Raw genomic sequence first — 57,671 nt, forward strand, 5'->3', positions numbered from 1 at the left:
CGGTTGATCATTCGCGGATGTGAAGTACCAAAAAAAATTTGGCACTGACATTCATCGACACACTGTTGAGTTCTCAAAGAACACGCACACACCATCACTTCAACCAGGTTGAAAGCTCCGGGGCAAGGGTTACAATCTTAGCTTGTTCGCTCCAAGGAAGCAAGTTCCCGCTGAGCGTGATTGTCTCCGACTTCGTCCAACCGCGTTTCCCCGGCCTGTCGGTCGGGGTTGGTGTCCATGTCGCTCTGACTTGGACAAAGTTACGCGAATGAAAACTGAGCGTCAAACGTGCAGGTCGCAGATGTTCGACAGGTTAAATCCGCTGGTAGCCCGCCCGGAGGCGGGCCACCAGCGGCCACAGGAGCCCCGCAAGACAACTGTGACCCCACACACGTCAGTTCGGAAGGATTCTCACGCCGGCGAAGTTGCGCTTTCCGCGCCGGACGACCAACCAGCTGCCGTGAAGCAGATCGGATGCGGTGGGCTCCCAGTCGTCGGCCGACACCTTCTGGTTGTTCACCGAAGCACCGCCCTCTTTCACGGCGCGTCGAGCGGCCCCCTTGCTCTCGCACAAGCCGCTCGTCACGAGCAGATCGATGATCGTGCGCGGCTCCCCCGGCGCCAATTCGCTGACCGATGCTTCTTTCAGCGCCGCGGCTAGCGTCGACTCGTCGAGTTCCGCCAGCTCCGCCTTGCCGAACAACGCCTGACTGGCGAGCTCGACAGCACGGGTGTTGTGTTCCCCGTGAACCAAGGTCGTCATCTCCGCGGCAAGTCGCTTCTGCGCTTCTCGCGCATGCGGCCGCTCCGCTGTTGCAGTCTCCAGCTCCGCGAGTTCGTCCGCAGTCAGGAAGGTGAACCAGCGCAGGTACTTGATCACGTCGGCGTCGCCAGTGTTCACGAAGTACTGGTACCAGGCGTACGGGCTGGTCATCTCGGGGTCGAGCCACAAACTTCCGCCACCGGTCGACTTTCCGAACTTTTTGCCATCGGCCGAGGTCACCAGCGGAACCGTCATTGCATGAACGCTTTCACCGTCGACACGACGGTTGAGTTCGACGCCGGCAATGATGTTGCCCCACTGATCGGACCCGCCGACCTGCAGAGTGCAGCCGAGATCGCGTCGCAAGTGCAGGTAGTCGTTGGCCTGGAGCAGCATGTAGCTGAACTCGGTGTACGACATCCCGTCCGACTCGAGACGACGCTTCACGGTGTCACGCGCAAGCATGACGTTCACGGAGAAGTGTTTACCGACATCACGCAGGAAGTCGATGGCCGACATCTTGCCGGTCCAGTTCATGTTGTTCTCGATGACCGCGCTCGTCGGCGAATCGTCGAAATCCACGAATCGTTCGAGCTGACCACGGATGCGACCTGCCCAGTCCGCGACGGTATCGGCGGAGTTCATCGTCCGTTCCCCGACGTCACGGGGGTCTCCGATCAGGCCCGTTGCACCGCCGGCAAGAACGATCGGGCGGTTGCCGGCGCGCTGAAACCGCTTGAGCGCGAGGAGCGGAACCAGGTGACCTGCGTGCAGGCTCGGTCCTGTCGGGTCGAAGCCCGCATACAACGTGACCGGTCCGGCCTCGAGATCTTTACGCAAAGCGTCGAGATCGGTTGATTGGGCGATCAGCCCGCGCCAGGTCAGTTCGTCGAGAATATTCTCAGTCACGGACTCGATCATCCCATCTTCACGAAATGACCGGCGCTCGCGGGCTTCGGCGATACGCGGACACCGCTCGCGAGTCCGGAATCCACAGGCGCCACGGAACCTCCGCCGCGGTACTGACCCCCACCCGCGGTCCACTGACCCATTCCTTCGACTCCCCCAATTCGAGCCGAATCCGAGAGGCAGGGTTGAACACGTCTGTTCCGTTGTCCGCCAACGTGATTGCGACAGAAGCACCGAGATTACCCGGCCCTCTGGCCCATTGGTGAGACGGCCGGTCCGGCGATCTCCGAGCAGACACCACATCGTGACCGGCCTCGATTTCGGCCGCTCGGAGCAGAACACCACCCGCGACACCATCCGGGCCGTACGAGATGTTCATACAAAAGTGCATTCCATAGCTGCGGTAGACGTAGAGACGCCCCGCCCGCCCGAACATCACGCTGTTCCGCGGCGTTCTCCCCCGATACGAATGTGCTGCCGGATCCGGCCATGGCCCGTCCTTCTCCCCTCCGTACGCCTCGACCTCGACGATCCTCAGCGAGATGTCGTCGACGGTCAGGGTCGAGCCGAGAATTGTCAGGCCCGCTTCCAACGGGTTCTCCACATTTTCCAAGGTCTCGATGCTCACCCTTCGATTGTGCCCACGCCGTTGACTCATCGGTCGGCCGAGTCGCATAATTCAACAAGTGATGAATTATTGAAACGAGGCGAACCGTGACCACAACGCCGGCAATAGACATCCGCGGACTACGAGTCATTCGCGGCAAGCACGAAGTTCTTCACTCGCTTGACCTGCAGGTATCAGCAGGATCGATCACCGGACTGCTCGGACCCTCCGGTTGCGGCAAGACAACCCTCATGCGCGCGATAGTCGGAACGCAGATCGTCGAAAGCGGTGAGGTCAGAGTCCTGGGAGATCGCGCCGGGTCCGTTGCCCTTCGCCGTCGGATCGGGTACGTCACCCAATCCCCCAGTGTGTACGGCGACCTGACGGTCACGCGAAATGTTCAGTATTTCGGCGCTCTGTACGGAAAATCCGGCGCAGACGTCGCAGCAGCGGTCGACGCCGTCGGATTGAGCCGATACGCCGACCAGACCGCCGCCGATCTGTCTGGTGGTCAACGCGGGCGAGTCTCGCTGGCTTGCGCGTTGGTGGCGTCACCTGATGTGTTGATCCTCGACGAACCGACCGTCGGCCTCGATCCGGTGCTTCGCGTCGAATTGTGGGAACGATTCGCTGACCTTGCTCGCAGCGGAACCACCCTGTTGGTCTCGAGCCACGTCATGGATGAGGCCGACCACTGCGCTGAGCTGATCCTGATGCGAGACGGGTACCTCCTCGCTCAACTCACACCCGATGAATTGCGCGCCAAAACCAGATGTGAACGGCTCGAGGACGCCTTTCTCGAGCTGATTCGGACTTCACCCGTCGGAGGTGAAATATCATGAGCATCAGGATCTTCGGCGCTACGACCGTACGCATTCTGCTTCAGCTCCGCCAGGACCATCGCACGGTGGCCATGATCTTGTTGGTCCCGTCGTTGTTGATGATTTTGCTGTATTTCCTCTACCAAGACGTCCCGACGCCACCCGGCCAGGTTTCGCTCTTCCAACGAGTGGCGATCACGATGTTGGGAATCTTGCCGTTTGTGGTGATGTTCCTGGTCACATCCATCGCCATGCAGCGCGAACGCAGTTCAGGAACCCTCGAACGCCTGCTCACCACACCGATGGGCAAACTCGACCTTCTCGCCGGATACGGGGCGGCATTTTCGCTCTCCGCCGCCGCTCAAGCAGCTCTCGCGTGCGCGGTTGCTTTCGGATTCCTCGGACTCACCATCGCCGGCAGTCTTGCCTGGGTCATCGTCATTGCAGTTCTCGGCGCAATACTGGGCGTTGCGCTAGGCCTGTTGGCCAGCGCATTCGCGAAGACCGAGTTCCAAGCGGTGCAATTCATGCCGGTAGTTGTGGTTCCACAGCTCTTCCTCTGCGGACTCCTGGTACCGCGCGACCAATTGCCGACCTGGCTCGAATGGATCAGCAACGTCCTCCCCTTGAGCTACGCCGTCGACGCACTTCAGCAAGTGTCGATGCATGCCGACGCGACGGGTCAGATGTGGCGTGATCTCGCCGTCATGGCGGGCTTCGCCGCCGCCGCACTCTCGCTGGCCGCGGCCACACTCGATCGCCGCACTCCATGACCGACAAGGACACGAGTCCTGCACCGATTCGTTCGGGGCGACGACCGGGCAAGTCGGAGACTCGCGCGCAGATCCTCGATTCGGCGCGACGGGCGTTCTCCCAGAACGGTTTTCGACGAACAACCGTTCGATCGATAGCTGCGGCCGCTGACGTCGATCCGGCTATGATTCATCACCATTTCGGGAGCAAGGAGCAGTTGTTCACCGCTGCGATCGCGCTACCGATCGATCCAGCAAAGGTACTGGGACCGGTTCACACCTCCCCGACCGAAAACCTCGGCGAAAGCCTTCTCCGGGCGGTGATCGGGCTATGGGATTCGGAACATCAGCCGGCGATTCTGGCGGCTTTTCGATCAGCCATTTCCGGCGACGGATCGCAGCTGATCCAGAGCTTTCTGCTCGATGTCGTATTGCGCGACATCATTCCGCGGGTGGACACACCACCTGGTACCGGCTTGATCAGAGCGGAATTGGTGGCCTCTCAGATGGCCGGACTGCTTGTCACGCGATATGTGCTCGGACTCGAACCACTCGCATCATTGAGCTTTGACGCTTTGGTACCGCTGGTGGCTCCGAACCTCCAGCGGTACCTGACCGGTGAATTACCGATCTAGCCTTCAGCCCGCGCGAGCAACTTCTCGTGCTCGTCGTCCGCCACATCGCGTGCCTCGTCGATCAACAGAACGGGAATGCCGTTCTCGATCGGGTAGGCACGCCGCAGGCGCGGGTTGTAGAGCAACTCGTCCCCGACCAGCAACAGCGGGCCTTTGTCCTGGGGGCAGGCCAAAATGCTGAGCAACGTCGAATCAATAGCCACGTGAGTCCTCTCGAACCGATCAAACAGAATGTCCTCAGGCTACCGTGCTCCGGTGCTCACCCTCGTCGGCATCAACTGCGCGGCAATTGCCTTGGTCAGCCGCTTGTACGACTGCGACTCGGAATCGAGGAACCAGGTCCGTGGCCCCGGCGCCGGCAATCCGGCCGCAGCCAAAGCAGTGGAGCTCGGACGGTACGACGAACCCACCGGGATCTCGTCAACCACGTGCACGATATCCGGACGAGCGTCGAAAGCGATGCGCGAGAGGGCCTCTGCAAGCTCGGCAGAACGGAACTGCCGTCCCGGACGCCATGTCACGGCAGCGACCGCCAGCTGATGCGGCGCGTCACCGACTCCGTATGCGACGGCAAGATCCACCCGCGCCACACTCGACAACGCGTCGACGATCGGCTGGGTGAACACGGGACCGCGGAGCGTGGAAATGACCGTGTTCTTGTGGTCGATCAGCCAGTAGTCGCCGTCGGCGTCCCGGCGGAAGAGATTTTCGGTGGGAATCCACGAATCGCCGGCTTGGAAGAGACCTCGCATGGCTCCGCCCGAGAGATCGGCGGTGAATCCCGCGCGCCCGAGCAGCAATCCGACCTCGTCTTCGGCGCACTCACGGACAAATCCGTTTCCGTTCTCGAGGAGCCGACCACTCAGCGGGTCGTATGCCGCCAACCGCACCTGCGCACTACCCGGCAGTGGGCGCCCCTTGGAACCAACTTTGGAGCCTGCAACATTGGCAAGAATCACGTCGCCTTCGGTCGACGCATAGAACTCGAGTACCTGCGCGGGGTCGAACGCCTCCGTTGTCCGCTTCCACAGACCATGGGGCATGCCCGAACCGATGAACAGGCGGACCGGATGACTACCGTCGATGAGAAGAAGATCCTCGTCGAGTATCTCGCGCATCATCGACCACGTGTAACTCACGACCGTCACGCCGTAGCGGTGGATTTCCTCGACGAACCTCGCGGGGTTCAGTCCACGTGAGAGCGCAATGCGTGAGCCACCGGCCATGGCACCACCGATGGTCGCGAGCAGACTCGACGAATGATGGAGTGGTGCAAGGCAGTACACGGTGTCACCGCGATCGAGATCTGCCGCCGTGGCCGTGCCGAAGGCCGACAGTGCCCACCGGTAGTTGGTGATCTGCTTGGCCTCGAGCACACCGCCGGATTCCGCAAAGATGATGAAGGCGAGTTCGCGGGCGACACCGGGATCCGGTCGGTACCACCCGGGCAGATTGACCTTCGTCGGATCGATTTGTTCGAGATCGATCACGTCGTGTGACGGATCCACCTCGAGGCCACGGGCATCGCCGCCGCCGAGCACCAGTACCGGCCGACCGGTAACCACTGCAGCATCGACGTTTTCCGGATCGGTGATGATCCGATCGACCGACCCCAGCTTGACCGCCGCCGTTATGTCGGAGCCTGGCGGAAGCATGACCGCGACGGCACCAAGTCGCGACAGGGCCGCGATGGCCGCGAGTGCGCTGGGGCGGGTCTCCATCAGGACACCGACATGCGCTGCCGGACGCACTCCCACGGAGATCAATCCACGCACGACATTGTCGATACGCGCGTTGACCGCTTCATAGGTGTGCACGCGATTGTCGAAGAGGAAGCACTCGCCGTTCGGCGCCTTTCGACGCTGCTCCGCCAGCAACTGGCTCAGCGAGATCTTGGTGTGCGGCTGAATCTGGTTGAGTCGAGCCAGACGTGGCAACGCTCGTGCCGCTTCTCCCGACAATTCGAAAGTGCCGCGCAACGCACCGGCGGCAAGGTCACTGATTCCCTTGGTGACTCCTGCACCTACTTCAGCGACCGAGGCGACGGTGTGGATGATCCGATTGCTGATCGACACACCGGTCTGGTCTTCGAGGTCGGCGCCGTAGACCATGTTCGCGATACGGTCCGGGAGGGGTCCACCCGTCTCGGTCCACTGTACGAATTCACCGGTGGTCGGCCAGGTGTGATTGGCCGCAGTGGAACCGACAACCAAACCGAAATGGCCTGCACGCAAGGTAGATTCGTAGACCTTCGCCCGCGGAGCGGCTTGACTGATGCCTCGAACCGCTTGCGGCTGGCCGATGTCGTCGACCTCGCCGACGAATGCCAGGATGGGGCAGGTGATCTCGGCGAGCGAGACCAATTGATCCTTGATGACGAACCCACCGGTCATCATTCGGTTGTGCACGATGAACTGCTTGAGCAGTTCGGCTACCGCGGGCCCCGACCACGCGACCCAACCCTCGGTCGCGAGGAAGCGTCGTTGCTGCTCCCGCGGAAGCAACGCCTCCCGGTCGTGCAGTTGAAGCAGAAAGTCGACGCGCATCTTCAGCGTCTTCACGGGATCGAGCAACTGGAACCCGGTACGGGCCATCCACCCGGTGACCGCCAGGCGATTGAAGACGTGATCGGCGAGGAAATCTGCACCCTTGGTTGCCAATCCCGCCGGGATGCCGAAGGGTAGCGCGGCGAGTGTGTCGACCGGACTGCCGAAGGTGATGACGCTGGCGATGTTTCGACTACGCCGATACGCGGCAGCCTGATAGGCGAACATGCCACCCTGCGAATAACCGGAGATGTGAACATCTTTTCCGGTGTGACGGTGGATGTGATCGACGATGTCGCTGAGAGCGATGATGTGATCGGCGAGGTTACGATCCCAACCGCCCTCTTCGGAGTCGGGCGAACCGAAATCGACGACCCAGGGATCAAGGCCCATCTCGTGCAGAATTCCCACAGCGCCCTGGTCACGGGTCACGTCGTACACGTTCGCCGACATCATCATCGGCGGGATCAGCAAGATCGGTGCGCCGACGGTTTCCGGGTCACTGTCCGGGAAGTAGCGCCGTAGCCGATACATCGCTGCGCGTTCGACGATCTCGAACGGCGACGTGGTCGCATCCGTTTCCAGCCCACCCAACCGGACGACCTCGAGGCCGTTTTGTGCTGTCGCAACCACCCGACGAATCGGGCCCAGCACAGACTTGGAATTCAATCCCACCATTTCACTCCCAAGTTACTCACCATGTGACGTCAGTCTCATTTTTCCCGCGCGCGACAAGCCTACTGACGATGAATACGCGTACGCGGTCAGGGAGCAAATTCTGCTACCTGACCGCGTACGACCGAAGGACTACTGCCGAAAAGAGAGCGACAACACTCGTGACCGCGAGGTCACAGGGTCCATTCCCGCAGTGACTGCGCCACTGCTTTGACTCCGTCCAGCTGCTCGGCAACCCGCACCCCCGCAGTGCCGCCTCGCGCGTTGCGCGAAGCAATGGAACCCTCGACTGTCAGCACCTCACGAACAGCGGGTGTCAGCGCGCTGTCGACGCCGGCCAGCTCCTCGTCGGTGAGATCTTCGAGTCCGACCCCTCGTGCTTCGGCGACACGCACGCACGCTCCGGCAGCCTCGTGGGCAACCCGGAACGGCACGCCCTGACGCACCATCCACTCCGCGATGTCGGTGGCCAACGTGAACCCTGCCGGAGCTAGTTCCGCCATGCGCTCGGTGTGGAACTCGAGCGTCTGCACCAGACCGGTGATGGCCGGGAGCAGCATCTCGAGCTGCGCAACCGAGTCGAAAACCGGTTCCTTGTCCTCTTGCAGATCGCGGTTGTACGCCAGCGGCTGAGCCTTGAGCGTCGCCAACAATCCGGTCAGGTTGCCGATCAAACGACCCGACTTACCGCGCGTCAGTTCCGAGACATCCGGATTCTTCTTCTGCGGCATGATCGACGATCCCGTCGACCACGCGTCGGCAAGCGTGATGTAGCCGAACTCCGGTGTGCTCCAGATGATGATCTCTTCCGCCATACGGGAGAGATCGACACCGATCATTGCGAGCACGAACGCTGCCTCGGCTGCGAAATCACGCGAAGCCGTTGCGTCGATCGAGTTCTCGGCCGAGCTGTCGAACTTCAGTTCCGCCGCAATCGCTTCGGGATCGAGTCCGAGTGAGGAACCGGCCAGTGCACCGGAACCGTACGGGGACACCGCAGCTCGCACGTCGAAGTCGCGAAGGCGCTGCACGTCCCGCAACAGTGGATGTGCGTGAGCGAGCAGGTGATGCGCCAACAGGACCGGCTGAGCCGCCTGCAGGTGCGTCTTGCCCGGCATCACGGCATCCGGATGCGCCCCGGCCTGAGTCGCCAATGCGTCGACCACGTCGAGAACTCCGGTGGAGATGCGGCGGACTGCATCGCGAAGCCACATGCGGAACAGCGTGGCCACCTGGTCGTTTCGCGAACGTCCAGCACGCAGGCGCCCACCGACCTCAGGCCCGACACGCTCGATCAGACCACGCTCGAGTGCGCCGTGTACGTCCTCGTCCGACTCGCTGGGCCCGAAGGCGCCACTGGCAACATCTGCCGCCAGGCGGTCGAGACCGTCGAGCATTGTCACGAGGTCGGCTTCACTGAGCAGGCCTGCCTTGTTCAGCACACGCGCATGCGCCTGCGACGCCCGCACGTCGTACGGAGCGAGGACCCAGTCGAAGTGAGTCGACTTGCTCAGCGCCGCCATGGCAGCGGCCGGTCCGGACTCGAACCGCCCGCCCCACAGCGCACCTTCGTTGGTGCCGTGTTTTTGAGCGTCTCCGTCACCGTGAGCCGTCATGGCTCAGAGTCCCAGATCGCGCTTCGCGGCGACCTTCGACGACAGACCGTGGATCTCGACGAAGCCCTTCGATGCGGACTGGTCGAAGCTGTCGCCCTCGTCGTACGTCGCGAGGTTGAAGTCGTAGAGCGACTCCGGGCTACGACGACCGTTGACGGTGATGGCTCCACCGTGCAGGAAGAGACGAATGTCGCCGGTGACGCGTTCCTGCGTCTTGTTGACGAACGTGTCCAGTGCGTCCTTGAGGGGCGAGAACCAGAGGCCGTCGTAGACCAGCTCGGACCAACGCTGCTCCATCTGACGCTTGTAGCGACCGAGTTCGCGTTCGAGGGTGACGTGTTCGAGTTCCTGGTGCGCGGTGATGAGAACCATGGCGCCGGGAGCTTCGTAGATCTCACGGCTCTTGATGCCCACGAGACGGTCCTCGACGACGTCGAGACGGCCGACGCCCTGAGCGCCTGCGCGCTTGTTCAGTTCCTGAATGGCTTCGAGAACCGACACCGGGCGGCCGTCGATGGCGACCGGGCGGCCCTTGTCGAAGCTGATGATGAGCTCGTCGGGTGCGTTCCAGTTGACCGTCGGGTCCTGGGTGTAGTCGTAGACGTCCTTCGTCGGCGCGTTCCACAGATCCTCGAGGAATCCGGTCTCGACGGCGCGGCCCCAGACGTTCTGGTCGATCGAGAACGGCGACTTCTTGGAGACGTTGATCGGGATGTTGTTCTCTTCGGCGAAGGCGATGGCCTTCTCGCGGGTCCAGGCGTAGTCGCGGACCGGTGCGATGACCTGCAGGTCGGGTGCGAGGGCGCCGAATCCGACCTCGAAGCGAACCTGGTCGTTGCCCTTACCGGTGCAACCGTGCGAGACGATGGTGCCGCCGTGCGAGCGTGCAGCTTCGACGATGTGCTTGACGATCAGCGGACGGCTGATGGCCGAGACGAGCGGGTAGCGGTCCATGTACAGGGCGTTGGCCGCGATGGTCGGCAGGCAGTATTCGTCCGCGAACTCGTCGCGGGCGTCGACGACAACGGATTCGACTGCGCCGCAGTCGATCGCGCGCTGACGCACGACCTCCATGTCCTCGCCACCCTGCCCCAGATCGATGGCGACGGCGACAACTTCAGCGCCCGTCTCCTTACCGATCCAACTGATGGCAACAGAAGTGTCCAGCCCGCCCGAGTAGGCGAGTACGACGCGATCGGCCATGGTTTTTGTGCTCCTTCGGTTGAAAATCTCTATCAAAGAATAAGGGGTCAGGCGAGCGATTCGATCATGGCCGCGAGTTCCGCTCCGGAAAGCGGTTCCCGGGCCACTACGAAGATGGTGTCATCTCCGGCGATCGTGCCCACGATGTCCGGCATCGAGGACCGATCCAGTGCGCTCGCGAGGTAGTGCGCGGCTCCCGGCGGTGTCCGGAGGATCGCCATGTTGCCGCTGAAATCGGTGGAGACCAACAACTCACCCAACAGCCGTGAGAGGCGGTCGGTGCCGCCGGCCACACCGCGTACCGGGTTCCCGTCCTCCGGCACCACGTAAACACCGGCGCCGCCGTCGGCGGCACGCAGTTTCACCGCTCCCAGCTCTTCGAGGTCACGCGAGAGCGTCGCCTGCGTTGCTTCGATGCCCTCGGCACCGAGCAAGGCCGCCAGCTCCGTCTGACTTCGGACAGGGTGAGCCGCCAGAAGCGCGATGATGCGCGACTGGCGACCAGCCCGAGTGGGAGCGACGCTCACGCCGGGTCCAGTTGGGTTCGCTGTTCCAGCAGCCACACGAGCAATGCCTTCTGGGCGTGCAGACGGTTCTCCGCCTCGTCCCAGACAACACTCTGCGGCCCGTCGAGAACCTCGTCGGTGACTTCTTCGCCGCGATGCGCGGGCAGGCAGTGCAGGACGACGGCCTTCGGATCTGCCTTTGCGAGCAGCTCCTTGTTGATCTGGAACGGACGGAAAGGTCCGACCCGATCGAGTCCGTCGTTCTCCTGACCCATCGAGGTCCAGGTATCGGTGACCAACGCGTCGGCACCGACGACGCCGGCCTGTGGGTCCTGCGTCAGGGTGATGGTCGCGCCGGTTTCCTCGGCGCGTTTGCGTGCTGCTGCCACGACCCAGTCCGCCGGTTCGAAGCCGGCGGGGCTTGCGATGGTGACGTCGATGCCTGCGGTCACTCCGCCGAGCATCAGCGAGTGAGCCATGTTGTTGGCGCCGTCGCCCAGGTAGGTCAGCTTCAGCCCCTTGAGCTCACCCTTCTGTTCGATCAGCGTTTGCAGATCGGCCAGAACCTGACAGGGATGAAATTCGTCGGACAATGCATTGACGATGGGAATCGTTGCGCCCGTAGCCATTTGCTCCAGGCGCTTCTGGCCGAACGTGCGCCACACGACGGCGTCGACGTAGCGGGAGAGAACGCGTCCGGTGTCCGCCAAGGTCTCTTCACGACCGAGTTGAGTGCTGCGCCCGTCGACGACGACAGCGTGACCGCCCATCTGTGCGATGCCCATCTCGAACGAGAAACGTGTACGCGTCGAGTTCTTCTCGAAGATGACACCGACTCCGCGGGGACCCTCGAGCGGACGCCGAGCGAACGGGTCCTTCTTGAGAATCGCAGCGAGTTCCAGAACTTCGGCCTGCTGCGCAGGAGTCAGATCGTCGTCCCTGAGAAAGTGTTTCACCACGGTAGTCACTTCTCCCCCGGCTGGTCAGCCGATAGTGCACTGTCGAAGATGGCAGGTAGTGCTGCCACGAAGGTTTCGGCCTGCTCGTCCGTGAGGATGAGCGGCGGCGCCAACCGGATCACTCCGGGTTGCGCTGCATTCACAAGGTACCCGGCTTCGCGCGCTGCGTTTTCCACCGCCGGCGCGACGTCCTCGGTCAGCACGACACCCAGCAACAGTCCTGATCCCCGTACGTAGTCGACCAACGGATGGCCCAGATCTTCGATGCCCGCCGAGATCGACTTACCCAAGCTGTCGGCGCGTGAGATCAGGTCTTCCGCTGCAATGGTTTTCAGCACGGCAAGTGCCGCCGCAGCACACACCGGATTGCCACCGAACGTCGTACCGTGCTTACCCGGTCCGAACAACTCGGCCGTTGCCCCGGTCGCGATGCAGGCGCCGATCGGCATTCCGCCACCGAGTCCCTTCGCAAGAGTGATGACGTCCGGAACGATGCCGACTGCCTGATGGGCGTAGAACCAGCCGGTCCGGCCGATGCCGGTCTGCACTTCGTCGAGCACGAGAAGTGCACCGCGCTCGGCGGTGATCCGCCGAGCCTCGACGAGGTATCCCTCGGGTGGCACCACGACGCCGCCCTCACCCATGATCGGTTCGAGGAACACAGCGGCGGTGTCGGAATCGACGGCCTGCTCGAGTGCCTCGACGTCGCCGTACGGCACGAACTCGACACCGGCGGGCATCGGTTCGAACGGCGCCCGCTTGGCCGGCTGACCCGTCAGAGCGAGTGCCCCCATCGTGCGACCGTGGAAGGAGCCTTCGGCTGCGATGATCTTCTTCCGGCCGGTGGCGCGAGCGAGCTTGAAGGCAGCCTCGTTCGCCTCGGTACCGGAGTTGCAGAAGAACGCGCGCCCGGTGACGTTGCCGAGATGAGCGAGCAACTGCTCCGCCAACTCGACGACCGGCTCGCTGGCGTACAGGTTGGAAACATGGCCGAGTGTCGACAACTGAGTAGTGACGGCTTCGACGACGGCCGGATGTCCGTGTCCGAGGATGTTGACGGCGATTCCTGCCAGGAAGTCGACGTACTGCTTGCCGTCGGCGTCGGTGAGTACGGCGCCGTCACCGCGGACGAGAGCAACCCGGGGTACGCCGTAATTGTTCATCAGCGAAGCGGACCACCGCTGCTGCAGATCGATCGTGCTCATGAGATAGCTCCCTGCTGGGGACCGGCGACCGAGGAACCCGGCACGACCATCGTGCCGATTCCTTCACCGGTGAAAAGTTCGAGTAGGACTGAATGTTCGAGCCGACCGTCGATCACGTGCGCCGACGGCACACCTCCGCGCACCGCGCGAAGGCAGGCCTCCATCTTGGGCACCATGCCGGCGTCGAGACTCGGCAACAACTGGGCCAGGGCGTCGGTGTCGATTTCGGTGGCCAGTGAGGCTCGGTCCGGCCAATCGGTGTACAGGCCCTCGACGTCGGTGAGGACAACGAGCTTCTCGGCACCGATCGCCTCGGCCAGTGCTGCAGCAGCGGTATCGGCGTTGATGTTGTGGACGACACCGTCGGCGTCGGGTGCGATGGTCGAGACGACCGGAATACGTCCTGCCGCAATGAGATCGAGTACCGCGTCTGGGTTCACGGTGGTGACGTCCCCGACCAGCCCGATGTCGGTCTGCTCCCCCTCGACCGCAACAGTGCGTCGAGTAGCGGTGAACAGGTGCGCATCTTCACCGGAGATACCGACCGCGTAAGGACCGTGCGCGTTGATCAAGCCGACGAGTTCACGGCCGACCTGACCGAAAAGCACCATCCGCACGACGTCCATCACCTCGGGCGTCGTCACACGGAAACCACCGCGGAACTCACCCTTCATGCCAAGGCGTGCCAGCATCGCGTTGATCTGCGGGCCACCGCCGTGCACGACGACGGGATGGATGCCGACAGTCCGCAGGAACGCCATGTCGGCGGCAAATGCCGTTTTGAGCGTCTCGTCGATCATGGCGTTTCCGCCGTACTTGACCACGACCACCTTGTCGCGGAATCGCTGCAGCCACGGCAGCGCGTCGGCAAGGACATGCGCTTTCTGATGCTCGCTGATCACGGGATACGTCTCGGTCATGACGAATACGCCGAGTTCTCTTCGACGTAAGCATGCGAGAGGTCCGTGGTGCGAATGCTCACGGACTCGTTGCCGATTCCCAGATCGATGTCGAGTTCGATGTCGATCCCACTCAGGTCCACCTCACGCGCCCCCGGAGCACCGACGCCGTCGATGCAGACGGGACTCCCGTTGAAGGACACACTGATTCGATCGGGATCGAGCTCGATGGGAGCGATACCCACTGCGGCGAGAACGCGACCCCAATTGGGATCGGAACCGAAAAGCGCTGTCTTGACCAGGCTGTCGCGGGCGATGGTCCGGGCGCCGATCAACGCATCGGACTCGGACGCCGCGCCGCGAACCGTCACCTTGACCCGCTTGGTGACACCCTCGGCGTCTGCCATCAACTGATCCGCGAGGTCATCACACACGGCCAGCACTGCGGCGTTCAGTTCGTCCTGCGTCGGCGTGACACCGCTGGCGCCGGAGGCCAACAGGAGCACTGTGTCGTTGGTGGACGTGGCGCCGTCGACGTCGAGGCGATCGAAGCTCAGGTGGGTGGCGGCGCGCAGAGCAATATCGAGCTGCTCGGCCGTTGCGACAGCATCGGTCGTGACGACGCACAGCATCGTGGCCAGCGCAGGCGCGAGCATGCCTGCGCCCTTGGCCATTCCGCCGACGTTCCATTTGTTCGCGTGGTGCAGCGACGCCTGCTTCGGCACGGTATCGGTGGTCATGATCGCGTATGCCGCGTCGGTGCCGCCGGAGATTCCGCCGGCCAGTTCGTGCACTACCTCGGTGACACCGGGGATCAGCTTGTCCATGGGCAAGCGGTCACCGATAAGTCCGGTCGAACAGACAGCGACCTCGATCGCGCCCGTCTCGGTGCCCCAATTACTCAGTGCCGAAGCAACTTCCTCGGCAGTCTTGTGTGCATCCTGGAATCCACCCGCGCCCGTGCAGGCGTTCGCGCCGCCCGAGTTGAGCACCACCGCGCGCAGCTTGCCCGTCGTCAGGACCTGCTGAGACCAGAGCACCGGAGCTGCCTTGACCTTGTTCAGGGTGAAGACGCCGGCAGCGGCCAGATCGGGTCCCTCGTTGAGCACCAATGCGAGGTCCGACTTGCCACTCTTCTTGATACCGGCAGCAATTCCGGCACCGCGGAATCCGGCAGGTGCGGTGACGCCCTGCGTGCGGAGCAGACGTCCCCCGGCGACGTGAACCACGTCTGCAACGGTCGCGTCAGGCTCGGTTGCGTTGTCGATCTGCTGCGGATTGTCGGTGCTCACGGAGCTACTCCCACGGTAGAGAGACCTGCGGTCTCGGGTAGGCCAAGGGCGAGATTCATCGATTGCACCGCGCCACCGGCGGTGCCCTTGGTGAGATTGTCGATTGCCGAGATGACAACGAGCTGACCGGCGTCGGCGTCGACGGTGACCCCGATCTGTACGGCATTGGATCCGATCACGGCACCGGTCTGCGGGAAGACTCCGGCAGGCAGTACGTGGATGAACGGCTCGTCGTTGTATGCCTTTTCGTAGATTTCACGCGCTTGCTCTTCGGTGGCCGTGGTGGCTGCCGTGCAGGTCGCGAGGATGCCGCGCGGCATGGGCGCGAGGACTGGAGTGAAGGAAACACTGATGTCCTTGCCGCCTGCGGCCGAAAGATTCTGAATGATCTCAGGGGTGTGGCGGTGGACACCTCCGACACCGTACGCACGGACGGAGCCCATGACCTCGGAACCCAGCAGATCGGCCTTCGGCGCCCGGCCGGCGCCCGAAGTGCCACTGACCGCAACCACGTTCACGTGCGACTCCACGATCCCCGCGGCAACGGCGGGGGCCAGCGCGAGGCTCGCAGCCGTCGGGTAGCAGCCCGGAACGGCAATGCGGGTTGCGCCTACCAATTTCTCACGGGCACCGGGCAATTCAGGAAGACCGTATGGCCAGGTACCGGCATGAGTGCTCTTGTAGTACTTCTCCCAGGCTGCGGAATCCTGCAGCCGGAAGTCCGCGCCGCAGTCGATGATGACCGTCGATTCGGGTAGCAACTTGGCATACTGAGCCGAATTTCCGTGCGGGAGACCGAGGAAGACGACGTCGTGACCCGAGAGGATTTCGACAGTGGTCTCTTCGAGTACCCGCGACGAGAGTGGGAGCAAGTGCGGATGATGCTCACCGAGCGTCGAACCGGCGTTGCCACCGGCGGTCAGCGAACCGATCACCAGACTGCCGTCGACATAGGAGGGGTGCCCGAGGAGCAGACGCAGAACCTCACCACCGGCGTACCCACTGGCGCCGGCAACGGCGACTCTGATCGGCTTGCGTGCGTTCTCGGTCGTACCACCTTCAGTCATGTCACACAGTATGCATCATTGTGCATCGGAATGCATAATTACTTACCCATGGATCGCCGGATCTCCTCGAGCTTGGCCTTTGCGGCCTTCTGGCGCTCGTCCCACTGCTCGTCGACGGACTTTCCGGCAGGACTCTCGTGCGCCAATTCGGCCGAACCTATGGAAGTACCGAAGCGCCCCTCTATCTTCTCCCGAACACGGTCGAAAGTGGGGACTCCCCCTTCGGTGTAGTCGGGTTCGGGAATTCTCGGGTCGGTCGCAAGTACCACCGGGACGTCGATAATCTCGTCGACCTCCACAACGGTGTCGGGCAGTTCGACTTCTTCGGCGTCCGTGATCGTGTTGTCGTCCTCTACACGGTGCGGCTCGAGGCTCGCGGCAGCGGTGTCCACCACGGAAAGAAGGACCGACAAGCTCGGACGACGCTCGACCACTGCGCGGACGACCGCGAGGAAGTCCTTGTCGTCGAGTGCACTGGCGGCCTCGACTACCTGGTGCACGGACCCATCGTGCTCGGACCCATCATGTTCGGGCCCATCATTTCGTGACACTGTCAGTCCCTTCTCGAAAACGCCGACGGACAATTCCGATCCTTCCACGACCGTCCGTCGAAGGGGTCAGCGTGACGCGAGATACGCGGCAAACGCTTCCTCGCTCGAATATTCGGGGACGTATCCGAACTGTTCCTTGAGCCGCCGATTGTCGAGAACCGGTCGGTACTGGAGAAATCCGACGCGCTCCGGACCGTGTTCCGTTACGCCCAATCGCCGTCCGACGCGTAGAACGCCTCGCAACAACCATGCAGGAAGCGTCACCGTGCTCTTGCCCATCCGGGAAGCCAACTCGTCGACGGTCAACGAGCCGTCGCCCGCGACATTGAAGATGCCCACTTGGTTTCCGGTCACGGCCTCCGCAAAAGCGCCCGCGACATCGGTGTGCCAGACGAAGACGAAGGGGCTGTCGCTCCCGGCAACCTTGAGCAGCTTGCGGCGATCGAACAACGCGGTGATCTGATTGTCGACGCTCTCACCCAAGATCGTGCCGATCCGGAAGACAACCTGTTCCAACTCCGGGTGTTCGACGCGATATTCGGCGAGCATCTCTTCGACCAGGCGTTTGTGGCGACTGTATGTGAATTCGTCGTTGCCTCGGACAGGTACGTCCTCGGTGATCCACGGTGGGCTGTCGGAGTGGTAGCCGTACGCCGCTCCGGACGAAGACACGACGATCCGTCCAACCCCGTGTTCGACGCAGGCCGCGAGCACGTTTCGTGTCCCGTCGACGTCGACGCGGTACTCCTGCTCTGCTGTCGTGTTCTTGCCGGGATTCACGATGGACGCAAGGTGGATCACGACGTTCGGTCGGTACTGACCGAACACCCGCCCCAATTCTGTGGGGTCGCAGACGTCCGCCCTGACGCGGCGGATGCGATCGTCCGGCGTGTCCTTGACCGTGAGGTCGACACAGACGACGGTGATGCCCTGCGCGATCAGTGCGTCGATGACAGCGGTACCCAGGAACCCGTTTCCGCCCGTGACGAGTGCGACGGTCATGCCGGTACCGCCTTTCGGGCGCGTCGCTTGGACCAGATCGTCGCCAGAGCCAACCCGGCGATGATGTCCCAGATCCCCCACCAGCCGGCCACGACGGCCATGCCACCGAGACCGTCGAAGAACGTGAACACCAGGCCAAGCCCCAGCCCCGCATTGCGGATGCCGACCTCGAAAGAGACGGCGCGACGGCTGTATTCGTTCAACCCGGTGACGGCGCCGCAGAAGTATCCCAGTGCGAGGGCAACCGTGTCGTGCAGGAAGACCGCGAGCAGTACCACCCCGATGTAGTCGACGAAGTACGACGCATTCCCCGACACCCCCGCGACGATGAAGATCAACAACGCCACCAACGAACCGTTTTTCACCCAAGGCTGCGCTTTCGCGGCGATCTCCGGAAACCTTCGTGCCGCCCAGATGCCGAGAACGAACGGCACACCGATGATCAGGGCGATTTGCGCGACCATCTCGAGCGCATTCAGGTTCACGGACTGCAACAGAGCGTCGGTCTCCGGGCGTCGGCTCCCCCAGAACGCAAGATTGAGCGGCATGAGGAAGATCGCGAGGACGTTCGACACCGCCGTCATGGACACCGAGAGTGCGACGTCGCCGCCCGCCCGGTGAGTCAGGACGTTCGAGATGTTCCCTGGCGGGCAGCACGCCACCAGGATCATGCCGAGTGCTACCGACGGAGCCGGCGAGAGAATCAGCGTCAGGAGAAAAGTCACTGCCGGCAACAGCAGGAACTGCGCAGCAATACCCACCGCCATCGCCTTGGGTTTGGTGAGCGCACGACGAAAGTCGTCGACCGAGGTGTCGAGGGCGATCCCCAGCATGATCGTGGCCAGCACCACGTTGAGGATCATCAACGATCCCGGGTTGAAGTTGAGCACCACGTCGTCGATCGGCATCACTGTCCTCCCTTCGTCAGAGCGGCATCAAGCAGTCCGATGTGCCGCTTGATCGCCGAGCGGTAGGCGTCCTTGTTCACGTAGTAGGCCATTCGTCCCAACTTCAGGTACTTGTATCCCCCGGACAGATCTGGAGGAGGACCGGCCGCCGCCGCCGAGAATTCCCGCGCCGCGGCGGGGGCTTCGGTACGTGCGGTGATCAATTTGGCCACCAACTCGGCCTGCTCGAAACGGCCCTGCCACCCGAGACCGGATGCTTCGACCATGCCGAGAACAAAGAGATTGTCGTGGCGGCGACTCGCGACGTTGAGGAACAGGTCCGGGGCAGCGCCCGACCAGTCCAAGTCCTCGCGCGCGATGAAGGGATAGTCGAGGTGATACCCCGTGGCGCAGAGAACGAGGTCGTAGTCGGCAGACGATCCGTCGACAAACCGCACCGTCTTCCCCTCGAACCGGTCGACGTCGGCGCGCACGTGCACATCACCGTGCCCGATGTGGTGCAGGATCAACGAGTTCACGACCGGATGCGATTCGTAGATCTTGTAGTCCGGTGCCGGAAATCCGAACCGCACCGGATCACCCGTGAACTGCTTGAGTACCAAGGTGTCGACGCGTTGTTTGATCCACGGCGGCAACGGCTTTCCCTGATTCAAGGTGTCCGAGGGTCGGCCGAACAGATACTTGGGGACGAAGTAGTAGCCTCGCCGAACGCTCAGGTCGACGCACTCGGCCTGGTGGACGGCATCGACGGCGATGTCGCATCCACTGTTGCCCGCCCCGATGACCAGTACCTTCTTCCCGCGGAAGATCTCGGCGCTGCGGTACTGGCTCGTGTGCATCAACGTGCCGGTGAAGTCGCCCCGGAAAGTCGGCATGTTCGGCTTCGACAGCGTTCCGTTCGCGATGATCACGCCTCGATACCGCGCGACTGTTGTCTCACCGCTGCGACTGCGCGTGGTGACCTGCCACAGCGAATCGACCGGCGAGACGTCGACGACGGTAGTGCCGAAGGCAAAGTGCCTGCGAAGATCGTGAGTATCGGCGTAGTCGCGGAAATAATCGGCAAGTTCCACGTGGCTCGGGTAGTCGGCCACCGAATCCGCCATCGGGAACTCGGCGAATGCGGTGGTGCCCTTCGAAGAGATGAGGTGCGCCGACTCGTAGACGGTGCTGTGCGGGTTGTCGATGTCCCAGAGCCCACCGACGTTGTCGTGGCTCTCGAAGCCGTCGAACGCTATCCCGGCCCGATCGAGGTTTCGCGCGCCGGCCAATCCAGACGGGCCCGCTCCGATCAGCGCGTACTTCTCCTCTGTGATCATCCGTCGAGCGTCGCAGATAGTCCGAATCTTGCAGAAATATGCCGGATAATGACGTTATGAGCGCACCAGATACCGGCAACGGTCGCGGGATAGATGAAATCGATCTGAGGATAATCAATGCGCTCCAGCTCGCACCGCGATCGAAGTGGCTTTCGTTGGCCGGACCACTCGAACTCGACGCCGCGACTCTCGCCCGTCGTTGGAATCGACTCTCCGAATCGTCGTTGGCCTGGGTCACGGTCACTCCAGGGCCACAGGTGCTGGGCAGCATCGTCACAGCGATCATCGAAATCGATTGCTCACCTGCTCTTCTCGACACCGTCGCGGCACGGCTGACTCGCTCGGCCCACGCCGTGACCATCGAAGCATCAACGGGCAGAGCAGATCTGCTCGTCACAGCCGGTACCGCGGATCTGGCGTCGATGTCGCGCTTCATCTCGGAAGACGTCGCAACGATCGACGGTGTACTGGCGACACGAACCTCGATCATCACACGCTGGTTCACCGAAGGTGGCCGATGGAGACTCAATGCGCTGGCACCGTCCGAGAAGGGTGTGCTGACCACCAGCGAAAACCGTACTGCCGTGCGCGCTCGGCCGACCGGCATTTCCGAACAGGATCGCAAGGTTCTCACGATGCTCGCCTACGACGGGCGCACTCCCATGAAGGAGTTGGCCGACGCGATCGGTGTCAGTCCCGCTGCGTGCAAACGCCAGATCGACCGGCTCACGTCTTCGGGGTTGGTGGCGCTGCGGTGTGAATTCGCGCGGCCGCTGGCCGGGCTTCCCGTGCTCGCCACTTTGTGGTGCCGCGTCGAACCCGAGCTTCTCGATACGGCGGGACGAGTGCTGAGCCGAGCGCCGGAAGTCCGAAACTGCTTCGCTGTGGTCGGCGCCGACAACCTGGTGGTTCAGTTGTGGCTGCATTCTCCTGCAGAACTCGATGCATTCGAAACTCGTCTGCGCAAGGAGATTCCGGGTCTTTGCGTCACGGAACGATCCATCGTGCTGTATTTGCGCAAACTGCTCGGCCACGTGCTCGACCAGCAAGGGCGACGGACGGACACCGTTGCGCCAGATGTGTGGCTTTCCGATTCACCTCAGTCAAAAAGCCGATAACACGACAGAGCCCACGACCACCGGCAACGGTCGTGGGCTCTGTGATCAGTTGAGGAAATCAGCCACGCATCTGCGCACCGACAGCCTTGGAAGCCGCCTCCACTGCTGCATCGCGCGCGGCACTGGCCTCGTCCTCGGTCAGCGTCCGGTCGACACCACGGAATCGCAATGCGAACGCGAGCGACTTGCGGCCTTCACCGACCTGCTCGCCCTCGAAGACGTCGAAGAGGCGGATGTCTTCGAGAAGCTCACCGCCGCCGGAACGCAGAGCTTCCTGCACCTTGGCTGCCGGAATGTCGCGATCGACAACAACTGCCACGTCCTGGAGCACTGCGGGGAACGGCGAAATGCGCGGAGCGGGCAGATTCTCGACCAATGGCAAAGCGTCGAGATCGATTTCCAGTGCGCAGGTGCGCGCGGGCAGTCCCGCGCGCTCGAGAACAGCCGGATGCAGTTCGCCCGCATGACCGACTACGTTGCCGTCAACGACAACCTCGGCGCAACGGCCGGGATGCCACGGCAGGTACTGCGCCGCACGCAGTTCCACCTCGACGCCTGCTGCAGCTGCAATGACCCGCACGGCTGCAAAAGTGTCCGAAGCCTCGGCCTGACGGCCAGGACCCCAGGGGCCGCTCGGCTCACGCAAACCACTCAACACTGCAGCGATGTGCACGGGCTGAGCCGGCAACGACGCGATCAGGTTCGCGATCTGCTCGTCCGTCGGACGACGATCCACCGGCAATGCATCCACCGGCTTGGTGTCGGGGCCCGGCAGGACGACCTGCGCGATGCCGTACAGCGACAGATCACGCTGACCGCGAGAAGCGTTGCGAGCCAGGATCTCCAGCAGACCCGGGAGCAGCGTGGTCGCCAACTCCGGACGATCGGCTTCGAGCGGGTTGAGGACCTTGCTGGTGTTGCGGCGCGGATCATCCGCGTCGAGGCCCCAGACGTCGAAGACGTTCGTCGGCAGGAAGACCGGAGGAAGGACCTCGACGTAACCGGCGTGAGCCACGGCCTTCGAGACCGTGCGCTTTCGCCGCTGCGACGGAGTCAACCCACGTCCGGCCGGAGCGGCGGGAAGCACAGACGGGATCTGCTCGAGACCTTCGAGGCGAAGAACTTCCTCGACGAGGTCCGCAGGCTGCACCAGGTCCGGACGCCACGACGGCGGCGTCGCGACCAACTGGCCGTGTCCTTCTTCGCTGACGCCGACCTCGACGTTGCAGCCAACCTGGGTGAGGCGGCGAGCTGCGGTGCCGTTGGGGTACGTGACTCCGGCGACACGGTCGGGCAGGTCGATATCCATGCGAATGGCAGCGCGAGGGGCGACATCGCCCACGTCGGTCAGGACCGGTTCGATCCGTCCGCCGGCAATCTCGACCAGCAGAGCGGCTGCGCGGTCGACGGCCGCGAGCGGAATTGCCGGATCGACGACGCGCTCGAAACGCTTGCTCGCCTCACTCGGCAGCTTGTGCCGGCGCGCCGTCTTGAAGACTGCGAGCGGATCCCAGGTAGCTCCTTCGAGGAGGATGTCCGTCGTTGCCGTTCCCACCTCGGTGGTTGCGCCGCCCATGACGGCAGCCAGCGAGATGACTCCGGAATCGTCGGCGATGACAACGTCTTCGGGATCGAGCGTGCGTTCGACGTCGTCGAGCGTCGTCAGCTTCTCCCCCGCCTTGGCGCGACGGACCACCAGGTCGCCCTGCACTGCGGTCGCATCGAACGCGTGCAGAGGCTGACCGAGTTCGAGCATCACGTAGTTGGTGACGTCGACTGCCGGCGAGATCGGGCGAACACCCGAGAGCAGCAGTCGACGCTGCAGCCACCACGGGCTCACTGCCTGCGGATCGATACCCGTGATCTTCCGCATCACGAAACGCGAAGCCTTGGACTCCGGTTCGAGGCGCACCGGCCAGGCTTCACCCTCAGCCGGGTGAGCGGGAACCGAAGCGGGATCGGCGTATTCGAGATCGAAGCCGCACGCGAGTTCTCGCGTGAGACCGCGGACCGAGAAGCAGTAGCCACGGTCCGGGGTGATGTTCAGTTCGATGATCGTGTCACCGAGACCGAGCAACTCGTTGCCGTCCGCGCCGGGTTCGGCGGTACCGGGCTCGAGCACCAAGATGCCCGAATGGTCTTTGCCGATACCGAGTTCCGAGACGGAGCAGATCATGCCGTCGGACACCTGGCCGTACGTCTTGCGAGTGGCGATTTCGAATCCGCCGGGCAGCACCGCGCCGGGCAACGCAACGACGACGAGGTCACCCTCGTTGAAATTACGCGCGCCACAGACGATGCCGCGAGGCTCGGGTTCGCCGACCTCGACCTGGCAGAAGCGGATCGGCTTCTTGAACTCGGTCAGTTCGGTGATGGAGACGACCTTGCCGACGACCAACGGGCCGTCGATCGCCTCGAGTGTGTCGAGTTCCTCGACTTCGAGTCCCACCCGGACGAACCCGGCGTCCAGCTCTTCCGGGGTCACCTCCCAGTCCGGAGTTGCCCGCTGCAGGATCTCGGTCAGCCAGGATTGCGCTACTCGCACGTCTGCTCAGCTCTCTCGTTTGTCGATAAGTCTTTGTGAAGGTTCCGCGGACCGGATCGGTCAGCCTGCGACACCGAAGGGCAGCGTGAAACGCACGTCACCTTCGACGATGTCGCGCATGTCCGGGATACCGTTGCGGAACTGCAGGGTCCGCTCGAGGCCCATGCCGAATGCGAAACCCGAGTACTCGTCGGGATCGATACCGCTGGCGCGCAGAACGTTCGGGTTGACCATGCCGCAGCCGCCCCACTCGACCCAGCCTGCGCCGCCCTTCTTGTTCGCGAACCAGACATCGACCTCGGCCGACGGTTCCGTGAACGGGAAGTAGTTGGGGCGCATACGGGTACGCGTCTCGGGGCCGAAAAGGGCACGAGCGAACGCGTCGAGAGTCCCGCGCAGGTTGGCCATGGTCAGGCCCTTGTCGACGGCCAGGCCTTCGACCTGCGAGAAGACAGGCGTGTGGGTCGCATCGAGTTCATCGGTGCGGAACGTGCGGCCCGGGCACACCACGTAGATCGGTACCTCACGCGAGAGCATGGTGCGGACCTGCACCGGCGAGGTGTGGGTACGCAGCACCTGGCGCGAGTTCTCGGGTGCCAGGTGGAAGGTGTCCTGCATCGTGCGGGCAGGGTGATCCGGCAAGAAGTTGAGCGCGTCGAAGTTGAAGTGCTCGGTCTCCACCTCCGGACCCTCGGCAACTTCCCAACCCATCGCGACGAATACGTCGGCGACCTGCTCGGAAATCAGGCTGATCGGGTGACGCGCCCCGACGGGGTGGCGATCGGAGGGCAGAGTGACGTCGATTGCCTCGGCAACCAACACCGCGGCGTCACGCTCGGCGAGGAGGACCTCACGACGAGCGTCGTACGCGTTGTTGATCCGAGTGCGGAAGATGTTGACGCGCTTACCGGCGTCCGCCTTTTCCTTGCCCGGAAGGCTGCCGAGACCCCGGCGCGCGAGGGCGATCGGGGACTTGTCCCCCAGGTGCTCCACCTTGACGTGCGCCAGCGCGTCCAGGTCAGCGGCGTCCGCCAGCGCCTTCTCGGCGTTCTCAGCCGCAGCGGTCAACGCCTCTTCGGTGAGTACACTCGCGTCGACCTCCGGCGGTGTCGCGCCCTCATTTTTGGCCACGGCTGTGACGCTCCTGTCGCTTCTCGGTTTACTTCTCGTACTGCGTGCTTCTTGTACTGCTTACTTCTTGTACTGCGAGCGAGCTTTCGAACTCGCTCGAGCATTGTCTCTGCTCTTGTATTGTCTCAGGCTTCCGCAAATGGGATTCCGTGAGGTCTTCGCGTGCGTTTTCAGCCGTGATCGGTGGCGCGATTTTGCACCCGCGCGCTTGCGTACAGGCAAATTGCCGCCGCTGTCGCGAGGTTCAAGCTTTCGGCGCGGCCATGGATCGGAATCCTGACCCGATGATCAGCCTGCGCGGCGATCGCCGGATCGAGACCGTGCGCTTCGTTACCGAACAGCCAGGCCGTCGGCTTGCTCAGCAACTCGTCGGCCTCGTCGAGATCGACCTCGCCGTCAGCTGCAGTCGCGAGAATCTGAATGCCTGCTGCGCGAATCTGCTCGATCACCGACACTGTGTCTCGATCGCGGACGACTGGCAGGTGAAACAGGCTGCCCGCCGACGAACGAACGACCTTGCCGTTATGCGGATCGACGCTGTCACCGGCGAGGATTGCCGCATCGGCACCCACTGCGTCGGCGATGCGAATGACGGTGCCCGCGTTACCTGGTTCGTTGACCTCGACCGGCACTGCGAGCAGGCGGGTCTCCTGATGGACGGCTGCGCTCAGCGGTACATCCAGTAGATCGCTGACGGCAACGAGTCCGGGCGGCGTGACGGTATCGCTCAGAGCTTTGATTGCTCGATCGGTCACAAGAGCAACACGAACTCCAGCGGTCAGCGCCCGATCGATGACGTGCTGATAGCGCTCGGCTGCGTCCTCGGTGTAGAAGAGGTCGTGTACCGGGCGGGCCTCGCCATTCGAGAGTGCACCGTTCAACAGTTCGGTGACCGAGTTCTCGCCCTCGACGAGGAAACGTCCTGCTTTGCGTCGTTCTGCTGTGCGCAGGAGCTTGACAGCAGAAACGACCCGCGGAGTCCGCTCGGTGAGCGGGTCCACGGGCCGTTGCTGTGATGCGTGAATCAGGCTGCTTCTCCGGCAGGAGCGTTCACGTCAGCCGGCAGAGCGGCCTTCGCGAGTGCGACCAGGCCGGCAAAGGCCTCGGCATCGGAGACAGCGAGCTCGGCCAGGATCTTGCGGTCGACGTCGACCTCTGCCAGACGCAGGCCCTGGATGAGGCGGTTGTACGTGATGTCGTTTGCACGAGCTGCAGCGTTGATACGCGTGATCCACAGCTTGCGGAACTCGCCCTTGCGCGCACGACGGTCGCGGTACGCGTAGGTGAGCGAGTGGAGCTGCTGCTCCTTGGCCTTGGTGTACAGACGCGAACGCTGTCCACGGTAGCCGCTGGATGCAGCAAGAATTGAACGACGCTTCTTCTGGGCGTTGACCGCCCTCTTTACGCGTGCCACTTGAAAAATCCTGTCAATCTAGGGGCTGAAAGTACGGCCCCGGGTGGTCAGTAAGGGGGCGACTCAGATGCCGAGCATGCGCTTGATGCGCGGAGCGTCGTCAGGGCTGACAACAGCGACACCGTCGAGACGACGGGTAACCCTGCTGGACTTGTGCTCGAGAAGGTGGCGACGGCCGGCCTTCTGGCGCATGAGCTTTCCGCTGCCGGACACCTTGAATCGCTTCGAGGCGCCGCTGTGGCTCTTCATCTTGGGCATGGAGTCCTCAGTTCTTGTTACGTGGTGGATCTTGGGAAATCGACTAGCTGGCCGGAGCCTCGGGAGCGGCATCGCCGGTCGCCGGTGCTTCCGGAGCTGCTTCACTGGAAGCCGGTGCGGCCGGAGCCGGACGCGGAGCAGCCTGAGCCACTGGCGCCTGAGCGCTCTCCTGCGCCTTGACACGAGTCTTGGCGCCCTTGTGCGGTGCCAGGACCATCGTCATGTTTCGGCCGTCCTGCTTTGCCGAGGTTTCGACGAATCCGAGATCTGCGACGTCTGCTCCCAGACGCTGCAGAAGGCGGTAGCCGAGTTCGGGGCGTGACTGCTCACGTCCGCGGAACATGATCGTGACCTTGACCTTGGAACCGGCTTCGAGGAAGCGAACGACGTTGCGCTTCTTGGTCTCGTAGTCGTGGTCGTCGATCTTGGGTCGGAGCTTCTGCTCCTTGATGACCGTCAGCTGCTGGTTCTTACGTGACTCACGTGCCTTCTGTGCAGCCTCGTACTTGAACTTGCCGTAGTCCATGATCTTGCAGACCGGTGGACGGGCGTCAGGAGCTACCTCGACCAGGTCGAGGTCGGCCTCAAGGGCCAAGCGGAGTGCATCTTCAACACGCACGATGCCTACCTGTTCGCCGCCAGGTCCGACCAAACGAACCTCGGGAACGCGGATACGATCGTTGATGCGGGTCTCAGTGCTGATGGGGCCTCCTAGGTTGAACGGTGCGGTCTTCATGACCGCACGCAGCCCGTACCGCCCGCACCCCAACAAAAAAGCCCCGCTGTGATGATTGCTCATCCGCGGGGCCCGATGTCGACCGATCACATAAGATCCAGCTCACGCCGAAACCTATCTCCTCGACTGAGCGAGGAACCTGACGAAGAATGATCTCCGATAACAGGTGACCGGAACCACTGAACTGCAGTTTCACCTGCCGCGCAGAGGTGGGAGTCGGACTCCACTTGCTGCCCCCGAACAAGTCGGAGGCGGTCGTTGCAACAAGAGTAACAGGTCGCCACAGATGAAAGAAATCGGTGCCGCTCCCAGTGCTGCCGGGAGAGGCCCGATTCAACACCGTCACGGCCTGATGGAATCCTTACATCCATGAGTGAGAACTTCGAGGCAGAACAGAACACCGACGGCGCGAACCCCGACGTCCGCGAACTCTCCGAAGTTCCCGCGGTCGAGGTCATCAGCCGCGCTGCAGTGATGCTGATGAGTTCGGCTGCCGAAAAACTCGGCCTCTCCGACGCCGATCCGTCTTCCAGCCCCTACCTGGACCTCGACGAAGCGCGTCGCGTCATCACGGCACTTGCCGGACTCGTGACTGCGTCGGTCGAATACCTCGGCCCTCATGCCGGACCCATCCGTGAAGGCCTCCAAGCCCTGCAGCGCGCATTCCGTGAGGCGTCCTCGCACCCGGACGAGCCAGGAAAGGGACCGGGCGAGAAGTTCACCGGTCCGGTCTACTGAGTTGGCAACCGCCAACAAGACTCAACCGACGCCCGAGGACGTCGACGCATTCATTTCACGCGTCGACGACCGCAAACGCGCCGACGCCGTGGAGCTGATCTCCCTGCTGTCGGCCGCAACCGGCGAGCCTGCTGTCATGTGGGGCTCGAGCATCATCGGATTCGGGGCACGGCACTACCGATATGCGAGTGGCCACGAAGGTGACACCCCACTGATCGGATTCTCCCCCAGGGCCACCGCGCTCACGTTGTACTTGTCGCTGAACTTCGACGACTACACCGACACGCTCGCTCGCCTCGGCAAGCACAAAATCGGCAAGGGCTGCCTGTACGTCAAACGGCTGAGCGACGTCGATATGACGACCCTGACCGAACTGATCACGGATTCCGTTGCCGCAGCCCGCAACATGATCGACTGAGTCACTCACCTACGGGGAGAAACAGGCCGAGCGTCTTCGGGCGGTTGCCCGAAGACGGTCGAATCGCGTGGTGTGAAGTGATCGTTCGTCAGCGTGGCCCGACGCATTCGATCGAGTCGAAACCACCGCACGGCGTCGCGCTCGCGACACCAGCCGATGAGAAACCACTGACCACGGTCCTGCGCCAGAATGTGCGGCTCAACTGCCCGCACCGTCTCCGCACCGTCCCCATCCACGTAGTGCAACGACACGACTCGACTCTGTTCGAGACCCTGCTCGACGGCCTGCCGGTTCGCGCGCGAATCCGTCAGAGCCCCGCCGTCACCGCGAATCCACACGCGGCCACCGAGCTCGGCGACCTTGCGACGACTCTCCTCGTCCATCACATCGAGCAGTTTCGCCAGCGCTGCTCGCCCATCCGGCGCAAACGGAGCATCACCCATCGCCGTCAAGGCCAACGCGATCGAAACTGCCTGCGGAACAGTGAAATTCACCGGCGGCAGCGTGGCGCGACCCACGAGTCGGTATCCACCTCCGGGACCTGAGCGCGCTTCGATCGCCGCACCCGACATCATCAGCGTCTCGATATCCCTCTTGATCGTCCGGGTGGTGACACCGAATTCCTCGGACAATCGGGAGCACGTAGTCCCTCGATCGCCCTGTCGCCGAAGTTCCTCGACGAGAGCATGCAATCTCGCAGCTCGATTCACGTTCACCAGTGTCTCAGATTCCGATACCAAACGGTGACATAATTGGTGACACTCTGTTGTCACCAACCCGGGTGCACTGTGAGTACATGAAAACTCACATCGTTCTTGTTCCCGGATTCTGGCTCGGTTCATGGGCTTGGGACGCAGTCCTCCCCCACCTCGAACGTTCCGACACCCGCGTGACCAGCCTGACACTGCCCGGGCTCGACTCAGTAGACACAGATCGATCAGCGGTCACCTTCGACGCTCACGTCCGTGCAGTCGTCGACGCCGTATCGGACTCCGACGAGCGCACGGTCTTGGTCGTACACAGCGGCGCCGGCCCGGTGGGGTACGCCGTCACCGATCGCATCCCGGATCGCGTCGCTCGGATCGTCTACGTCGACTCGGGCCCCATGCCCGACGGCGCAGCGCTGCGACCGGATCTGGCCTCCGATGTCATCGAGATTCCGCTCCCCACGTGGGCAGAGCTCGAAGCGGACGGCAGCAGCCTCGAAGGACTCGACGAGAAAGCTCTGGAGACGTTCCGCGCCAACGCGGTACCCGAACCGGCTGGGCCCGCGCGTGAGCCGATTGTCCTGACGAACGAAAAGCGCTACCAGGTGCCGTCAACCGTCGTTTGCAGCACGTTCCCCTCCGCGGTGATCGCCCAGATGGCCGACGGAGGTCATCCGATGGCCGCCGAACTGGCGAAACTCCCCGTGACGTACGTCGACCTCCCGACCGGCCATTGGCCGATGTGGTCGCGCCCCGAAGAGGTCGCCAACGTAATTCTCGAGACCAGCACTTCCTGATCGACAAAGCAGTGATGCCGGGTCGATTCCGACCCGGCATCACTGACCGATTTCTACTTGCTCACGTTCTACTAGCTCACGGAAGCGGCTTTCTTCCGTGGCGCGGCCTTCTTTGCGGCAACTGCCTTCGTCGCACGCTTCTTGGTGATCGGCTTGGCCTTGACCGGCGCGTGCTGTGCGGTGAGAACCTCACTGAGGAACTTGCCCGTGTAGCTCTCGGGGACCGCGGCAACGTCTTCCGGCGTACCTTGCGCCACAACGGTTCCGCCGCCGGATCCACCCTCGGGTCCCATGTCGACGACCCAGTCCGACGTCTTGATCACGTCGAGGTTGTGCTCGATCACGATCACGCTGTTGCCCTTGTCGACCAGACCGTTGATCACGATCAGGAGCTTTCGGATGTCCTCGAAATGCAGACCCGTGGTGGGCTCGTCGAGGATGTACACCGTGCGACCGGTGGACCGCTTCTGCAATTCGGCGGCGAGCTTGACGCGCTGCGCTTCACCACCGGACAGAGTCGGAGCCGGCTGACCCAGTCGGACATAGCCCAGGCCGACGTCGACCAGCGTCTTGAGGTACCGGTGAATTGAGGTGACCGGCTGGAAGAACTCGGCTGCTTCCTCGATAGGCATGTCGAGTACCTCGGCGATCGACTTGCCCTTGTAGTGGACCTCGAGCGTTTCGCGGTTGTACCGAGCGCCGTGGCATACCTCGCAGGGCACGTACACGTCCGGCAGGAAGTTCATCTCGATCTTCAAGGTTCCGTCGCCGGAGCACGCCTCGCAGCGTCCACCCTTGACATTGAACGAGAATCGGCCGGGCTGGTAACCGCGGACTTTCGCTTCCGTCGTGGCCGCGAACAGGGTTCGAATCTTGTCGAACACACCGGTGTACGTCGCCGCATTCGATCGCGGAGTCCGGCCGATCGGAGACTGATCGACCTGCACGAGCTTGTCCAGCTGATCGAGTCCGTTGATTCGTGTGTGACGGCCAGGCACCTGGCGTGCACCGTTGAGCTTGTTCGCCATGACGGTCGCGAGAATGTCGTTGACCAACGTCGACTTGCCCGAACCGGAGACACCGGTGACAGCGGTGAGAACACCCAGCGGGAAACTCACGTCGATGCCGTCGAGATTGTGCTCGCGAGCTCCGACGACCGTGACCTGGCGTTTGCGATCCACCGGCCGACGAATGGCCGGAACCTCGATGAAGCTGCGACCCGACAGGTAGGCGCCGGTCAGAGATTCTTCACACGTCAGCAGTTCTTCGTACGGTCCGCTGTGGACGACCTTGCCGCCGTGCTCGCCGGCGTACGGTCCGATGTCGACTACCCAGTCGGACGTGCGGATAGTGTCTTCGTCGTGCTCGACGACTATCAGCGTGTTGCCGAGGTCGCGCAAGCGCGTCAGGGTTTCGATCAGTCGTCGATTGTCACGCTGATGCAGGCCGATGGACGGCTCGTCGAGTACATACAGCACGCCGACGAGTCCGGAACCGATCTGCGTTGCCAAGCGGATTCGCTGGGCCTCGCCACCGGACAACGTGCCAGCGGCACGCGAGAGGGAAAGGTATTCCAAGCCGACGTCGAGCAGGAACCCGAGTCGTGCCTGAACTTCCTTGAGGACCTGACCCGCAATCGCCTCTTCGCGCGAACCGAGAGTGAGGCTGTTCAAGAAGTCCGCGCAATCGGAGATCGACAGTTCACAGACCTCGGCGATGGACTTACTGCCGAAGTCTCCAGCCGCGATAGTTACCGACAGGATTTCCGGGCGCAGGCGAGCACCACCACACGCCGGGCACGGCGTGTCGCGCATGTACCCGTCGTACCGTTCCTTCATCTGATCCGATTCGGTCTGCTCGAGCCGGCGATGCAGGAACGGCATCACACCTTCGAACTCCGCGTAGTAAGAACGGGTACGGCCGTACCGATTCTTGTACCGGACGTGAACCTGCTCCTCGCTGCCTTCGAGGATTGCTTTGCGGGCCTTCGCCGGCAACTTGTTCCACGGCGTCTTCATGTCGAAACCGAGGATGTCGCCGAGGCCGGAGAGCAACCGTCCGAAGTACTCCGAACTCTGGCCCATCGACCACGGCGCGATCGCTCCGTCTTCGAGACTCAGGTCGGGATCGGGAACCACCAGATCCGGGTCGACCTCCTTGCGGATACCGAGGCCGGTGCATTCCGGGCAGGCGCCGTAGGGCGAGTTGAAGGAGAACGAGCGCGGTTCGAGATCGTCGATCGCGAGTGCGTGGCCATTCGGGCAGGCCAGCTTCTCGGAGAAACGACGCTCACGATCAGGTGCATTTTCTTCACGGTCGACGAAGTCGAGGACCACGATGCCTTCAGCCAAGCGAAGTGCGGTCTCGACCGAGTCGGTCAGGCGCTGCTTCGAACTCGCCTTGACCTGCAATCGGTCGACCACTACTTCGATGTCGTGCTTTTCCTGCTTCTTGAGCTTCGGCGGATCCGCCAGCGAATGGACGACACCGTCGACGCGCACTCGCGAGTAGCCCTGGGTATTGAGCTGATCGAAAAGGTCGACGAACTCGCCCTTACGAGTACGGACTACCGGTGCGAGGACCTGGAACTTGATGCCCTCTTCCATCTCGAGCACCTGGTCGACGATCTGCTGGGGCGTCTGACGTGCGATCTTCTCACCACACACCGGGCAGTGCGCCGAACCCGCGCGGGCATAGAGAAGTCGGAGGTAGTCGTAGACCTCGGTAATGGTGCCCACCGTCGAACGGGGGTTGCGGTTGGTCGACTTCTGGTCGATCGACACCGCAGGAGACAATCCCTCGATGAAGTCCACATCCGGCTTGTCCATCTGGCCGAGGAACTGACGCGCGTATGCCGAGAGCGACTCGACGTAGCGGCGCTGACCTTCGGCGAAGATCGTGTCGAACGCGAGGCTGGACTTGCCGGAGCCGGACAACCCGGTGAAGACGATCAGGCTGTCTCGCGGGAGGTCGAGATCGACTCCTCGCAGATTGTGCTCACGCGCACCCCGCACGATCAGGCGATCCGCCACACCAATTCCCTTCATTGTCAATCGTCCGGGGCCGTCCCCCCGGAGAAGTCTCGAGTGGCCTCGCAAACGCGAGTCCTCGAGCGATCGTCATCGTAGGCCGAGCCACCGACACGTTTTTCTCACCAGGCGAGCCCATCGCTCTACCTGCCCCTATTCGAAGGTAGCCTGCGTTTCATGACGAATCAGCCCATCGTGATCGACGACTCCTACACCGGTCAGGTCTCCCCCGATTCTGCCCCTCAGCGGCGCACAGTCGAAGGCGCCGTCATCACGAAGATGTCGGTCGGCCCCATGGACAACAACACTTACCTCGTCGCCTGTTCCACGACCGGGAAATCTCTCCTGATCGATGCGGCCAACGAAGCCGAGAAGATCATCGCGCTCATCGAACAGGAAGCACCTGTTTTCGATTCCATCGTCACCACCCACCAGCACGGCGATCACTGGTTGGCCCTCGAAGACGTTCACGCCGCAACCAAGGTGCCGACCGCCGCGCACCCCCTCGACGCAGAGGTCCTTCCCGTCACCCCGGACGTGCTCCTCGAAGACGGCGACAAGGTGACCGTTGGCAACTTGAGCCTCGACGTCATTCACCTGTCCGGCCACACGCCCGGCTCCATCGCGCTGGCTCTCACCGAACCGAGCGGACAGGTTCACCTCTTCACCGGCGACTCACTCTTCCCCGGCGGAGTAGGCAAGACCGCCGACCCCGAGAAGTTCACTTCTCTGCTCGACGACGTGGAAAACAAGCTGTTCGGAAGGTACGACGACGCGACTGTCGTCTACCCCGGGCATGGCAAGGACACGACGCTCGGCGCCGAGCGCCCGCACCTGGCGGAGTGGCGCGAACGCGGTTGGTGACGTTTCACCTGTTCCGTACTGGACCCCGCTAACCGACTTGGCTGTCGACCTGTTCACCGTTGACTCGAAGTCGCGGAAGCCAGGTCGACAGAGTCCGGCCCAGTCCTTCGACCATCCGTTCCCCGAACACACACAGCGTGCGTTCCCACGGATGGCCGAAGGTCCCTTCCGTGAAGTCGTCCCGACTGAATATGTAGTAGTCACCGTTCGGATAGACCGGGACACGCCACTCCGCAAGCTCCTTCGCAGCAGCGTGTGCCTCCGCGTCGAAGGTGTAGCCCGGATGCTGCCAATCCAGAACGACGAAGTTGGGATCGTCGTTCCAATCGGTGACAAAACAGCGCAACGCTTCGGCGTTGATCGCATCCACGCGAGCGGCCCACGCCCCTGGAGTCGCAGCTGGCGCCGCACCCAAATCGAAGACCACGGACGGGATGGGCTCGGCGATGGCGGGCCAAGACCGTGCGTCGATGCCGGGCGTGAACCCAAAGCGGTCACGAAAGATCGCCCAGTTTCTCTCGTTCTCCTCGTCCGACAGCTGTCCCCAGCCGGTGGGAAGGGTCGAGCCGAAGTTCTGAGTCATCTTGGTGGTCACAACACCATCGTGCTCGAACGGTGCGCATACTGTGACACCTTCGAACACGCCGTATGCGGATACGCGGTAACGGATACTTCAGAACGGTGTGTCCGGATCAGTGGAGAAGTCATCGTCGCAGTACAACGCGCTTCGGCGACCAGGAATCCGGCGACCGGGTCAGGCGTGCCGGGATCGCCGAACCGGACCAATTCCTTGTGAGATCGCTAGGGTGGAAAACGAACCTACATCGGGAGGCTTGAAACATGCTGGTACGTCGAATTGCTCGTCCACTGCTTTCCACGATCTTCATCGCCGGGGGAATCGATGCTTTGCGCAACCCCGCTCAGCGAGCAGCCAAAGCGTCACCGCTGATCGACAAATCCGTCGAGACGCTGCCAGGAGCAGTGACGCAGAAGGTGCCTGCTGATCCGGAAACACTCGTCAAGATCAACGCCGCCGTCCAGATCGGCGGCGGTGCCCTGCTGGCCACCGGCAAGGCGCCGCGGCTCGCGTCGTTGGTGCTCGCGGGGAGCCTGGTACCGACCACGCTTGCCGGTCACGACTTCTGGAACGAAACCGATCCGTCACTGCGAGCGATGCAGCGCACAAACTTCATCAAGAACGTCAGCTTGCTCGGCGGACTGATGATCGCCTCCGTCGACACCGAGGGCAAGCCGTCGCTCGGCTGGCGTGGCCGCCGCGCCGCGAAGAAGGCCCAGGCGTCTATCGCCGCAGCACTTCCATTGGTCGCATCGCAGACCGATCACACGAGCGATCGCGTCGAACACGCTCTGTCGGTGGCGTCCGAACGCGGTTCCGAACTTGCCGAAACCGCGAAGGCACACGGCACGGATTGGCTCGAACTTGCCAAGGAGCGCAGCTCCGAGTTCGCGGAGATCGCGAGCAAGCGAGCCGCGGAATTCGGAGAGGTCGCCAAGGAACGCGGCCCGGACATCCTCGAAGTCGCGCAGAAGCGCGGCTCCGAACTGGCCGAGACCGCACGCGAGCGCAGCGCCGAACTGGCAGAGCTGGCGAGCAAGCGCAGCTCGGAGTTCGCCGAACTCGCCCTCGAGAAGAGCAACGAGTGGGCCGAAACGGCGTCGGAGCAGACCGAGGTGCTGGGTAAGCGTGCTCGCAAGCGCGCAGAGAAGGCGCTCGAAAAGGCTCGCGCCAAGAAGGACGAATTGACGCACTGAGTGCACCGAAAGACACGGTCAGGCCACCTTCGGGTGGCCTGACCTGTATCTATGCGGCAGTTCATCTGGGGGAACTAGACTGTCTTGGCGCTTTTGCAGCGCGTGAATTTCTCATCAAGCCTAGGAGATCCTTTGCCCGACGCGGACCCGTCACTGAACGAGCAAGAGCTCGAGCAGCAGTACGTGACGATGTTGTACTCCCGTCTCGACGATCTTCGAAAGTATGCCCAAACTCGCTTGAGCACGGTCCTCCTCGAGACCGGCGGAACCCCGCAAGCACGCAGCGAACGCGAATCCTTCAACGCCATGTACACCGAGGATCTCGCCAAGTACGACGCAGCCGAGAACGGAATGTGTTTCGGACGCATCGACTTCGACGACGAGCGACGCTACGTCGGCCGACTGGGAATCCTGGACACCGACAACGACTACGAAACGCTGCTCCTCGACTGGCGAGCTCCGATGGCACGCCCGTTCTATCTGGCGACGCCCGCGGCACCTGAGGGCGTGAAGCGGCGACGCCATATTCGCAGTCGGAGCCGCACAGTCACCGGCATCAACGACGAATACCTGGACCTCGACGCGGCCCGCGCCGCAGGCGTGGTGACCGAAGCCGGCGGCGTCGCCGGTGAGAGCGCTCTCCTGGACGCTCTGAACGCAGCGCGTACGGGTCAGATGAACGACATCGTCGAGACCATTCAGAGTGAGCAGGATGCCATCATCCGCTCCGAGCACAAGAGCGTTTTGGTCGTCCAGGGCGGTCCGGGTACCGGCAAAACCGCAGTCGCCCTTCACCGTGCCGCCTTCTTGCTCTACACCTACCGCCAGCAACTGGCCAAGGCCGGTGTTCTCATCATCGGGCCGAACGCGACGTTCCTCGACTACATCAGCCAGGTCCTTCCTTCACTCGGTGAGACCGGAGTTCTACTCTCGACGATCGGGGACCTGTACCCCGGAGTGCGTGCGACTCGTACGGATTCCCTCGCCGCCGGTGAGATCAAGGGTTCCCTCGCGATCCTCGACGTGCTCAAGAACGCCGTCCGGGATCGGCAGGAAGTTCCGTCGAAGCCGATTACCCTTCGATTCGACACGTACGACTTGAAGCTGGATCGAAAGACTGTCACGAAGGCGCGCGGGCGTGCTCGGTCGTCGCGTCGCCCACACAACCTGGCGCGCCCGATCTTCGTGGCAGCAGTCATCGAGGCGTTGGCACTGCAGATGGCCGAACTCATCGGCGGAAACCTCGTCGACGGTGGGTCACTCCTCAGTCGGGACGACATCGCCGACATTCGCGACGAGATGCGTGAGGACCCTGACATCATGTCCGCCATCGGAAAGCTGTGGCCCGAATTGTCGCCGCAGCAAATCCTCGCGGAACTGTGGACGTCGCCGGCGAGGTTGGCCAAGGCAGCGCCGCAACTCGACGACGCCCAACGCGACGAGCTTCTGCAGAGCGTCGGACCGGGTTTCAGTGCGGCCGATGCTCCCCTGCTCGACGAACTGGCCGAGATTCTCGGCGTCGACGACGCCGCCGAACGCGAACGCGCACAACGTGAATGGCGCGCGCAGATCGCCGACGCCCAGGGCGCCCTCGACATCCTCACCGGGTCTGCACCACAGGATCTCGAAGACGAGATGGATCCCGAGATCTTGATGGCGTACGACTTGATCGACGCCAGCCAACTCGCCCAACGCCACGATCAGGGCCAGCGCCAGACCACGGCAGAACGCGCTGCCGGCGACCGAACCTGGACCTACGGTCACGTGATCGTCGACGAAGCCCAAGAGCTCTCCGAAATGGCGTGGCGAATGCTGATGCGGCGCATACCGAATCGCTGGATGACGTTGGTCGGCGATACAGCTCAGACCGGTGATCCCGCGGGAACTTCGTCCTGGCAGAAGATTCTCGAGCCTTACGTCGCCAAGCGCTGGAAGCTCACCGAACTGACCGTCAACTACCGAACTCCCTCGGAGATCATGGATGTCGCGCACCGTGTGCTCGAAGAGATCGACCCGGAGCAATCCGTGCCCCGGTCGGTACGCGACAGCGGATTCGCGCCGTGGGCGCTCAAGACCACGGCCGAAGAATTGGAATCGACCGTGCGCCGTTGCATCGAGTCCGAGTCGCATCCCGGTATCACCGCAGTGATCGCCGGTTCCGAGGTCGTTGCCGATCTGGCGGGCATTGCGAGTGACACCGTAAGCGTCCTGTCCGTCAAGGACGTCAAGGGACTCGAGTTCGACACAGTGTTGATCGTCGAACCTGCCGACATTCTCGACGAGTCACCACGCGGAATGAACGACCTCTACGTCGCATTGACCCGCGCTACCCAGAGGCTCGGCATCATTCACGTCGAGTCGCTCCCCTCGGTTCTCGACGGCGTCGAAGCAGCAGAGTTGGCCTTCGATTCGTGAGCATCACGGAGTAGGTTCGTGCGTGACACCACGAATGGTGGTGTCACTCCAATTTGTGTCGACGACTGAAGGAATGACCCCTCGTGCTTGGCCTGCCCGCAAGTTCCGCCGCACCCATCCGCAAGATCGCTCGCGTGGTGATCGGCGTCGGGATGCTTGCGGCGGTGACAGCCGGTTGCTCAGAGGATGATTCGAGTTCGACGGCTGCTGCCGGCAGCGACGACATCGCTGCTGTTGCTGCCGCACCGACAGAAAAACCGGTAGACGAGGCAGATCGGCTGCGGGCGGCGCTTGCGTCTACCGGGGTCACGCCCGCCTTCTCCGACGACATGTTGCAGGCGCTCGGTGACGGCGTCTGCCAGCAGCTCGCGGCCGGAACGGATCGAGCGATGATCATCGCGAATCTGCGGGCGGTATCGCTGAACGGAGCAAGCGAACCAATGGTCACCTCCGGAAACGGCTCGGCCGCATCGACAACACCCCCCAGCGCCGATCAGCTGGCTGAAGTGTTCGTCGATGCGGCCGAGGCCGACTACTGCCGGTAGTTCAGCGAACGGTGTGCACGATCAGGACATCGGACGTCGCCTTGCGAGCGGCATCGGAAGGCACCGATCCGAGTAGACGCCCGGTCAACGTGTTCAATCCGCGATTTCCGACGACCAGCAAGTCGCCCTTCACCTCGTCGAGCAAAGCGAGAAGCGATTCGACGGGAGCGCCGACGACGGCGCGCTCGACAACATCTTTTGCCCCCTGGGCATGTGCGCGCTCACGAGCGGTGCGAAGGATCTCGTAGGTCGGAGCGGAACCGGTGACCTGGTAGGCCTCGTTACCCAACGCATCAGCGGCAGCGCTCACGTCCTTGGGATCAGCCGGGTAGTACGCACACGCGATGACGAGCTGAGCGTCCGAGCCACTGGCAATGGCGGCAGCTCTGTCGACTGCCTTCAGTGACGACTCGGAGCCATCGGTTCCTACGACAACGGTCCGGTAGGCACTCATTCATTCCTCCATGGTTACGGGACGGACGGTACGGCCGGCACCGGGCGCAACGCTGTTGCGCCCGCTCGACAACCGCTGCGCTGACATTAGCGGGATTGTGCCGCGGATAGTGTTATTTGCAGTACACGCCACAAGCCCACAGTGAATGTGATTCTTCGTCACAGACACATTTGTTCGGTGGTGACCACTCAGCGAAGTTTGCCGAAGCGGGGCCCGAACAGCGCCGCCGGAAATACTTCCTGCTCGACCAGGGCGGTACGCCACGGCGTCGCCAATTCCAGCAACCGCTTGGCACCCTCCTCACCCAGCGCATCCCACGGAGCCAAAGCGAGGTCGTCCGTCAGGTCTTCGACGACGTCACGCAAGTCCTGCCCGTCCTCGGTCAGCGCACCGGACGAACGATCCAGCAGTTCGCGGTCCTTCAAACTCTCGACGGCCTCGTCCCACTGTTCCTGCGACCATCCGCGACGAGTCTGCGCGAATTTGCGCTGAAACCCGATTCCCGTCGCGGTGTGCGTGATCAACGCGTCCAGGCCGTTCAATCCCGCGGTCTGAAGGGCCGCAATGTGGCCGTCACCGCGATACTCACGCAGCAGTGTCAGCGCGTGCCAGAAACGCAGGTGCGGCTCGGCCGGCCAGTCGAGCGACGCCCAACCCGCGTACAGAGGGCGGCCGTCCACTCCAGGAATGTTCTGGGCAGCGATCGACACGAGTTCGGCGGCCTCGGCCATGTCCGCCGATCCTGTCACGTCTGCACCGAACAGGCGGACGTACGCCGCGTCGATTGCCCGATACCGCGCGGCGACAACCTCTGTGTGCCTTGCCAATTCCCAGGCACGTGGGATGACACTGGCGATCAATTCAGGATTGAAGTTGAAGAAGGTGGCCGTGACGACAGTCGCGGGTGGAGCGCCGAGCGGAGCTGATCGCCCGGCAAAGTACACCATTCGGCCAGGCTCCAACCCGACGCCGACAAGTTCCTTCTCCGTCTCCGGGACGAAGTACGCCAAGGAATGGAGAAGTTCGAGAGTCCGCGCGGTCTTGCCTGCAGTCTGTGCATCCATACCTGAAACCGTAGCGGTCGAAAGCACGAACGCACGCGAGGCGACCTACTTGAGACCCGCGGCGTCCATTCCTCGAAGCTCCTTCTTCAAATCCGAGATTTCGTCTCGCAATCGCCCAGCCAACTCGAACTGAAGGTCACGTGCAGCGTTCATCATCTGATCGGTGAGTTCCTTGACCAGATCTGCCAATTCGGCCCGAGGCATCGATTTGGTGTCGCGCCCCTCGTACACACCCGCACTGACCGCACGACCGGCCTCACCCTGCGCACGCCGACCACGCGTCGCATTGCGACCCGAACCACCGACGTCCACGGACGCCGCAGTGTCCTCTGCCTCCTCGTACACCTGATCGAGAATGTCCGCGATCTTCTTGCGTAGAGGTTGTGGGTCGACGCCCATCTTCTCGTTGTAGGCGACCTGCTTCTCGCGTCGTCGCTCGGTTTCCTCGATGGCCTGCGCCATGGAAGCGGTGATCTTGTCCGCATACATGTGCACTTGACCGGATACATTTCGAGCCGCTCGGCCGATCGTCTGAATGAGGCTGGTGGAGCTACGTAGGAAACCTTCTTTGTCGGCATCGAGAATCGCGACCAGCGACACCTCGGGAAGGTCGAGTCCCTCACGCAGGAGGTTGATGCCGACCAGCACGTCGTACTCCCCCAGGCGGAGCTGACGGAGCAACTCGACTCGCCGGAGCGTATCGATATCCGAGTGCAGGTAGCGGACGCGAATACCGAGTTCGAGCAGGTAATCGGTCAGATCTTCCGACATCTTCTTGGTCAACGTCGTGACCAGCACACGCTCGTCACGTTCCGCTCGCTCGCGGATTTCGTGAACGAGATCGTCGATCTGTCCCTTGGTGGGTTTGACGATGACCTCGGGATCGATCAATCCGGTCGGGCGGATCACCTGCTCGACGAACTCACCGCCGGACTGACCCAACTCGTACTTACCTGGTGTCGCCGACAAGTAGACGGTCTGACCGATCCGCTGACTGAATTCTTCCCAAGTCAGAGGGCGGTTGTCTGTTGCCGACGGTAGCCGGAATCCGAACTCGACCAGGTTTCGCTTGCGCGACATATCGCCCTCGTACATGGCGCCGATCTGAGGAACCGTCACGTGCGACTCGTCGATGACCAGAAGGAAATCTTCCGGGAAGTAGTCGATCAAGGTTGCGGGGGCAGTTCCAGGGCCACGGCCGTCGATGTGGCGCGAGTAGTTCTCGATGCCGGAGCAGAATCCGACCTGTTTGATCATCTCGAGGTCGTACTGCGTACGCATGCGCAGACGCTGAGCCTCGAGGAGCTTGCCCTTGCCTTCGAGCTCGGCGAGTCGCTCTTCGAGTTCCGCCTCGATGTCCTTGGCGGCACGCTCCATGCGTTCAGGGCCGGCGACGTAGTGCGTCGCCGGGAAGATACGAACCGTGTCGACCTGGCGAACGATGTCACCAGTCAGTGGATGGAGGTAGTACAGTGCCTCGATCTCGTCACCGAAGAATTCGATGCGGACCGCCAGCTCTTCGTACGACGGAATGATCTCGACCGTGTCGCCGCGCACGCGGAACGAACCTCGCGTGAACGCCATGTCGTTGCGGTTGTACTGAACGTCGACGAGCAGACGCAGGAACGCATCCCGCGGCACCTCCACACCGACGTCCAGCTGAATTGAGCGATCGAGGTACGACTGCGGTGTACCGAGGCCGTAGATGCACGACACCGAGGCCACCACGACCACGTCCCGTCGTGACAGAAGGCTGGACGTCGCCGAGTGGCGCAGCCGCTCGACATCGTCGTTGACGGACGAATCCTTCTCGATGTAGGTGTCCGTCTGGGCGATGTACGCCTCGGGTTGGTAGTAGTCGTAGTACGAGACGAAGTACTCGACCGCGTTGTTGGGTAGCATTTCCCGAAGCTCGTTCGCGAGCTGAGCCGCCAAAGTCTTGTTCGGAGCCATCACCAGAGCCGGGCGCTGCAGCTTCTCGATCAACCACGCAGTCGTGGCCGACTTACCGGTACCGGTCGCACCGAGGAGGACTACGTCCTTCTCCCCCTCGTTGATCCGTTTCTCCAGCTCGGCGATAGCTGCCGGCTGATCGCCTGCCGGTTCGTACGGGCTGACGACCTCGAAGCGCGCGTCTGAGCGCTCGATGTCACCAACCGGCCGAAACTCGGAATGCGCGACCACGGGATGTTCGGAAGCAAACGCCATGAAACCAGGGTAAGCGCACCTACCGACACAATGCCCGCTCGTCCGCGTTCAGCCGAAAATGCAGTTCGGCGGTAGGTTCTTCGACCATGAGCGAGGAACGTCCCCACATTCACCGGCCGAAGGTCGAAACCTTCGACATCGCAGCTCGCACCAACGTCGATCCCAAGGGCTTCGTTCGCCCGGTCGAGCACTACCGCGAAGAACCGTGGGGGCTGTACATGGCGCGCCACGCCGACCATCCCCGGTTTCACTACCTGGAGTCCTGGATTATTCCCGAACTCGGAATTCGGGCGTCGATCCTGCACTTCACCCCGGAACACATCCGAGACTGGGATTTCTATGTCGACATCGGCGACTTCATCCGCGGCGACCAGGTCTGGACGTCCGAGGACCACTACCTCGACCTGATCGTGCAGACCGGACGCAGCGTCGAATTGCTCGACGTCGACGAATTGCTCGAGGCGAACACCGCCGGGATTCTCGACCCGAAGACGTCAGAGCGTGCGATGCTGAACGCGGCCCGCGCTATCGACGGCATCGCCGCCCACGGTCACGATCTCGACGCCTGGCTCACCTCGGTGGGCATGCCGGTCACGTGGCGCTGAGTGGTTAGAGGGACCAGCCTGATTTCTCGGCCCACTCCCATGCCCGGTGGAAAGCGGCGTCGAACCACGGCGTCTTGACTCCCAGGTAGGCGTCGATCGCAGCGGCGTAGTCGTCGATGCCGGCGGCACTCTCGGCTGCCTTGACCTTGAGTTCGGCATATTCGGCACGCGCCGACGCATCGGAGCGAAGCCAGTCGCGGAAGAGGATCGCGAACTGCTGACCTGGCCAACCGTCCACCCGAATGTGAATGTTCGCGCGGCGCCCTGGATCGGCACTCCCGTGGATCCGCTTCGCCCACACCGCCGGATCGGTCTCGCCACCGAGGTACGACGGTTTCGGGTCGTCGGCGACGATGTGCTCGATCCGGGGGAACCCGGCAGCGGCCAGATCTTCCGCGAGGTCGTCGGCAACGCCGAGGTGCTCGACAGTGATCTGAATGTCGATCACGTCCTTGGCATCGAGACCAGGCACTGCGGTCGATCCGATGTGATCGATACGGCGCGCGCGGTCACCGGACGCCAACGACAACCGGCCGATGATTCGTTCGGCCTGCGCCGGCCACGACGGGTCGGCTGGAGTCAGCTCGGGCAGTGCGCGCACTACCGTGCCCTCGCGGAGGTTCTTCTCGAAGGGAACAAGTCGATTCGCCCACAAGTCGCGGACCACGTCGTCGAGTGAACCCGGCTCTCCGCTGTTGTCGAGCCACACGTCGGCAACAGCACGACGCTGATCGTCATTTGCCTGCGCTGCGATGCGCGCACGAGCGTCGGATTCAGGCATGCCGCGCGAGCCCACCAAGCGTCGAACTCGTTCCTCCTCGTCGACGTAAACGATGACGACCAGATTGAATGCCGGCGCCATCGAACCCTCGACCAACAGCGGAATATCTTGAACGAGCACTGCATCCGACGGCGCAGACGAAATCTGCTCCATCGTCCGCGCACCGATCAGTGGGTGGAGGATGCCGTTGAGAGTTCCGCGTGACGTGTCGTCGGCAAACGCCAACGACGCCAGCGCGGGTCGGTTGAGGCTGCCGTCCTCGGACAGAATCCCGTCGCCGAATGCATCGACCAGAGCGGCAAGTCCCGGAGTACCGGGCTCGACCACTTCTCGGGCGATCAGGTCAGCGTCGACGATGACGGCTCCCAGTTCGCTGAGGATTTTCGACACTGTCGACTTACCGGCTCCGATGCCTCCAGTGAGGCCAACTCTCAACACACTCGACAGTCTCTCATCTCCGCGCCCGAGAGATTCAGACACGCCTACTGATCGAACACGCCGGGGCGTTCGAGGCTCAAATACCACAATTTTGGTGACCGTGCGGTTATGTTCTAGCGAACGCACCTGTACCTGCACCTTCTCGAGAAAGTGGACGCCATGCGAGCAGATCGCGACCATCACGGTCAGCACCGCCTCGGAATGCCGAACGGCGTGCACTGCATAGAGTTTCCCGAAGTTGCTTTTGCCCTGGCAGAGCACCGTCGTACGTGGTTCACGATGCTCGTGAGCCAAGGCCGACACAGCTTCGCGTCGATGCGTAAGCGCACAGCCGAAGCGACCGCCACCTACTGGGTGCCTGCTCCCGCAAACTGAGTTCTCTTCACAAAGTACAAAATGACCGGCAACCCTACGGTGCCGGTCATTTTTGTGTTCACTCACTGAATTGATTCTTCGCTCGCAAGTGACACCTGGCAGAGAGAAGAACCCCGCGATCAAGCGGTAATCCTTATGCGTTGCCCGACAGCTTCTCGCGAAGTGCGGCGAGCTGTGCATCGCTGGCAAGCGATCCGCCAGCGGACTCGGCCGGAGCGGAGCCGGCAGCAGCCGGAGCCTCGGCGTCCTCTGCAGCAGCCGTCTCCGAGGAGTAGCCGGCAGCAGCGGTGGCAGCCTCAGCGGCCTCGTCTGCAGCGGTCTTCTCCATCTGAGCGGTGTGCATCTTGTGGCGACGCTCAGCCTCGGCGTAGCGGTTCTCCCACTCTTCACGCTGCTTGTCGAAGCCCTCGAGCCATTCGTTGGTCTCGGGATCGAAGCCCTCGGGGAAGATGTAGTTGCCCTGCTCGTCGTACGAGTCGGCCATGCCGTACTTGGACGGATCGAACTCGGCGTTGTAATCCTCGTTGGCCTGCTTCAGCGACAGCGAGATACGACGACGCTCGAGGTCGATGTCGATGACCTTGACGAGTGCATCGTCGCCGACGCCGACAACCTGGTCCGGAACCTCGACGTGGCGCTCAGCGAGCTCCGAGATGTGAACGAGGCCTTCGATTCCCTCTTCGACGCGCACGAATGCACCGAACGGAACCAGCTTCGTGACCTTGCCGGGCACGATCTGGCCGATGGCGTGCGTGCGGGCGAACTGACGCCACGGATCTTCCTGCGTTGCCTTGAGCGACAGGGAGACGCGCTCGCGGTCCAGGTCGACGTCGAGAACCTCGACGGTGACCTCGGTGCCGACCTCGACAACCTCGGACGGGTGATCGATGTGCTTCCAAGACAGCTCGGAAACGTGAACCAGACCGTCTACGCCGCCCAGGTCCACGAATGCACCGAAGTTGACGATGGAGGACACGACGCCCTTGCGGACCTGGCCCTTCTGGAGCTGGTGCAGGAATTCGCTGCGAACCTCGGACTGAGTCTGCTCGAGCCATGCGCGGCGCGACAGGACCACGTTGTTGCGGTTCTTGTCGAGCTCGATGATCTTGGCCTCGATCTCCTTGCCGACGTACGGCTGGAGGTCGCGGACGCGACGCATTTCGACGAGCGAAGCGGGGAGGAAGCCACGAAGACCGATGTCAAGGATGAGGCCGCCCTTGACGACCTCGATGACGGTGCCCTTGACGGCCTCGTCCTTCTCCTTGAGCTCCTCGATGGTGCCCCAGGCACGCTCGTACTGAGCGCGCTTCTTCGACAGGATCAGTCGACCTTCTTTGTCCTCCTTGGTGAGGACGAGAGCCTCGACCGCATCTCCCACGGAGACGACCTCATTGGGGTCGACGTCGTGCTTGATGGAGAGCTCACGAGAAGGGATGACGCCTTCGGTCTTGTAACCGATGTCGAGCAGAACCTCGTCGCGGTCGACCTTGACGATGGTTCCTTCGACGATGTCGCCATCGTTGAAGTACTTGATCGTGGCATCGATGGCGGCGAGGAAGTCCTCGGCGGAGCCAATGTCGTTAATGGCAACCTGCGGCGAGGTGACGGTTGTGGAGGGCATATGTTGAATTGCTCCGGACGAGTTGTGGTCGGTTGATGGATTTTGTCGGACGAGATGCGCAACTGTGGCGTACAAATGTTGGAAGTACTTTGTGAAGTACTAGATCGAAGTACCCAGCTGCATCAATAACGAACAACCGAATACCGGATCACATTCCACACCGCGGAAGCGCACCGCGAGCTCCCTCGGTCCGACCGATTCCGAGACCTTGGTAAAGATCTCGTATAGACAATCGGTCGGATGACAGACACTCGCGTGAGTAAGACTACGCGTCGGCTATCTTGCCGGGCAAACCCGGGTACCCTGCGCCCGCATCACCCGTTCTACTGTGTTGTTCATGTCTGACGAGCGCCATGCCGCTGCCAATTCCATTCTCGGTACCAGCGGCGTCGGCCGAGTCCGTGTCGATTCGAGTTCCAGCGACCGCGCCAGCCGTGCGTGGTGGGACGCCGACGCCGACGATTACCACCGAACCCACGGCGAGTTTCTGGGCGTGAACAGCGCGGAAGGTGAATTCGTCTGGTGCCCCGAAGGGCTGCACGAGGGCGATCACCACTTGCTCGGCGACATAGTCGACAAAGACATATTGGAAGTGGGTTGCGGCTCGGCGCCGTGTGCCCGATGGCTCGCCGGACATGGTGCTCGGGCCGTCGGTCTCGACATCTCGATGGGGATGCTCGCCCGCGGGCAGGACGCGATGAATGCCGGCGGACCGGCCGTCCCGTTGATTCAGGCAAGTGCGGAACTCCTGCCGTTTGCCGACGAGAGTTTCGACATCGTTTGTTCTGCGTTCGGCGCCGTCCCGTTCGTTGCCGATTCGCAGCGAGTGATGAACGAAGTCGCCCGGGTTCTGCGTCCCGGCGGATCGTGGGTCTTTGCCGTCAACCATCCGATTCGATGGATCTTCCCCGACGATCCCGGGCCGAAGGGCTTGACCGCGACCCTCCCCTACTTCGACCGCACCCCGTATGTCGAGGTCGATGACAACGGAGTCCCCACCTACGTCGAGCATCACCGCACCATCGGCGACCGGGTTCGTGAGATCGTCGCCGCCGGACTTCAGGTGCGCGACATCATCGAGCCCGAATGGCCGGAGTGGTTGGACCGCGAATGGGGACAGTGGAGTCCCCTGCGCGGCCAACTCTTTCCGGGCACTGCAATTTTCAGCGCCGTCAAACCCTGACGGCTACAGCAGCTTCGACAGGAAAGCCTTGGTCCGGTCGTGCTGAGGATTGGCCAGGAGTTCCCGCGGCTCGCCTGCCTCGACCACAACTCCCCCGTCCATGAAGACCAACTGGTCGGCGACCTCGCGGGCGAAACCCATCTCGTGGGTGACGACCACCATCGTCATGCCTTCTTTGGCCAACTGCTTCATCACGGTGAGAACTTCACCGACCAGTTCGGGGTCGAGCGCGGACGTCGGCTCGTCGAACAGCATGAGCTTCGGGTCCATCGCGAGAGCGCGGGCGATGGCAACTCTTTGCTGCTGACCACCCGACAACTGGGCCGGGTAGGCGTTGGCTTTGGCGCTCAACCCGACCTGATCGAGGAGGTCCTTCGCTCGTTCGACAGCCTTCTTCTTACTGACGCGCTTCACCTGCGTCGGCGCTTCGATGATGTTCTCGAGAGCGGTGCGGTGCGGGAACAGATTGAAGTGCTGAAACACCATCCCGATGTCGCGGCGTTGTTTGGCCGCTGCTCGCGGGTGAAGTTCGTACAGTTTTCCGTTCTTCTCCGAGTAGCCCACCAGGTCGCCGTCGACGTACAGTCGGCCGGCGTTGACCTGCTCGAGGTGATTGATGCAGCGCAAGAACGTCGACTTGCCCGACCCGGACGGCCCGACGAGGCACAGAACTTGGCCGGGATCGATTTCGAGTGAGACCCCTTTGAGAACCTCGAGCGCGCCGAAGTTCTTACAGACCCGGTCTGCCTTGACCATCGGTGTCATCTGCGTTCTCCTCCTGGAATATCCGGGAGTGTCTCCACTACCGTTTCTTTGCCCTGTGCGTCGGCGAGTGCCTGAAGCTGGCGAGTGGTGAGCGTCCTCGTCGACCCTTTCGAATAGTGGCGTTCGACGTAGTACTGGCCGACCATGAGAACACTGGTCATTGCGAGGTACCACGTAACCGCGACCATCAAGAGTGGGATCGGCTCGAAATTTGCACCGGATATGTCTCTCGCTCGTCCGTAGAGTTCGGTACTCAACGGCACTGCGGTCACCAGCGAAGTCGTCTTGAGCAAGCTGATCAATTCGTTGCCGGTCGGTGGGATGATCACCCGCATCGCCTGGGGAAGGACCGTTCGCCGCATCGTCTGGCCCCACGTCATTCCCAAAGCCACTGACGCTTCGGTCTGACCTTCGTTGACCGAGGCGATACCTGCACGGACGATTTCGGCCATGTACGCCGCCTCGTTCAATGCGAGTCCGATGACTGCGAAGAGAAACGCCGCCTGGAGATCCTGCATGTCGAAATGCACGAACTGATGGACGAACGGAACGCCGAGATCGATGCTCTTGTATATGGAGGGGAAGAGACCCCAGAAGACGAGCTGGACGTAAACGGGCGTGCCGCGGAAGACCCACAAATACACCCAGGCAGCGGACTTCAGCACCGGGTTCGGCGACAGCCGCATTACCGCGAGGACGATGCCCAGAACGATCGCGGCTGCCATCGACAGAATTGTCAGTTGAATGGTGACCCAGGCGGCCTTCGAAATTCGAGCGTCGAAGAGGTACTGGCGGTAAGTCGCCCAGCCGAACTGTTCATTGGTCGCCGAACCGTAGATAAAGAGCCCTACCAGGACCACCACCACGACTGCTGCGACCCATCGGCCCGGTCTGCGCAGTGGGATCGCCTTGATCGGCGCCGGATCGCCAGTCTCAGTTGTTGTCATGTTCATCAGCTTTCCGCGCCGTTGATCTTGGATACTTCGATGACGCCGGCCTCGACACTCCAGGTCTGCGCGATCTGTTGATAGACACCGTTGTCGATCAGGTACTGCATTGCCTGCTGCAGGGCGGGACCGAGGGCGGAACCCTTCACGATCGGCCAGCCGTACGGCGCGGAATCAAAGGGCTGACCCGCAGCTTCCATCCGCCCCTTACTCCGTTTGATCGCGTAGCCGGTCACCGGTGAATCAGCGGACAACGCGTCGACTCGACCCAGGATGAGTGCGTTGGCCGCGTCGTCCTGACTGTCGTACTTGATCTTCTCGATGGGCGGCTTGCCCGCAGCAACGCATGCCTCGCTCTTGGCGGGTACTTCGTCGATGTCCTCGGTAGTTGTGGTCTGTACCGCCACTCGCAACCCACACGCATTGTTCGGGTCCACGGGATTGTCCGGCCGCTGAGCCCACTGGATACCTGCGCTGTAGTACGTGACGAAGTCGACCGACTTCTCCCGCTCCTTGGAGTCGGTGAACGAAGACATGCCGAGGTCGTAGCTTCCCGACTGGATAGCGGGGATGATCTTGTCGAAGTCGGCCTGGTTATAGACAGCTTCGACCCCGAGCACAGTCGCCACTGCGTTCATGATGTCGACGTCGAAGCCGACGATTTTGCCATTCTCATCTTTGAATTCGTTTGGTGCGTAAGGAATGTTGACCCCGACCTGCAGCTTGCCCGACTCCCTGACGTTCGGGGGCAACAGGGCGGCGATCTCGGGCACCTTCTGGACATCAAGTGGCGGCCCTTCCGGAACGAGACCCTCGTTGTTGGTGACACATCCGCCGCACAATGCGACGATCAAGCCCACCAACAGGACTCGCACCACGTTGGCGCGGATACGCCCGCCACTGCTCGAGCCATAACTCACGCCACGTGGCCTTGGTGCCCGTGCGTTTTCATCGACCACGACTCTGCTCTCCACTCGTCGATCGCCGCACTTGCAACGTCCATCCGAAATTCAGTCGAACGGTAGGTTACGGCAGGAGTTCCACCGTCGCCGACTTCGCAAGATTCCGGCCTGTCGTACAAGAATCAGCGACGCAGAGTGTGTGCGTACACGACTTCGGAAAATTCGCTGGTCGATGCCAAACCGCCGAGGTCGGCGGTCGCGATGCCCGACGCGATGGTCGTGCGAACCGCGTCTGAAATGCGGCGTGCTGCCGCAGACAACAACCGATCGCCACGCGCATCACCGAGCCAGTCGAGCATCATTGCACTCGAGAGGAACAGTGCCGTCGGGTTCGCCCGATTCTTCCCGGCGATGTCGGGTGCTGCACCGTGCGCAGCCTGAGCCATGACCTGCGTCTCGGAAGCGTTGATCGACGGCGCGGTTCCGAGTGAACCGGACAGCTCGCCCGCCAGATCCGACAAAATGTCGCCGAACATGTTTTCGGTCACCACGACATCGAAGTCGCCGCCGCGTCGAACCAGGTGCGCCGCCATCGCGTCGACGTGCTCGTCGTCGACGACTACGTGTGGGTACTCCGCAGCGACGGTTCGGCAGGCGTCACGGAACAGGCCGGTGGTCAGTGTGAGGACGTTGGCTTTGTGGACGATCGTGACGTGATTGCGCCGTCGCGACGCCAACGCGAAGGCAGTGCGTGCGATCCGTTCACACGCAGCGCGGGTGAACACACCGACGGCCAGCGCGATGTCGGGCGTCGGCATGAACTCGCCGCTGCCGACTGCCATGTTCCGATCCGCGTACAACCCCTCGGTGTTCTCGCGGACGATCACCAGATCCATGTCGGGGACCATTGCCTTGACACCGGGGAACGCCGCTGCCGGCCGAATGTTCGCGAACAGCTCGAACTTCTTCCGGATGACGCCGCCGGGTGTGAGTTGTCCGCGAAACCTCTCCGGATAGGACGCACTGTCGTGGGGTCCGAGAATCCAACCCTGCAGCTGCCCCAACCCATCGATGGTCTCGTCGGGAATCGGCGTGCCGTGGCTGTCGATGGCCGTACTCCCGAGCGGAAGCTCGACCCACTCGACGGGCGGAGCATGAACCGCTGACAACGCCGCATCCACGATCTGCCGTGTCGCCGGGACGATTTCGTGGCCGATTCCGTCGCCGTGCATGAGCCCCAGCCGCATGGCCGAAGTACCGATTGCGCTCGCACCTGTCATCAGGCAATCATTGCTCACCATGGTCCAGTCGGTGGAATTGCTCCTCGATCCAGTGAGTGAGTCGGCAGTGCGAGCACAATGGCAGCTACTCGCCGACGCCGGTTTACCGAGTCAGGCCTCTCATCACAGCCCGTCCAACCGTCCGCACATCACGCTGTTCGTCGCCCGTGAGATCCCCGCGGAGATCGACGAACTGTTGAAGCGGCGCTTCTCGGCCCCGGACTTCGAGGTCCGACTCGGTGGCTACGTCGTGTTCGGCGGCAAGCAGATGGTCTTGGCGCGCTCGGTCATTCCTTCGCGCGCACTCCTTCACCTGCACCGAGAAATAGCCGAGTCAACAGTTGACTCGACGGCACTTCCCGCCCACGTCGAGCCCGGCGCGTGGACGCCTCATGTAACGCTCGCCCGACGCGTCGAACCTGCACGTCTGGGTGAAGCCATCGCCCTGCTGGGCACCGACGTGATTCAAGGGCGCTGCGGCGCGATCAGGCGCTGGGACGGCGAACAGAAGACGGAGTGGTTACTGACGCCGCCGCTGTGACAGATCGGGTTGCACGTCGGGTCACCAGGATTCCCGCGATCACCGCGAGTGCACCAACCGGCTGATTCCAGCCAACGCTTTCGTTCAAGACTATTGCGCCGAGAGCGACGCCCACCACTGGACTGAGGTAAGTGACGGTGGACGCCGCAGTCGGCCCCCACCCCTGAACGACATTGGTGTTCCAGATGAATGCGAGCCCGGTCCCCAGTGCGCCCAGAGCGATCATCGACAGGACAACTGCCGGCGTCAGGTGCATCGGTGTATTCGCGATGACCGGTGAGGCCAGAACCATCACGAATGCACCGATACTGATCTGCAATAACGCGACCGTGCGGGTGTCGACGCCGAGAGGAAGCACGAAACGTCTGAGGTAGACAAACGAAATCCCGTACGAGGCAGTCGCTCCCAGGCAAGCGACCTGAGAACTGACACTTCCGCCGACGCCGAGATTCCACGGCGCCAATACGATCAGCACCCCACCGAATCCGAGAAGCAACCCCAGCGATTTGTATCGCGTCAGCGTCTCCCCCGGCAGAAAGGCAAGGGAGACAGCCATAGTCATCAGTGGCGTGGTGGCGTTGTAGATGCTCGCGAGTCCCGAGGACATGTTTTGCTCCGCCCAACTGAACAGCAGCCACGGCACGATGCATTGTGTCGCTGCGAGAAAAGCCATGTGTTTCCAGACGCGAAAGTCCCTCGGTAGGCCGATCCGGCTGACCGCTGACACGAGAACCAGCGCGAGCGCACCGAAGACCAAGCGCCACAGAACTACCTGCGTGAAGGACAGACCTTCGAGCCCGATCTTCATGAAGAGGAAACTGGCTCCCCACACCACCGCAGCTGCGGTGTATTGAAAGGCCAGACTTGCCCTCAAAGGGTGAAGTCTCCGTGCGGACTGACGTCGTGACGAGTGTCGGGCGTTCGGCCGGCAAGAGCTAGTACGTTCAGGACCAGTAGGACCAAGACGCTGACGACGATGATTGCCATGTGTCCAGCCTGACGGAATGTCCCACGTGGCAGTAGTGGCAGAAAAGCCAGACTTGGACGATTTTCTGCCACTTTCCTGTTTTTCTGTCACACTCGAAAGATGCTCGCGAAAGTGGTGGTCCCACTGATGCCGATGACCGAGGCGTTCGAACTCGGCGTGGCATGTGAAGTCTTCGGCTTCGACCGATCCGACGACGGCCTCCCCACGTACGACTTCTCTCTGATCGCCGCAGTTCCGGGTCCGATCCGAACGCGGTTCGGGTACAACATCGATGTTCCGTACAACCTCGATTCTCTCGACGACGCCGATCTCATCGTCGTGTCCGCCGGCGGAACCTACGACGCCGGCGACGCGTACATGTGCTCACCGAGTCCCGACTCGAGTGTCGATCCCCTGTTGGTCAAACTCAACGAGGCCGTAGCCCGGGGCGCCAAGGTGGCGAGTCTGTGCACCGGAGCGTTTGTCCTCGGGGCGGCTGGACTACTGGACGGAAGGCGATGCACGACGCATTGGCGGCATGCAGAGAGGCTTGCCCAGACGTATCCGGAAGCCAAGGTCGATCCGGACGTGTTGTACGTGGACGAAGATCCGGTGTTCACCAGCGCAGGCACCGCGGCAGGAATTGACCTGTGCCTGCACATCGTCCGAAAAGAACAGGGTTCTCGCGTTGCCAATGGCATCGCGAGAAGGATGGTGGTGCCGCCCCATCGTGACGGTGGGCAAGCCCAGTACGTTGCCACTCCCCTCGCCTCGACGCCGAGTGCAACCCTTGCCCCGCTCCTCGACTGGATGACGGAGAACCTCGCCCTCGACCTCACTGTGGGCATGGTCGCAGCCCGCGCGAACATGTCCGCGCGCACGTTCGCGCGCCGTTTCCAAGCGGAAACGGGAACAACCCCCGCCCGCTGGCTCAGCGATCAGCGAGTACTGGCCGCCCAACATCTCCTCGAGAATTCCGACCTCTCCGTCGACGTCATCGCAGAACGCGTCGGATTCGGCGGCGGTGCCGTGCTTCGCCAGCACTTCATTCGTCTGCGTTGCACCACGCCGCAGGCCTACCGCCGGACGTTTCGGGCGACCGAGAACGCAAGCTGAAATCGGCTCAGGGAAGAATCAGCGGTTCCGGGGCGTTGCACACACCAACAGCCCGCACAATGGAAAGGACCCCTGTGGCCACCCAGACACTCACCCAGCAGAACTTCGACGAAACGATAAACGGCAGCGACGTCGTCCTCGTGGACTTCTGGGCCTCCTGGTGCGGCCCGTGCCGCCAGTTCGCACCGACGTTCGAAGCCTCTTCGGAGAAGCATGCCGACGTCGTTCACGCCAAGGTCGACACCGAGGCCGAGCAGGGAATCGCAGCGGCCGCCAACATCCGCTCCATCCCCACGATCATGGCCTTCCGCGAAGGCGTACTCGTGTTCAACCAGGCCGGCGCGCTTCCCGCCGCTCAGCTCGAGGAGCTCGTCACTCAGGTCAAGGCACTCGACATGGACGAGGTCCGCAAGCAGATCGCAGAGCAGACCGCATCTGCTGAATAGCGTGAAAAGGCTGGGCCGGAATCGAAGTCGATTCCGGCCCAGCCTTTTTCGTTGCTGCCTAGTGAGCCGCGCTGTCCCAGCTTCGACCGGTTCCCACCGAAACATCCAGAGGTACCGACAGCTCGATGGCTGTGGCCATCTTGTCCTTGACCAGCGCGGTGACCTCCTCCAACTCGGAGGCAACCACTTCGAGCACCAATTCGTCGTGCACCTGCAACAGCATGCGCGACTTCAATCCGGCGTCAGCGAGAGCCTTCTGCACGTTGATCATCGCCACCTTGATGATGTCGGCCGCAGTGCCCTGGATCGGCGCATTGAGGGCAGCACGTTCGGCAACCTCACGACGCTGACGGTTGTCGCTGTTGAGGTCCGGCAGGTAGCGACGACGACCGTAGAGCGTCGAGGTGTAGCCGTCCTTACGTGCCTGCTCGACCACCGCGTGGAGGTAATCCCGCACGCCGCCGAAACGAGCGAAGTACGCATCCATCTGCTGCTTCGCTTCTTCGGTCGAAATCTTCAGCTGCGACGCCAATCCGTAGGCACTGAGCCCGTAGGCCAGACCGTACGACATCGCCTTGACCCGGCGCCGCAGTTCTGGAGTCACCTCTTCGATCGGTACACCGAATGCGCGCGAGCCGACAAAGCTGTGCAGGTCCTCACCGGTGTTGAATGCCTCGATCAGTCCCTCGTCGCCTGACACGTGCGCCATGATGCGCATTTCGATCTGGCTGTAGTCGGCAGTGAGTAGAACGTCGAACCCTTGCCCGACTACGAATCCGTCGCGAATCTCGCGCCCCGCGTCGTTTCGCACCGGGATGTTCTGCAAGTTCGGATCGGTCGACGACAGGCGTCCGGTCGCGGCAACCGTCTGATTGAACGTCGTGTGAATGCGTCCGTCTTCGGCTACGGCCTTGAGAAGACCGTCGACGGTCACCTTCATACGCGTCGCATCACGGTGCGCGAGAAGGTGTTCGAGGAACGGGTGTCCTGTCTTGTCGAACAGACCCTGCAACGCCTCGGCGTCGGTGGTGTAGCCCGTCTTCGTCTTCTTCGTCTTGGGCATGTCGAGTTCTTCGAACAAGACCACCTGCAGCTGCTTCGGCGAACCCAGGTTGATCTGCTTGTCGATCACCTCGTAGGCCGAGTTTGCGGCGTCGGCGACCTGGGAGGCGAAACGGCTCTGAAGATCGTGCAGATGCGCGCTGTCGACGGCGATGCCGGTGGCCTCGATCTGAGCGAGCTCGATCGTCAACGGCAGTTCCATGTCGGAGAGGAGCGACTTGGATTCGATCGACTCCAACTCGGTGTCCAGTGCAGCCGCCAAGTCGAGAACGGCCTGAGCGCTGAGCATCGCGGTCTCGGCCGCTTCGGCATCGAGCTGTTCGGTGTCGTCGAGCAGTGAAAGCTGTTCCTGGCCGGATGTTTCGGCGCGCAGTTCACGCTTGAGGTAGCGGAGCGAGAGGTCGTCGAGATTGAAGCTGCGCTGGCCCGGCCGGACGAGGTACGCGGCCAGAGCAGTGTCGCTGGTCAGTCCACCGAGCGTCCAACCACGCCCACGCAGAGCATGGATCGCCCACTTGGCTTCGTGCAGCGCCTTCGGCTGCGATGCGTCGGCGAGCCAATCACCCAGAGCTGCTTCGTCTTCCGGTGTTGCCGTCGACGCCGCGATGTATGCACATTCACCGTCGGAGGCCGCGATCGCGAGTGCAGTGACGTCGCCGGCAAACGGAGTTCTGGTTCCGAGCACCGTCACGCCGTGACGCTCACCGGTTCGTGCGTGGGCGTCGAGCCACGCGGCAACCGCACCCGGGGCGAGTGCGTCGCCGCTGACCTCGAACCCTTCCTCTGCTTCGGGCTCGGACGACGACAGGGTCGCGAACAGTCGATCGCGGAGAACCTTGAACTCGAGATCGTCGAACAACGCATGAATCTTCTCGCGGTCCCACGGGGCCAACACCAACTGCTCGGGCGTGTACGGCAAGGGAACGTCGCGAACCATTTCGGTGAGCTGACGATTGAGCAGGACGTTCGCGAGGTTCTCCCGCAGTGAGTCGCCCACCTTGCCGCGGACCTTGTCCACGTTGTCGACCAGTCCCTGCAGGTCGCCGTACTCACGGATCCACTTGGTGGCGGTCTTCTCGCCGACGCCGGGGATGCCGGGGAGGTTGTCACTCGGGTCGCCGCGCAGTGCAGCAAAATCGGGATACTGCGCCGGGCTGAGGCTGTACTTCTCCTCTACGGCCGTCGGCGTGAATCGGGTGAGCTCCGAGACACCCTTCTTCGGGTAGAGCACAGTGACGTTGTCGGTCACCAGTTGCAGCGAGTCACGGTCACCGGTCACGACGAGAACCCGGTATCCGAGGGCCTCCGCCTGCGTGGTCAAGGTGGCGATCACGTCGTCGGCTTCGAAACCTTCCTCGGCCATGACCGGGATGCCCAGCGCGCCGAGAACGTCCTTGGTGATGTCGATCTGGCCCTTGAATTCGTCCGGAGCCTTCGCGCGCTGCGCCTTGTATTCGGGGAACAGGTCGGCGCGAAACGTCTGACGCGACACGTCGAAGGCCGCGGCCAGGTGGGTGGGCTGCTCGTCACGAAGAAGGTTGATCAACATCGACGTGAAGCCGTACACCGCGTTGGTGGCCTGCCCACTGTGTGTCTTGAAGTTCTCTGCAGGCAGCGCGTAGAAGGCGCGAAACGCCAACGAATGCCCGTCGAGAAGCATCAAGAGAGGGCGATCGTCCGCCTTGCCGGTGGTGCCGGCTGGAGCGGTGGACGTGCTGGACCGAGTTGTGGTTGCGGGGCTCACGGTTCATCAGTCTAGGGATCGCGACCGACATCGACGCCTTCGCCGTTGTTTACGCAGGAACAGACACAAGAATCGGACAATTGATGCAGCCTTCGGCCTTCGATACGGAACCGAAACATCCCGGAAATCTCAGAACCCCATCTGAAGCGAACGGAGCCGTTAGAGTCCGGAAATCGCAGCAGCGAAACAATCCCTCTGCTGCGCGGCACCTTTGTCCAGACGCGCTATTCCCGACCCGCTCGGAGGACGTACGTGGCCCCACCCGTAGTGAAACGGCAGACCCTCGCGACACTCAGCCGACTACTGGCCTTTGCATTACTGACGTTCTTCGCATTACTCAGCCTGGCCGGAACTGCTTCGGCTCAGGAACCGACCACTTCCCCTACACCGCCGACCCCGACAGCATCCGCAACACCGACAGCACCGGTTCCCGACAACGCTGTCCCCGT

54 protein-coding genes (1 of these 54 cut by a window edge) are annotated in these 57,671 nt (G+C 62.5%); 18 read left to right on the forward strand and 36 right to left on the reverse strand.

Annotated features, from left to right (window positions below; translation table 11 throughout):
* Nucleotides 1-394: 394 nt before the first annotated feature.
* Together tyrS and YH3_RS30740 are read right to left on the reverse strand one after the other, a co-directional pair.
* Complete coding sequence (tyrS, locus tag YH3_RS30735) at nt 395-1,672, reverse strand: tyrosine--tRNA ligase (RefSeq protein ID WP_007736194.1); 1,278 nt, start codon at nt 1,670-1,672, stop codon at nt 395-397.
* A gap of 19 nt (nt 1,673-1,691) precedes the next feature.
* Entirely contained in the window at nt 1,692-2,300 is a 609-nt protein-coding gene (locus YH3_RS30740) for a DNA-3-methyladenine glycosylase (protein WP_003944023.1), read from the reverse strand.
* An 86-nt stretch (nt 2,301-2,386) separates the two neighbouring features.
* Between YH3_RS30740 and YH3_RS30745 the strand changes: the two genes are divergently transcribed.
* The 3 genes from YH3_RS30745 to YH3_RS30755 are packed head-to-tail and all read left to right on the forward strand — an operon-like array spanning nt 2,387 to nt 4,487.
* A complete protein-coding gene (locus tag YH3_RS30745) occupies nt 2,387-3,121 on the forward strand; it encodes an ABC transporter ATP-binding protein (RefSeq protein ID WP_058037510.1) in 735 nt (244 codons plus the stop codon).
* Complete coding sequence (locus YH3_RS30750; protein WP_003944033.1) at nt 3,118-3,873, forward strand: ABC transporter permease; 756 nt, start codon at nt 3,118-3,120, stop codon at nt 3,871-3,873. Before YH3_RS30745 ends, YH3_RS30750 begins: the two co-directional genes overlap by 4 nt.
* Nucleotides 3,870-4,487, forward strand: coding sequence for a TetR family transcriptional regulator (locus YH3_RS30755; RefSeq protein ID WP_058037511.1), 618 nt, complete (start codon nt 3,870-3,872; stop codon nt 4,485-4,487). The genes YH3_RS30750 and YH3_RS30755 overlap by 4 nt, the downstream gene beginning before the upstream one ends.
* Here YH3_RS30755 and YH3_RS30760 read toward each other — a convergent pair.
* The 14 genes from YH3_RS30760 to YH3_RS30825 all read right to left on the reverse strand — a co-directional run bounded on the left by YH3_RS30760 (nt 4,484) and on the right by YH3_RS30825 (nt 20,235).
* Nucleotides 4,484-4,690 (reverse strand): Trm112 family protein, encoded by a 207-nt coding sequence (locus tag YH3_RS30760; RefSeq protein ID WP_003944045.1) that lies wholly within the window; start codon nt 4,688-4,690, stop codon nt 4,484-4,486. The genes YH3_RS30755 and YH3_RS30760 overlap by 4 nt on opposite strands.
* Nucleotides 4,691-4,729: 39 nt before the next feature.
* Nucleotides 4,730-7,711, reverse strand: coding sequence for an acyl-CoA synthetase (locus tag YH3_RS30765; protein ID WP_021334041.1), 2,982 nt, complete (start codon nt 7,709-7,711; stop codon nt 4,730-4,732).
* A 170-nt stretch (nt 7,712-7,881) separates the two neighbouring features.
* Nucleotides 7,882-9,324, reverse strand: a complete 1,443-nt coding sequence (gene argH, locus YH3_RS30770; protein ID WP_003944092.1) for an argininosuccinate lyase — start codon at nt 9,322-9,324, stop codon at nt 7,882-7,884.
* Nucleotides 9,325-9,327: 3 nt separating this feature from the next.
* Nucleotides 9,328-10,527 (reverse strand): argininosuccinate synthase, encoded by a 1,200-nt coding sequence (locus YH3_RS30775; protein ID WP_007736221.1) that lies wholly within the window; start codon nt 10,525-10,527, stop codon nt 9,328-9,330.
* Nucleotides 10,528-10,574: 47 nt separating this feature from the next.
* On the reverse strand, nt 10,575-11,054 hold the full coding sequence (locus YH3_RS30780; protein ID WP_007736224.1) for an arginine repressor: 480 nt from the start codon (nt 11,052-11,054) through the stop codon (nt 10,575-10,577).
* Entirely contained in the window at nt 11,051-12,001 is a 951-nt protein-coding gene (gene argF / locus YH3_RS30785; protein WP_021334039.1) for an ornithine carbamoyltransferase, read from the reverse strand. Before argF ends, YH3_RS30780 begins: the two co-directional genes overlap by 4 nt.
* The gene (locus tag YH3_RS30790) at nt 11,998-13,197 is read right to left on the reverse strand and encodes an acetylornithine transaminase (protein WP_007736227.1); all 1,200 of its coding nucleotides are present in this window, start codon (nt 13,195-13,197) and stop codon (nt 11,998-12,000) included. The genes argF and YH3_RS30790 overlap by 4 nt, the downstream gene beginning before the upstream one ends.
* Complete coding sequence (gene argB / locus YH3_RS30795; protein ID WP_007736229.1) at nt 13,194-14,117, reverse strand: acetylglutamate kinase; 924 nt, start codon at nt 14,115-14,117, stop codon at nt 13,194-13,196. The genes YH3_RS30790 and argB overlap by 4 nt, the downstream gene beginning before the upstream one ends.
* Nucleotides 14,114-15,364, reverse strand: coding sequence for a bifunctional glutamate N-acetyltransferase/amino-acid acetyltransferase ArgJ (gene argJ / locus YH3_RS30800; protein WP_064444684.1), 1,251 nt, complete (start codon nt 15,362-15,364; stop codon nt 14,114-14,116). The genes argB and argJ overlap by 4 nt, the downstream gene beginning before the upstream one ends.
* A gap of 20 nt (nt 15,365-15,384) precedes the next feature.
* Nucleotides 15,385-16,455, reverse strand: a complete 1,071-nt coding sequence (gene argC, locus YH3_RS30805; protein WP_030536727.1) for an N-acetyl-gamma-glutamyl-phosphate reductase — start codon at nt 16,453-16,455, stop codon at nt 15,385-15,387.
* Nucleotides 16,456-16,493: 38 nt separating this feature from the next.
* The gene (locus YH3_RS30810; RefSeq protein ID WP_021344370.1) at nt 16,494-16,955 is read right to left on the reverse strand and encodes a hypothetical protein; all 462 of its coding nucleotides are present in this window, start codon (nt 16,953-16,955) and stop codon (nt 16,494-16,496) included.
* A 117-nt stretch (nt 16,956-17,072) separates the two neighbouring features.
* Nucleotides 17,073-18,008 carry an SDR family oxidoreductase gene (locus tag YH3_RS30815; protein WP_058227020.1) on the reverse strand — a complete coding sequence of 312 codons (936 nt, stop codon included), beginning with the start codon at nt 18,006-18,008 and terminating at the stop codon, nt 17,073-17,075.
* Nucleotides 18,005-18,916: a bile acid:sodium symporter family protein gene (locus tag YH3_RS30820; RefSeq protein WP_047270476.1), complete on the reverse strand. Its 912-nt coding sequence runs from the start codon at nt 18,914-18,916 to the stop codon at nt 18,005-18,007. The genes YH3_RS30815 and YH3_RS30820 overlap by 4 nt, the downstream gene beginning before the upstream one ends.
* Nucleotides 18,916-20,235, reverse strand: coding sequence for an NAD(P)/FAD-dependent oxidoreductase (locus YH3_RS30825; RefSeq protein WP_058227019.1), 1,320 nt, complete (start codon nt 20,233-20,235; stop codon nt 18,916-18,918). Before YH3_RS30825 ends, YH3_RS30820 begins: the two co-directional genes overlap by 1 nt.
* Before the next feature lie 56 nt (nt 20,236-20,291).
* On the opposite strand from YH3_RS30825, the gene YH3_RS30830 reads away from it, so the two are divergent.
* Nucleotides 20,292-21,353: an Lrp/AsnC family transcriptional regulator gene (locus YH3_RS30830; RefSeq protein ID WP_064444634.1), complete on the forward strand. Its 1,062-nt coding sequence runs from the start codon at nt 20,292-20,294 to the stop codon at nt 21,351-21,353.
* A gap of 58 nt (nt 21,354-21,411) precedes the next feature.
* On the opposite strand, the gene pheT is transcribed toward YH3_RS30830, so the two are convergent.
* From pheT to infC, 6 genes are all read right to left on the reverse strand, one after another.
* On the reverse strand, nt 21,412-23,898 hold the full coding sequence (gene pheT / locus YH3_RS30835; protein WP_003944026.1) for a phenylalanine--tRNA ligase subunit beta: 2,487 nt from the start codon (nt 23,896-23,898) through the stop codon (nt 21,412-21,414).
* A gap of 60 nt (nt 23,899-23,958) precedes the next feature.
* Entirely contained in the window at nt 23,959-25,029 is a 1,071-nt protein-coding gene (gene pheS / locus YH3_RS30840; protein ID WP_003944109.1) for a phenylalanine--tRNA ligase subunit alpha, read from the reverse strand.
* Between the two features lie 170 nt (nt 25,030-25,199).
* Nucleotides 25,200-26,030, reverse strand: a complete 831-nt coding sequence (locus YH3_RS30845; RefSeq protein ID WP_007736261.1) for an RNA methyltransferase — start codon at nt 26,028-26,030, stop codon at nt 25,200-25,202.
* A 23-nt stretch (nt 26,031-26,053) separates the two neighbouring features.
* The gene (rplT, locus tag YH3_RS30850) at nt 26,054-26,443 is read right to left on the reverse strand and encodes a 50S ribosomal protein L20 (RefSeq protein WP_003944011.1); all 390 of its coding nucleotides are present in this window, start codon (nt 26,441-26,443) and stop codon (nt 26,054-26,056) included.
* 63 nt (nt 26,444-26,506) lie between these two features.
* Nucleotides 26,507-26,701, reverse strand: a complete 195-nt coding sequence (gene rpmI, locus YH3_RS30855; protein WP_003944043.1) for a 50S ribosomal protein L35 — start codon at nt 26,699-26,701, stop codon at nt 26,507-26,509.
* A 43-nt stretch (nt 26,702-26,744) separates the two neighbouring features.
* Nucleotides 26,745-27,437 (reverse strand): translation initiation factor IF-3, encoded by a 693-nt coding sequence (gene infC, locus YH3_RS30860; RefSeq protein WP_003944008.1) that lies wholly within the window; start codon nt 27,435-27,437, stop codon nt 26,745-26,747.
* Between the two features lie 369 nt (nt 27,438-27,806).
* On the opposite strand from infC, the gene YH3_RS30865 reads away from it, so the two are divergent.
* Together YH3_RS30865 and YH3_RS30870 are read left to right on the forward strand one after the other, a co-directional pair.
* Nucleotides 27,807-28,175, forward strand: a complete 369-nt coding sequence (locus tag YH3_RS30865) for a DUF1844 domain-containing protein (RefSeq protein ID WP_007736262.1) — start codon at nt 27,807-27,809, stop codon at nt 28,173-28,175.
* Between the two features lies 1 nt (nt 28,176).
* Nucleotides 28,177-28,593: a DUF1801 domain-containing protein gene (locus tag YH3_RS30870; RefSeq protein WP_007736263.1), complete on the forward strand. Its 417-nt coding sequence runs from the start codon at nt 28,177-28,179 to the stop codon at nt 28,591-28,593.
* A gap of 5 nt (nt 28,594-28,598) precedes the next feature.
* Here YH3_RS30870 and YH3_RS30875 read toward each other — a convergent pair whose 3' ends face one another.
* Nucleotides 28,599-29,309, reverse strand: coding sequence for a YafY family protein (locus YH3_RS30875; protein ID WP_054827277.1), 711 nt, complete (start codon nt 29,307-29,309; stop codon nt 28,599-28,601).
* Nucleotides 29,310-29,389: 80 nt separating this feature from the next.
* Here YH3_RS30875 and YH3_RS30880 point away from each other — a divergent pair, with 80 nt between their 5' ends.
* Nucleotides 29,390-30,097 (forward strand): alpha/beta fold hydrolase, encoded by a 708-nt coding sequence (locus YH3_RS30880; protein WP_064444635.1) that lies wholly within the window; start codon nt 29,390-29,392, stop codon nt 30,095-30,097.
* Between the two features lie 71 nt (nt 30,098-30,168).
* On the opposite strand, the gene uvrA is transcribed toward YH3_RS30880, so the two are convergent.
* Entirely contained in the window at nt 30,169-33,129 is a 2,961-nt protein-coding gene (uvrA, locus tag YH3_RS30885; protein ID WP_024487477.1) for an excinuclease ABC subunit UvrA, read from the reverse strand.
* A 174-nt stretch (nt 33,130-33,303) separates the two neighbouring features.
* On the opposite strand from uvrA, the gene YH3_RS30890 reads away from it, so the two are divergent.
* Nucleotides 33,304-33,990: an MBL fold metallo-hydrolase gene (locus tag YH3_RS30890; RefSeq protein ID WP_054187410.1), complete on the forward strand. Its 687-nt coding sequence runs from the start codon at nt 33,304-33,306 to the stop codon at nt 33,988-33,990.
* A gap of 28 nt (nt 33,991-34,018) precedes the next feature.
* On the opposite strand, the gene YH3_RS30895 is transcribed toward YH3_RS30890, so the two are convergent.
* Nucleotides 34,019-34,585: a DUF2716 domain-containing protein gene (locus YH3_RS30895; RefSeq protein ID WP_230793111.1), complete on the reverse strand. Its 567-nt coding sequence runs from the start codon at nt 34,583-34,585 to the stop codon at nt 34,019-34,021.
* A 245-nt stretch (nt 34,586-34,830) separates the two neighbouring features.
* Between YH3_RS30895 and YH3_RS30900 the strand changes: the two genes are divergently transcribed.
* The 3 genes from YH3_RS30900 (at nt 34,831) to YH3_RS30910 (ending at nt 38,723) form a co-directional block, all read left to right on the forward strand.
* A complete protein-coding gene (locus YH3_RS30900) occupies nt 34,831-35,763 on the forward strand; it encodes a DoxX family protein (protein ID WP_003944048.1) in 933 nt (310 codons plus the stop codon).
* Nucleotides 35,764-35,895: 132 nt separating this feature from the next.
* Nucleotides 35,896-38,178 carry an ATP-binding domain-containing protein gene (locus YH3_RS30905; RefSeq protein WP_007728751.1) on the forward strand — a complete coding sequence of 761 codons (2,283 nt, stop codon included), beginning with the start codon at nt 35,896-35,898 and terminating at the stop codon, nt 38,176-38,178.
* Nucleotides 38,179-38,261: 83 nt separating this feature from the next.
* On the forward strand, nt 38,262-38,723 hold the full coding sequence (locus YH3_RS30910) for a DUF732 domain-containing protein (RefSeq protein WP_007728747.1): 462 nt from the start codon (nt 38,262-38,264) through the stop codon (nt 38,721-38,723).
* A 1-nt stretch (nt 38,724) separates the two neighbouring features.
* On the opposite strand, the gene YH3_RS30915 is transcribed toward YH3_RS30910, so the two are convergent.
* From YH3_RS30915 to uvrB, 3 genes are all read right to left on the reverse strand, one after another.
* Nucleotides 38,725-39,177, reverse strand: coding sequence for a universal stress protein (locus YH3_RS30915; RefSeq protein ID WP_003944055.1), 453 nt, complete (start codon nt 39,175-39,177; stop codon nt 38,725-38,727).
* Between the two features lie 188 nt (nt 39,178-39,365).
* Complete coding sequence (locus tag YH3_RS30920; protein WP_058037516.1) at nt 39,366-40,241, reverse strand: hypothetical protein; 876 nt, start codon at nt 40,239-40,241, stop codon at nt 39,366-39,368.
* A gap of 45 nt (nt 40,242-40,286) precedes the next feature.
* A complete protein-coding gene (gene uvrB, locus YH3_RS30925; protein WP_007728743.1) occupies nt 40,287-42,449 on the reverse strand; it encodes an excinuclease ABC subunit UvrB in 2,163 nt (720 codons plus the stop codon).
* A gap of 86 nt (nt 42,450-42,535) precedes the next feature.
* Between uvrB and YH3_RS30930 the strand changes: the two genes are divergently transcribed.
* Nucleotides 42,536-43,054 (forward strand): DUF402 domain-containing protein, encoded by a 519-nt coding sequence (locus YH3_RS30930; protein ID WP_054187412.1) that lies wholly within the window; start codon nt 42,536-42,538, stop codon nt 43,052-43,054.
* 4 nt (nt 43,055-43,058) lie between these two features.
* Here the strand turns inward: YH3_RS30930 and coaE are convergent, their stop codons facing one another.
* Entirely contained in the window at nt 43,059-44,273 is a 1,215-nt protein-coding gene (coaE, locus tag YH3_RS30935) for a dephospho-CoA kinase (protein ID WP_058037517.1), read from the reverse strand.
* A gap of 159 nt (nt 44,274-44,432) precedes the next feature.
* Between coaE and YH3_RS30940 the strand changes: the two genes are divergently transcribed.
* Complete coding sequence (locus YH3_RS30940; protein ID WP_003944056.1) at nt 44,433-44,648, forward strand: hypothetical protein; 216 nt, start codon at nt 44,433-44,435, stop codon at nt 44,646-44,648.
* Between the two features lie 133 nt (nt 44,649-44,781).
* Here the strand turns inward: YH3_RS30940 and rpsA are convergent, their stop codons facing one another.
* Nucleotides 44,782-46,269, reverse strand: a complete 1,488-nt coding sequence (gene rpsA / locus YH3_RS30945; RefSeq protein ID WP_058037518.1) for a 30S ribosomal protein S1 — start codon at nt 46,267-46,269, stop codon at nt 44,782-44,784.
* Nucleotides 46,270-46,606: 337 nt separating this feature from the next.
* On the opposite strand from rpsA, the gene YH3_RS30950 reads away from it, so the two are divergent.
* A complete protein-coding gene (locus tag YH3_RS30950) occupies nt 46,607-47,452 on the forward strand; it encodes a class I SAM-dependent methyltransferase (protein ID WP_058037538.1) in 846 nt (281 codons plus the stop codon).
* Between the two features lie 3 nt (nt 47,453-47,455).
* On the opposite strand, the gene YH3_RS30955 is transcribed toward YH3_RS30950, so the two are convergent.
* The 4 genes from YH3_RS30955 to YH3_RS30970 all read right to left on the reverse strand — a co-directional run bounded on the left by YH3_RS30955 (nt 47,456) and on the right by YH3_RS30970 (nt 51,346).
* Complete coding sequence (locus tag YH3_RS30955; protein WP_003944053.1) at nt 47,456-48,217, reverse strand: amino acid ABC transporter ATP-binding protein; 762 nt, start codon at nt 48,215-48,217, stop codon at nt 47,456-47,458.
* Nucleotides 48,214-49,170 (reverse strand): amino acid ABC transporter permease, encoded by a 957-nt coding sequence (locus tag YH3_RS30960; protein ID WP_003944035.1) that lies wholly within the window; start codon nt 49,168-49,170, stop codon nt 48,214-48,216. The genes YH3_RS30955 and YH3_RS30960 overlap by 4 nt, the downstream gene beginning before the upstream one ends.
* Nucleotides 49,170-50,084 carry an ABC transporter substrate-binding protein gene (locus YH3_RS30965; RefSeq protein ID WP_371595641.1) on the reverse strand — a complete coding sequence of 305 codons (915 nt, stop codon included), beginning with the start codon at nt 50,082-50,084 and terminating at the stop codon, nt 49,170-49,172. Before YH3_RS30965 ends, YH3_RS30960 begins: the two co-directional genes overlap by 1 nt.
* 164 nt (nt 50,085-50,248) lie before the next feature.
* Nucleotides 50,249-51,346, reverse strand: a complete 1,098-nt coding sequence (locus YH3_RS30970; protein WP_039972997.1) for an isocitrate/isopropylmalate dehydrogenase family protein — start codon at nt 51,344-51,346, stop codon at nt 50,249-50,251.
* On the opposite strand from YH3_RS30970, the gene YH3_RS30975 reads away from it, so the two are divergent.
* A complete protein-coding gene (locus tag YH3_RS30975) occupies nt 51,312-51,887 on the forward strand; it encodes a 2'-5' RNA ligase family protein (protein ID WP_172827025.1) in 576 nt (191 codons plus the stop codon). The genes YH3_RS30970 and YH3_RS30975 overlap by 35 nt on opposite strands.
* Here YH3_RS30975 and YH3_RS30980 read toward each other — a convergent pair.
* Nucleotides 51,832-52,761, reverse strand: coding sequence for a DMT family transporter (locus YH3_RS30980; protein ID WP_050656519.1), 930 nt, complete (start codon nt 52,759-52,761; stop codon nt 51,832-51,834). The genes YH3_RS30975 and YH3_RS30980 overlap by 56 nt on opposite strands.
* 213 nt (nt 52,762-52,974) lie before the next feature.
* On the opposite strand from YH3_RS30980, the gene YH3_RS30990 reads away from it, so the two are divergent.
* Together YH3_RS30990 and trxA are read left to right on the forward strand one after the other, a co-directional pair.
* A complete protein-coding gene (locus YH3_RS30990) occupies nt 52,975-53,970 on the forward strand; it encodes a helix-turn-helix domain-containing protein (RefSeq protein WP_003944097.1) in 996 nt (331 codons plus the stop codon).
* 74 nt (nt 53,971-54,044) lie between these two features.
* Nucleotides 54,045-54,416, forward strand: a complete 372-nt coding sequence (trxA, locus tag YH3_RS30995) for a thioredoxin (RefSeq protein WP_003944106.1) — start codon at nt 54,045-54,047, stop codon at nt 54,414-54,416.
* Nucleotides 54,417-54,474: 58 nt separating this feature from the next.
* Here trxA and polA read toward each other — a convergent pair whose 3' ends face one another.
* On the reverse strand, nt 54,475-57,222 hold the full coding sequence (polA, locus tag YH3_RS31000) for a DNA polymerase I (protein WP_007728727.1): 2,748 nt from the start codon (nt 57,220-57,222) through the stop codon (nt 54,475-54,477).
* Between the two features lie 303 nt (nt 57,223-57,525).
* On the opposite strand from polA, the gene YH3_RS31005 reads away from it, so the two are divergent.
* Nucleotides 57,526-57,671: the beginning of a branched-chain amino acid ABC transporter permease gene (locus tag YH3_RS31005; protein WP_037120375.1), read on the forward strand. The gene runs 1,165 nt beyond the window's last position; only the first 146 of its 1,311 coding nucleotides appear in the window; the start codon lies at nt 57,526-57,528; the stop codon falls past the right edge of the window.

The organism is Rhodococcus sp. YH3-3 (assembly GCF_001653035.1).
Lineage (GTDB): Bacteria > Actinomycetota > Actinomycetes > Mycobacteriales > Mycobacteriaceae > Rhodococcus_F > Rhodococcus_F qingshengii.

Coding starts and splice junctions, on each gene's coding strand:
- YH3_RS30750 (WP_003944033.1), top strand. CDS start 3,118: ATGAGCATCAGGATCTTCGGCGCTACGACCGTACGCATTCTGCTTCAG.
- YH3_RS30755 (WP_058037511.1), top strand. CDS start 3,870: ATGACCGACAAGGACACGAGTCCTGCACCGATTCGTTCGGGGCGACGA.
- YH3_RS30765 (WP_021334041.1), bottom strand. CDS start 7,711: ATGGTGGGATTGAATTCCAAGTCTGTGCTGGGCCCGATTCGTCGGGTG.
- argH (WP_003944092.1), bottom strand. CDS start 9,324: ATGACGGCTCACGGTGACGGAGACGCTCAAAAACACGGCACCAACGAA.
- YH3_RS30775 (WP_007736221.1), bottom strand. CDS start 10,527: ATGGCCGATCGCGTCGTACTCGCCTACTCGGGCGGGCTGGACACTTCT.
- YH3_RS30790 (WP_007736227.1), bottom strand. CDS start 13,197: ATGAGCACGATCGATCTGCAGCAGCGGTGGTCCGCTTCGCTGATGAAC.
- argB (WP_007736229.1), bottom strand. CDS start 14,117: ATGACCGAGACGTATCCCGTGATCAGCGAGCATCAGAAAGCGCATGTC.
- argC (WP_030536727.1), bottom strand. CDS start 16,455: ATGACTGAAGGTGGTACGACCGAGAACGCACGCAAGCCGATCAGAGTC.
- YH3_RS30815 (WP_058227020.1), bottom strand. CDS start 18,008: ATGACCGTCGCACTCGTCACGGGCGGAAACGGGTTCCTGGGTACCGCT.
- YH3_RS30820 (WP_047270476.1), bottom strand. CDS start 18,916: ATGCCGATCGACGACGTGGTGCTCAACTTCAACCCGGGATCGTTGATG.
- YH3_RS30825 (WP_058227019.1), bottom strand. CDS start 20,235: ATGATCACAGAGGAGAAGTACGCGCTGATCGGAGCGGGCCCGTCTGGA.
- YH3_RS30830 (WP_064444634.1), top strand. CDS start 20,292: ATGAGCGCACCAGATACCGGCAACGGTCGCGGGATAGATGAAATCGAT.
- rpmI (WP_003944043.1), bottom strand. CDS start 26,701: ATGCCCAAGATGAAGAGCCACAGCGGCGCCTCGAAGCGATTCAAGGTG.
- infC (WP_003944008.1), bottom strand. CDS start 27,437: ATGAAGACCGCACCGTTCAACCTAGGAGGCCCCATCAGCACTGAGACC.
- YH3_RS30865 (WP_007736262.1), top strand. CDS start 27,807: ATGAGTGAGAACTTCGAGGCAGAACAGAACACCGACGGCGCGAACCCC.
- YH3_RS30880 (WP_064444635.1), top strand. CDS start 29,390: ATGAAAACTCACATCGTTCTTGTTCCCGGATTCTGGCTCGGTTCATGG.
- YH3_RS30890 (WP_054187410.1), top strand. CDS start 33,304: ATGACGAATCAGCCCATCGTGATCGACGACTCCTACACCGGTCAGGTC.
- YH3_RS30900 (WP_003944048.1), top strand. CDS start 34,831: ATGCTGGTACGTCGAATTGCTCGTCCACTGCTTTCCACGATCTTCATC.
- YH3_RS30915 (WP_003944055.1), bottom strand. CDS start 39,177: ATGAGTGCCTACCGGACCGTTGTCGTAGGAACCGATGGCTCCGAGTCG.
- YH3_RS30920 (WP_058037516.1), bottom strand. CDS start 40,241: ATGGATGCACAGACTGCAGGCAAGACCGCGCGGACTCTCGAACTTCTC.
- uvrB (WP_007728743.1), bottom strand. CDS start 42,449: ATGGCGTTTGCTTCCGAACATCCCGTGGTCGCGCATTCCGAGTTTCGG.
- YH3_RS30930 (WP_054187412.1), top strand. CDS start 42,536: ATGAGCGAGGAACGTCCCCACATTCACCGGCCGAAGGTCGAAACCTTC.
- YH3_RS30940 (WP_003944056.1), top strand. CDS start 44,433: ATGCGAGCAGATCGCGACCATCACGGTCAGCACCGCCTCGGAATGCCG.
- rpsA (WP_058037518.1), bottom strand. CDS start 46,269: ATGCCCTCCACAACCGTCACCTCGCCGCAGGTTGCCATTAACGACATT.
- YH3_RS30950 (WP_058037538.1), top strand. CDS start 46,607: ATGTCTGACGAGCGCCATGCCGCTGCCAATTCCATTCTCGGTACCAGC.
- YH3_RS30955 (WP_003944053.1), bottom strand. CDS start 48,217: ATGACACCGATGGTCAAGGCAGACCGGGTCTGTAAGAACTTCGGCGCG.
- YH3_RS30960 (WP_003944035.1), bottom strand. CDS start 49,170: ATGAACATGACAACAACTGAGACTGGCGATCCGGCGCCGATCAAGGCG.
- YH3_RS30975 (WP_172827025.1), top strand. CDS start 51,312: ATGGCCGAAGTACCGATTGCGCTCGCACCTGTCATCAGGCAATCATTG.
- YH3_RS30970 (WP_039972997.1), bottom strand. CDS start 51,346: ATGACAGGTGCGAGCGCAATCGGTACTTCGGCCATGCGGCTGGGGCTC.
- YH3_RS30990 (WP_003944097.1), top strand. CDS start 52,975: ATGCTCGCGAAAGTGGTGGTCCCACTGATGCCGATGACCGAGGCGTTC.